Annotated in this window: 54 protein-coding genes, 1 tRNA gene and 1 riboswitch; of the genes, 35 read left to right on the forward strand and 20 right to left on the reverse strand. The window is 65.9% G+C overall.

The annotated features are described in order from the left end of the window. Positions 1–208: 208 nt before the first annotated feature. The 3 genes from PHP91_RS04920 to PHP91_RS04930 all read left to right on the forward strand — a co-directional run bounded on the left by PHP91_RS04920 (position 209) and on the right by PHP91_RS04930 (position 2566). The gene (locus tag PHP91_RS04920) at positions 209–937 is read left to right on the forward strand and encodes an ABC transporter ATP-binding protein (RefSeq protein ID WP_300137716.1); all 729 of its coding nucleotides are present in this window, start codon (positions 209–211) and stop codon (positions 935–937) included. Beyond that, positions 934–1647, forward strand: a complete 714-nt coding sequence (locus PHP91_RS04925) for a cobalt transporter (RefSeq protein ID WP_300137721.1) — start codon at positions 934–936, stop codon at positions 1645–1647. The genes PHP91_RS04920 and PHP91_RS04925 overlap by 4 nt, the downstream gene beginning before the upstream one ends. Before the next feature lie 109 nt (positions 1648–1756). After that, positions 1757–2566 carry a rhodanese-like domain-containing protein gene (locus PHP91_RS04930; protein ID WP_300137903.1) on the forward strand — a complete coding sequence of 270 codons (810 nt, stop codon included), beginning with the start codon at positions 1757–1759 and terminating at the stop codon, positions 2564–2566. Positions 2567–2569: 3 nt separating this feature from the next. On the opposite strand, the gene PHP91_RS04935 is transcribed toward PHP91_RS04930, so the two are convergent. The 3 genes from PHP91_RS04935 to thrC are packed head-to-tail and all read right to left on the reverse strand — an operon-like array spanning position 2570 to position 5720. Then, positions 2570–3451, reverse strand: coding sequence for a DMT family transporter (locus PHP91_RS04935; RefSeq protein WP_300137724.1), 882 nt, complete (start codon positions 3449–3451; stop codon positions 2570–2572). Between the two features lie 57 nt (positions 3452–3508). Continuing rightward, positions 3509–4258: a TlyA family RNA methyltransferase gene (locus PHP91_RS04940; protein ID WP_300137726.1), complete on the reverse strand. Its 750-nt coding sequence runs from the start codon at positions 4256–4258 to the stop codon at positions 3509–3511. Between the two features lie 13 nt (positions 4259–4271). Further along, the gene (gene thrC, locus PHP91_RS04945; protein ID WP_300137729.1) at positions 4272–5720 is read right to left on the reverse strand and encodes a threonine synthase; all 1449 of its coding nucleotides are present in this window, start codon (positions 5718–5720) and stop codon (positions 4272–4274) included. A gap of 305 nt (positions 5721–6025) precedes the next feature. Here thrC and PHP91_RS04950 point away from each other — a divergent pair, with 305 nt between their 5' ends. Together PHP91_RS04950 and PHP91_RS04955 are read left to right on the forward strand one after the other, a co-directional pair. After that, positions 6026–7354 carry an amino acid permease gene (locus PHP91_RS04950; RefSeq protein ID WP_300137732.1) on the forward strand — a complete coding sequence of 443 codons (1329 nt, stop codon included), beginning with the start codon at positions 6026–6028 and terminating at the stop codon, positions 7352–7354. A gap of 85 nt (positions 7355–7439) precedes the next feature. Further along, positions 7440–8327, forward strand: a complete 888-nt coding sequence (locus PHP91_RS04955; protein ID WP_300137735.1) for a patatin-like phospholipase family protein — start codon at positions 7440–7442, stop codon at positions 8325–8327. 80 nt (positions 8328–8407) lie between these two features. Here the strand turns inward: PHP91_RS04955 and PHP91_RS04960 are convergent, their stop codons facing one another. From PHP91_RS04960 to PHP91_RS05010, 11 genes are all read right to left on the reverse strand, one after another. Continuing rightward, positions 8408–8503: a MetS family NSS transporter small subunit gene (locus PHP91_RS04960; protein ID WP_300137739.1), complete on the reverse strand. Its 96-nt coding sequence runs from the start codon at positions 8501–8503 to the stop codon at positions 8408–8410. A gap of 3 nt (positions 8504–8506) precedes the next feature. After that, positions 8507–10012 carry a sodium-dependent transporter gene (locus PHP91_RS04965; RefSeq protein ID WP_300137742.1) on the reverse strand — a complete coding sequence of 502 codons (1506 nt, stop codon included), beginning with the start codon at positions 10010–10012 and terminating at the stop codon, positions 8507–8509. 446 nt (positions 10013–10458) lie between these two features. After that, positions 10459–10956 (reverse strand): DUF456 domain-containing protein, encoded by a 498-nt coding sequence (locus tag PHP91_RS04970; RefSeq protein ID WP_300137745.1) that lies wholly within the window; start codon positions 10954–10956, stop codon positions 10459–10461. A 1-nt stretch (position 10957) separates the two neighbouring features. Beyond that, positions 10958–12244: a phenylacetate--CoA ligase gene (locus PHP91_RS04975; protein WP_300137748.1), complete on the reverse strand. Its 1287-nt coding sequence runs from the start codon at positions 12242–12244 to the stop codon at positions 10958–10960. 21 nt (positions 12245–12265) lie between these two features. Then, positions 12266–13708 (reverse strand): replicative DNA helicase, encoded by a 1443-nt coding sequence (dnaB, locus tag PHP91_RS04980; RefSeq protein WP_300137751.1) that lies wholly within the window; start codon positions 13706–13708, stop codon positions 12266–12268. Further along, positions 13671–14228: a 50S ribosomal protein L9 gene (gene rplI, locus PHP91_RS04985; protein WP_300137754.1), complete on the reverse strand. Its 558-nt coding sequence runs from the start codon at positions 14226–14228 to the stop codon at positions 13671–13673. The genes dnaB and rplI overlap by 38 nt, the downstream gene beginning before the upstream one ends. Positions 14229–14243: 15 nt before the next feature. Continuing rightward, on the reverse strand, positions 14244–14507 hold the full coding sequence (rpsR, locus tag PHP91_RS04990) for a 30S ribosomal protein S18 (protein WP_300137757.1): 264 nt from the start codon (positions 14505–14507) through the stop codon (positions 14244–14246). A gap of 12 nt (positions 14508–14519) precedes the next feature. Further along, the gene (rpsF, locus tag PHP91_RS04995; RefSeq protein ID WP_300137760.1) at positions 14520–14810 is read right to left on the reverse strand and encodes a 30S ribosomal protein S6; all 291 of its coding nucleotides are present in this window, start codon (positions 14808–14810) and stop codon (positions 14520–14522) included. 285 nt (positions 14811–15095) lie between these two features. Then, a complete protein-coding gene (locus tag PHP91_RS05000; protein ID WP_300137763.1) occupies positions 15096–15989 on the reverse strand; it encodes a phosphoribosylaminoimidazolesuccinocarboxamide synthase in 894 nt (297 codons plus the stop codon). Between the two features lie 33 nt (positions 15990–16022). Next, a complete protein-coding gene (gene hisD, locus PHP91_RS05005) occupies positions 16023–17327 on the reverse strand; it encodes a histidinol dehydrogenase (RefSeq protein ID WP_300137766.1) in 1305 nt (434 codons plus the stop codon). Between the two features lie 227 nt (positions 17328–17554). Continuing rightward, entirely contained in the window at positions 17555–18967 is a 1413-nt protein-coding gene (locus tag PHP91_RS05010; protein ID WP_300137769.1) for an outer membrane homotrimeric porin, read from the reverse strand. A 282-nt stretch (positions 18968–19249) separates the two neighbouring features. Here PHP91_RS05010 and uvrC point away from each other — a divergent pair, with 282 nt between their 5' ends. Further along, the gene (gene uvrC / locus PHP91_RS05015) at positions 19250–21061 is read left to right on the forward strand and encodes an excinuclease ABC subunit UvrC (RefSeq protein WP_300137772.1); all 1812 of its coding nucleotides are present in this window, start codon (positions 19250–19252) and stop codon (positions 21059–21061) included. On the opposite strand, the gene PHP91_RS05020 is transcribed toward uvrC, so the two are convergent. Both PHP91_RS05020 and PHP91_RS05025 read right to left on the reverse strand, forming a co-directional pair. Continuing rightward, a complete protein-coding gene (locus PHP91_RS05020) occupies positions 21058–21735 on the reverse strand; it encodes a metal-dependent hydrolase (RefSeq protein WP_300137775.1) in 678 nt (225 codons plus the stop codon). The two genes, uvrC and PHP91_RS05020, sit on opposite strands and share 4 nt — an antisense overlap. Before the next feature lie 15 nt (positions 21736–21750). Then, complete coding sequence (locus PHP91_RS05025) at positions 21751–22317, reverse strand: UbiX family flavin prenyltransferase (protein ID WP_300137777.1); 567 nt, start codon at positions 22315–22317, stop codon at positions 21751–21753. Positions 22318–22441: 124 nt separating this feature from the next. Between PHP91_RS05025 and PHP91_RS05030 the strand changes: the two genes are divergently transcribed. Further along, positions 22442–22518: transfer RNA gene (locus PHP91_RS05030), tRNA-Arg, on the forward strand. Positions 22519–22645: 127 nt separating this feature from the next. After that, on the forward strand, positions 22646–23140 hold the full coding sequence (locus tag PHP91_RS05035) for a hypothetical protein (RefSeq protein ID WP_300137779.1): 495 nt from the start codon (positions 22646–22648) through the stop codon (positions 23138–23140). Between the two features lie 4 nt (positions 23141–23144). On the opposite strand, the gene PHP91_RS05040 is transcribed toward PHP91_RS05035, so the two are convergent. After that, on the reverse strand, positions 23145–23546 hold the full coding sequence (locus PHP91_RS05040; RefSeq protein WP_300137781.1) for a bacteriohemerythrin: 402 nt from the start codon (positions 23544–23546) through the stop codon (positions 23145–23147). A gap of 214 nt (positions 23547–23760) precedes the next feature. On the opposite strand from PHP91_RS05040, the gene PHP91_RS05045 reads away from it, so the two are divergent. The 3 genes from PHP91_RS05045 to PHP91_RS05055 all read left to right on the forward strand — a co-directional run bounded on the left by PHP91_RS05045 (position 23761) and on the right by PHP91_RS05055 (position 26511). Next, complete coding sequence (locus PHP91_RS05045) at positions 23761–24042, forward strand: hypothetical protein (protein ID WP_300137784.1); 282 nt, start codon at positions 23761–23763, stop codon at positions 24040–24042. Between the two features lie 101 nt (positions 24043–24143). Continuing rightward, positions 24144–25988 (forward strand): UbiD family decarboxylase, encoded by a 1845-nt coding sequence (locus PHP91_RS05050; protein ID WP_300137787.1) that lies wholly within the window; start codon positions 24144–24146, stop codon positions 25986–25988. 13 nt (positions 25989–26001) lie between these two features. Further along, a complete protein-coding gene (locus PHP91_RS05055) occupies positions 26002–26511 on the forward strand; it encodes a hypothetical protein (RefSeq protein ID WP_300137790.1) in 510 nt (169 codons plus the stop codon). An 83-nt stretch (positions 26512–26594) separates the two neighbouring features. Here the strand turns inward: PHP91_RS05055 and PHP91_RS05060 are convergent, their stop codons facing one another. Both PHP91_RS05060 and PHP91_RS05065 read right to left on the reverse strand, forming a co-directional pair. Continuing rightward, positions 26595–26999 (reverse strand): Hpt domain-containing protein, encoded by a 405-nt coding sequence (locus tag PHP91_RS05060; protein ID WP_366141534.1) that lies wholly within the window; start codon positions 26997–26999, stop codon positions 26595–26597. After that, the gene (locus tag PHP91_RS05065) at positions 26996–27937 is read right to left on the reverse strand and encodes a chemotaxis protein (protein WP_300137794.1); all 942 of its coding nucleotides are present in this window, start codon (positions 27935–27937) and stop codon (positions 26996–26998) included. The genes PHP91_RS05060 and PHP91_RS05065 overlap by 4 nt, the downstream gene beginning before the upstream one ends. Before the next feature lie 221 nt (positions 27938–28158). Between PHP91_RS05065 and PHP91_RS05070 the strand changes: the two genes are divergently transcribed. From PHP91_RS05070 to PHP91_RS05180, 23 genes are all read left to right on the forward strand, one after another. Further along, positions 28159–31113, forward strand: a complete 2955-nt coding sequence (locus PHP91_RS05070) for an NAD-glutamate dehydrogenase domain-containing protein (protein ID WP_300137797.1) — start codon at positions 28159–28161, stop codon at positions 31111–31113. A 105-nt stretch (positions 31114–31218) separates the two neighbouring features. Next, positions 31219–31737, forward strand: a complete 519-nt coding sequence (gene tpx, locus PHP91_RS05075) for a thiol peroxidase (protein WP_300137800.1) — start codon at positions 31219–31221, stop codon at positions 31735–31737. Positions 31738–31859: 122 nt separating this feature from the next. Further along, positions 31860–32216 (forward strand): metalloregulator ArsR/SmtB family transcription factor, encoded by a 357-nt coding sequence (locus PHP91_RS05080; RefSeq protein ID WP_300137803.1) that lies wholly within the window; start codon positions 31860–31862, stop codon positions 32214–32216. Positions 32217–32431: 215 nt separating this feature from the next. Further along, positions 32432–33478, forward strand: coding sequence for an SO_0444 family Cu/Zn efflux transporter (locus tag PHP91_RS05085; RefSeq protein ID WP_300137807.1), 1047 nt, complete (start codon positions 32432–32434; stop codon positions 33476–33478). Positions 33479–33579: 101 nt separating this feature from the next. Further along, positions 33580–34506, forward strand: coding sequence for an ABC transporter substrate-binding protein (locus tag PHP91_RS05090; RefSeq protein ID WP_300137810.1), 927 nt, complete (start codon positions 33580–33582; stop codon positions 34504–34506). Then, on the forward strand, positions 34507–35241 hold the full coding sequence (locus PHP91_RS05095) for an ABC transporter ATP-binding protein (protein ID WP_300137813.1): 735 nt from the start codon (positions 34507–34509) through the stop codon (positions 35239–35241). Between the two features lie 2 nt (positions 35242–35243). Beyond that, positions 35244–35996 carry an ABC transporter permease gene (locus PHP91_RS05100; RefSeq protein WP_300137909.1) on the forward strand — a complete coding sequence of 251 codons (753 nt, stop codon included), beginning with the start codon at positions 35244–35246 and terminating at the stop codon, positions 35994–35996. A gap of 12 nt (positions 35997–36008) precedes the next feature. Then, entirely contained in the window at positions 36009–36977 is a 969-nt protein-coding gene (locus PHP91_RS05105; protein ID WP_300137911.1) for a PhoH family protein, read from the forward strand. Between the two features lie 2 nt (positions 36978–36979). Next, positions 36980–37513, forward strand: coding sequence for an rRNA maturation RNase YbeY (gene ybeY, locus PHP91_RS05110; protein WP_300137816.1), 534 nt, complete (start codon positions 36980–36982; stop codon positions 37511–37513). Continuing rightward, positions 37513–39084 carry an ATP-binding protein gene (locus PHP91_RS05115; RefSeq protein ID WP_300137819.1) on the forward strand — a complete coding sequence of 524 codons (1572 nt, stop codon included), beginning with the start codon at positions 37513–37515 and terminating at the stop codon, positions 39082–39084. The genes ybeY and PHP91_RS05115 overlap by 1 nt, the downstream gene beginning before the upstream one ends. Before the next feature lie 132 nt (positions 39085–39216). After that, positions 39217–40113 (forward strand): ornithine carbamoyltransferase, encoded by an 897-nt coding sequence (argF, locus tag PHP91_RS05120; RefSeq protein ID WP_300137822.1) that lies wholly within the window; start codon positions 39217–39219, stop codon positions 40111–40113. Between the two features lie 33 nt (positions 40114–40146). Beyond that, positions 40147–41376, forward strand: coding sequence for an argininosuccinate synthase (locus PHP91_RS05125; RefSeq protein WP_300137824.1), 1230 nt, complete (start codon positions 40147–40149; stop codon positions 41374–41376). 6 nt (positions 41377–41382) lie between these two features. Further along, positions 41383–42777 (forward strand): argininosuccinate lyase, encoded by a 1395-nt coding sequence (gene argH / locus PHP91_RS05130; RefSeq protein WP_300137827.1) that lies wholly within the window; start codon positions 41383–41385, stop codon positions 42775–42777. A 173-nt stretch (positions 42778–42950) separates the two neighbouring features. After that, on the forward strand, positions 42951–45008 hold the full coding sequence (ftsH, locus tag PHP91_RS05135) for an ATP-dependent zinc metalloprotease FtsH (RefSeq protein WP_300137830.1): 2058 nt from the start codon (positions 42951–42953) through the stop codon (positions 45006–45008). Positions 45009–45018: 10 nt separating this feature from the next. Further along, positions 45019–45858 (forward strand): dihydropteroate synthase, encoded by an 840-nt coding sequence (folP, locus tag PHP91_RS05140; protein WP_300137833.1) that lies wholly within the window; start codon positions 45019–45021, stop codon positions 45856–45858. Between the two features lie 9 nt (positions 45859–45867). Beyond that, complete coding sequence (gene cdaA / locus PHP91_RS05145) at positions 45868–46617, forward strand: diadenylate cyclase CdaA (protein ID WP_300137836.1); 750 nt, start codon at positions 45868–45870, stop codon at positions 46615–46617. A gap of 1 nt (position 46618) precedes the next feature. Next, positions 46619–47524 (forward strand): CdaR family protein, encoded by a 906-nt coding sequence (locus tag PHP91_RS05150; RefSeq protein ID WP_300137839.1) that lies wholly within the window; start codon positions 46619–46621, stop codon positions 47522–47524. Positions 47525–47556: 32 nt separating this feature from the next. Continuing rightward, complete coding sequence (gene glmM / locus PHP91_RS05155; protein WP_300137842.1) at positions 47557–48909, forward strand: phosphoglucosamine mutase; 1353 nt, start codon at positions 47557–47559, stop codon at positions 48907–48909. 94 nt (positions 48910–49003) lie between these two features. Next, positions 49004–49876 carry a UTP--glucose-1-phosphate uridylyltransferase GalU gene (galU, locus tag PHP91_RS05160; RefSeq protein WP_300137845.1) on the forward strand — a complete coding sequence of 291 codons (873 nt, stop codon included), beginning with the start codon at positions 49004–49006 and terminating at the stop codon, positions 49874–49876. Then, complete coding sequence (locus PHP91_RS05165; RefSeq protein ID WP_300137848.1) at positions 49864–50607, forward strand: hypothetical protein; 744 nt, start codon at positions 49864–49866, stop codon at positions 50605–50607. Before galU ends, PHP91_RS05165 begins: the two co-directional genes overlap by 13 nt. Before the next feature lie 7 nt (positions 50608–50614). After that, a complete protein-coding gene (gene priA, locus PHP91_RS05170) occupies positions 50615–52975 on the forward strand; it encodes a primosomal protein N' (protein ID WP_300137851.1) in 2361 nt (786 codons plus the stop codon). A gap of 72 nt (positions 52976–53047) precedes the next feature. Then, on the forward strand, positions 53048–53557 hold the full coding sequence (locus tag PHP91_RS05175; protein ID WP_300137854.1) for an OmpH family outer membrane protein: 510 nt from the start codon (positions 53048–53050) through the stop codon (positions 53555–53557). An 8-nt stretch (positions 53558–53565) separates the two neighbouring features. Next, the gene (locus tag PHP91_RS05180) at positions 53566–54756 is read left to right on the forward strand and encodes an SH3 domain-containing protein (RefSeq protein WP_300137857.1); all 1191 of its coding nucleotides are present in this window, start codon (positions 53566–53568) and stop codon (positions 54754–54756) included. A gap of 51 nt (positions 54757–54807) precedes the next feature. On the opposite strand, the gene PHP91_RS05185 is transcribed toward PHP91_RS05180, so the two are convergent. Then, positions 54808–55251 carry a hypothetical protein gene (locus PHP91_RS05185; protein WP_300137861.1) on the reverse strand — a complete coding sequence of 148 codons (444 nt, stop codon included), beginning with the start codon at positions 55249–55251 and terminating at the stop codon, positions 54808–54810. A gap of 212 nt (positions 55252–55463) precedes the next feature. Continuing rightward, a riboswitch (TPP riboswitch) is annotated at positions 55464–55568 on the forward strand. 63 nt (positions 55569–55631) lie between these two features. Here PHP91_RS05185 and thiS point away from each other — a divergent pair. Further along, the gene (gene thiS / locus PHP91_RS05190) at positions 55632–55832 is read left to right on the forward strand and encodes a sulfur carrier protein ThiS (protein ID WP_300137864.1); all 201 of its coding nucleotides are present in this window, start codon (positions 55632–55634) and stop codon (positions 55830–55832) included. Positions 55833–55835 lie beyond the last annotated feature (3 nt).

Below are 55835 nucleotides of genomic sequence, written 5' to 3' on the forward strand. Positions count from 1 at the left end.
ACGAAAAGCTTCTACAAACCGATGGACTGATGATACCTTGAGCTTCGCCATGTCGGCCTCCCTTTCGTTTTGGTTTCACTGGTGTTGTTACCAGCAAAACTCAGGAGTGCCGACATGGTATTTTTGCCGGTTGACTCCGGTCCGGGCTTTGGGCGACTCTGTGCCGACCCATTCATGACGAGCCGACCACTTTATGGCGAGGAAAAAAATGATTGTCCTGACCGAGCTCGAATACGCCTATCCAACGGGCGATCCCGCCCTGGCCGGCCTTTCCCTGGCCGTGCCCGAGGGAGCGCTGGTGGGGCTGGTGGGCGCCAACGGCAGCGGCAAGTCCACGCTGCTCTCGCTGCTGTCCGGGCTGTATACGCCCACCGGCGGCAGCCTGCGCGTGGGCGGCCATGAGAGCCCCGGCCAGGAGAAGGCGATTCGGTCCCATGTCCGGCTGGTCATGCAGGACGCGGACCTGCAAATCCTCGGCGCTACCGTGGAGGAGGACCTGCTCCTGGGCCGCCGCCGCACCGGCGACATGGTGGCCCGCGCTCGCGACATGGCCGCCCGCTTTCACCTGGCGGGCCACTGGGACCGGCCGGTCCAGACCCTGTCCTGGGGCATGAAGCGCAAGCTCTGCCTGGCCGCCGCGTTGCTGGACGGCCCCACGGTGCTGCTTCTGGACGAGCCGTTCAGCGGCCTCGACTTTCCCGGCGCGCGGGAGATGCGCGCCATCCTGCGAGAGAACCGCGCGGCCGGGCTGACCCAGGTGGTCTCGTCCCACGACCTGGACAGCTTCGTGGACATGGCAGACCTGCTGGTGGTCCTGAACCGGGGGCGGCTGGCCGTGGCCGGAGCCGTGGAGGACGTCCTGCCCCATGTGCTGGAAAACGACGTCCGGCCGCCGTTCTCCCGCCATCTCGACCTGCCGGACCGGGGCGAGGCGTGACCCGCTCCGTCGCCGCCCGCGTGCGCGGGCTGGACCCGCGCCTCAAGCTGGGGACGGGGCTGGCCCTGGGCCCGGCCACCTGGCTTCTTGATCCCGCCTGGGTGGGCCTGGGCGCGGCCTGCCTGCTCGTGGTGGTCGGCTCCCTGGCGAGCGACCGGCCCCTCGGACGGACCATGGTCCGCCGCCTGCTTTTCTTCGTGCTGCTGTGGACCGCCGTCAAGATAGGCCTGGACCTCGTCTCGGGTTTGGCCCTGCGCGAGGCGGCCCTGGCCGGGCTGCTCCTGGCGGTCCGGCTGGCCGGGCTGGTCCTGCTCGGGCTGGCCCTGGCCCTGTCCACCTCCACCCGCGCCCTGGGCATGGCCGCCGCCTGGGCGCTGCGCCCCGTGATCGGGCGGGAGCGCGCCTGGCGGACCGCGCTCTCCCTGGCGCTCATGGTCCATTTTCTGCCGCTCTGCCTGGCCACCATGGAGCAGGTCTCGGCCGCCTTCCGCCAGCGCTGCCCGCGCGGCGGGCTGTTCCGGCGGCTGACGGTGGTCCCCCTGGCCGTGATCCGCAACCTTGGGCAGAAGACCTGGAGCCAGACCCTGGCCGTGGCCGGGCGAGGGCTGGACGACGCCTCGGCCTGGGAGCCGGATTTCGCCTGGGCCCTGGCCGACACCCTCTGGCTAGCCGTGCTTGGCGCGCTCCTCCTCGCCGCGTTTTCCGCCTGAGAGCGGCCATTCTCCGCATTGACGCTCCCTTACTCCGTGTCCTATCATTTTGGGAGAGGCCGTTTCGCAATCAAGCAGGGGGGAGCGTATGTCACCGAACATTCGCATGATGAGTGTTGAGGAAATCAAAGCATATATGGACGGGCACGGGCCGGAGAAATACACGCTGCTCGACGTCCGCCAGCCGGCCGAGTACGAGCGGGGCCATCTGCCGGGAGCCCGCCTCGTGCCGTTGTCGGAACTGCCGGACCGGATGGGCGAGGTCCCCACGGACAAGCCCGTCATCGCCTACTGCGCCAGCGGCGGCCGGTCCATGGCCGCGTCATCGCTGCTGGAGGGGCGGGGCTATGGCGACGTGAGCAACATGGTGGGCGGTTTTTCCGCCTGGGAGGGCAGCGCCGCCTTCGGCCCCATGCAACTGGGCATGCACGGCTTCACCGGCCGGGAAACGCCGCGGGAGGTGGTGCGCAAGGCCTTCGCCATGGAGTGCCGCCTCCAGGAGTTTTACGTGCTCCGGGCGGACCTGGCCGAGACGGAGGAGCGCATAGAGCTGTTCATGGAGTTGGCCGGGTACGAGGACCGTCACAAGGACGTGCTCCATACCCTCTACGGCCGGTTGACGGGCGAGCTGCCCGACTACGAGACCTTCGAGGCCGAGATCCTGGACGGAGCCGATGGCATGGTCGAGGGCGGGATCGACATCCAGACCTTCCTGGACAAGCACGCCGAGGCCTTTGACGGCGATCTCGGCATCCTCCAGTTCGCCTCCATGGTGGAGGCTCAGGCCATGGACTACTACCTGCGCTGGGCCGCCCAGGCCGAACAGGGCGAAACCCGCGAGACCCTGGAGCTCCTGGCGCGCGAGGAAAAGGCCCACCTCAAGGTCCTGGCCAGGCACATGGACGAGCTTTCGGAATAGGGATCAGGTCCGGGCGCGCTTGCCGAGCATGGCGAGGCGGGCGTTGGGAATGACGATGCCGAGCACGATCAGGGCCGCGCCGCCCACCTGGAGCGGGACCACGGGCTCTCCCAGGACCAGCGCCGCCAGGATCAGGGTGACCACCGGCTCGATGGACGAGAAGATGCACGCCCAGGAGCTGCCGATCCGCTCGATGGCCAGGTAGAGCAGGCTTACGGCGATGACGCCCGGCACCAGGCCCAGCGCCAGGCCGATGGCCACCGTGGCTTGCGTCGGGCGCAGCCACGCCGTGACGTCCCCCGAGATGGTGAAGGCCACGGCCGCGAAGACCATGACCCAGAAGGTGGCCGTCAGCGGCCTGAGCCCCTTGAGCCAGATCTGGACCAGGATCAGATAGCCCGAGAAGAAGGCCATGGCCCCGAAGGCGTAGAGCAGGCCGCTTGCTTCCACCTCCCGCAGGAAGGCGTCGTAGAAGACCAGGCAGCAGCCGGACATGACCAGCGTGAGTGACAGGACCACGGTCCGGTCGATGCGCATATCAAGGAACAGTCGCGAGAGCAGGGCCACGGCCACGGGATGGCCGTAGAGCACCAGCGCGGTGGTGGAGGCGGGAATGGTGGCCAGCGCCCGGACGAAGCAGGTGGTCTGGAGCCAGTATACCACCAGGCCGAGGATGGCGCAGTGCAGCATCCCCGAGCGCGAGATGCGCAGCAGCGACCGGTCCTTCAGGAACAGGATCGCGCCCAGGATGAGCGCGCCGCAGGTGAAGCGGATCTGCATCATCACCGCCCCGTCCATGCCCGCGTCGTAGCCGAGCTTGACCAGGACGGCCATGGAGCCGAAGGCCGTGGCCGAAATGATGGCGTAGATGAGTCCCTGCAACATGATTGACCTCTAACCGCTTGAAATCCGGGGTGAGATCAATACGACGGCCGCGCCGGTTCAGGCAAGTCTTTTCAGATACGCCAGGTATTCCTGGTTGCCCTTGGGGCCGAGAATCTTGGAGGGCGCCACGCCCTCGACGGAAAGTCCGAGCTCCTCGCGGCAGAAGCGGGTGACCAGGTCCACGGCCTCCTGCCGGAGCGCCTCGTCGCGGACCACGCCCTTGTCGGTCTGGCCGGGGCCCAGCTCGAACTGCGGCTTGATGAGCACCGCCAACTCGCCGCCGGGCCGCAGGAATTGCAGGCAGGCGGGCAGTATCTTGGTCAGGGAGATGAACGAGACGTCGGCCACGATGACGTCCACGGGCTCCGGGATCAGGTCCGGCTCGGCGTGGCGGATGTTGGTCCGCTCCAGGTTGACCACGCGTTCGTCCTTGCGCAGCTTCTCGTGCAACTGGCCGTAGCCCACGTCCGCCGCATAGACGCGGACCGCGCCGTGCTGGAGCAGGCAGTCGGTGAACCCGCCGGTGGACGCGCCCGCGTCCAGGGCCACCTTGCCCGTGAAGTCCAGGGCGAAGGTCTCGATGGCCGTGAGCAGCTTGTAGGCTCCGCGCGACACGAAACGGTCCTCGCCCGCCACCACGAACTCCGTGTCCTCGGCGAACTGCTGGCCCGGCTTGGTCACCGGGGCCTTCTGGCCGCGCTCCAGGAAGTGGACCTTCCCGGCCATTATCAGCCGCTTGGCCTTTTCCCGGCTCTCGACGTACCCTCCTGCGGCCAGGAGCTGGTCGGCACGCTGCTTTTTCGCCACGCGCGCTCCCCGGCTACTTTTTTTCCAGCCCAAGCCTGGCCACCACCTGGTCGGCGGTGGTCCGGGTGTACTCCTCGGGGCTGAGCCGCTCCTTCTCCTCCGGGGAGATGATAAGCTCCGGCTTGTTGGCCAGGGACATGTCCGGCTTGACGCCGAACTCGGGCGGGAAGGCGTTTTCGAAGTACATGGTCTGGAAGTTCACGAACTTGAGCTGGTGCGCCGTGGAGTCGAGGATGCACAGCTCCTCGGGCGAGACCAGCCCCAGCTCCAGAGCGCGCTTGGCTCCGGCGAAGGACTCGCCGCCCTGGGTGCAGGCGATGTGGCCGTTGCGGTTGGCCTGGATCATGGAGTCCATGATCTGCTGCTCCGTGACCTGGATGACCTGGAAGGACTCGCGGCCGCCGATGGCCTCGAACTTTTCGGCGAAATACTTGACGCGCGGGAACGAGACCGGGTTGCCGATCATGGCCGCCTGGGCCACGGAGGCCTGGACCTTGACCGGGTGGTATTCCCGCTCCCTGGGGTCGTCCACCGCGTAGTAGCGGTAGACCGGGTCCGCGTGGTGGGACTGCACGCCGAAGATGCGGGGCAGGGCGGTGATGACGCCCAGGTCGTACAGCTTGAGGAAACCGGCCATGATGGCGGTAATGTTCCCCGCGTTGCCGATGGGCACGAAGATGCACTTGCCGCGCAGGTCCCAGTCGAACCATTGGGCGCATTCGAAGGCGTAGGACTCCTGGCCGAGGATGCGCCAGGCGTTCTTGGAGTTGAGCAGGGCCACTCGGTAGTTGTCGGCCAGGTGCTCCACCACCTTCATGCAGTCGTCGAACACGCCAGGCACCTCCAGGACCACGGCGCCCGAGCCGAGGGGCTGGGAGAGCTGAGCCGGGGTGACCTTGCCGTGGGGCAGGATGACCACGGACTTGATGGCCCCGCCAACGTAGGAGGCGTAGAGCGCGGCCGCGGCCGAGGTGTCGCCGGTGGAGGCGCACACGGTCAGGACCTGGTCCCAGCCGTGGCGGCGGATCAGGGCGCGCAGGTAGGAGAACCCGCAGGCCATGCCCCGGTCCTTGAACGAGGCGGAGGGGTTCTGGCCGTCGTTCTTGTAGGCGGTCCGAAGTCCGGTCTGTCCGTTGAGCGTCGGGCTCGACTCCACCAGCGGGGTGTTGCCCTCGCCGAGGTAGACGATGTCCTCCTCCTCCAGCACGGGGGCCATCAACTCGTAGAAGCGGAAGATGCCGCGCAGGGCAGTGCGCTTGGACGCGGCGCGCGCGTCGAAGAGCTTGCGCCACTCCTCGCCCGGGGTTTCCTTCAGCTTGTCGAAGTCGAGGTTGTCGAGCAGGAACACGCCGCCGCAGTCCGGGCAGGTGTAGTAGAGCTCGTCGGTGGGGAAACGCTTGCCGCAGCCGAGGCAGAAGTACTCCATGCGGCCACGGTAGGAGGGAAAGGTGTCGGCAATCATCGTCGCATCCATGATGGTTGGGTTGCACAAAAAAAACGGTCCGCTCAACGGCCTGACAGATTCGCCCAAAACCGCGCCGGGCGCAACCCAAAAGGGAGGAGGCCCCGGACGGTTTCCATTTTGCGAAATTCCATATTGTAACTTTGTATCCGAACGATAAAATAACCTGAAAATGATTGAATTAATTTCCCGCAGATACGTTGACAATATTGCGAATTTTATTCATGTCTTTCCGCAACGAAAGTCACCGGGGGCCGCAACGGAGATATTCGGTGCGGCGCACCCATAAAAAAATGGATCATCTCATGGAAAACCTTCAAAAAAAATACGGGTTCTGGACAGCGGTGGCCATGGTCGTGGGCATCGTCATCGGCTCCGGCGTCTTCTTCAAGGCGGACAACGTGCTGGCGGCCTCGGGCGGGAGCCTGCCCACGGCCCTGTCCGCCTGGCTCATCGGCGGTGCGATCATGATCGTCACGGCCTACGTCTTTTCCAAGATCGCCACGCGCATCGAGCGGGTCAACGGCGTGGTGGATTATTTCGAGGCGGCCTACGGTGTAAAGGCCGGATACCTGGTGGCCTGGTTTCTGACCTTCATCTACTATCCGACCCTGGTGGCGGTCCTGGCCTGGGTCTCGGGCAACTACACGGCCGGGCTCATCAACATGCCGGGCTCGGTCTGGCCCATGGCCTTCGCCTACCTGACCGTCTTCTTCCTGCTCAACTATTTCTCCCCGGTCCTGGCGGGCCGGTGGCAGGTCACGTCCACCGTGGTCAAGCTCGTTCCCCTCGGCCTGGTGGCCGTGGTGGGCGGCGCGGCCGGGATGATGAGCGGCCAGACCATGGAGAACTTCGCCCGCAGCGCCAGCGCCGTGGCCTCCTCCGGCGGCGGCCTGGCCGTGGCCACCCTGTCCACGGCCTTCGCCTACGAGGGCTGGATCATCGCCACGGTCATCAACGCGGAGCTGAAGGACGCCAAGCGGACCCTGCCCCGCGCGCTGGTGGCGGGCACCTTCGCCGTGGCCGCCATCTACATGCTCTATTACCTGGGCATCTCCGGCGTGCTGACCAACGACGAGGTCCTGGCCGCGGGCGACGCCGCGCCGGTCAAGGTCATGTCCCTGGTCTTCGGCAACGCGGCCGGGACGCTGCTCACGGTCTTCGTCATCATCTCCTGCCTGGGCACCCTCAACGGGCTCATCATGGGCTCGGCGCGCGGCATGTACGCCATGGCCATGCGCGGCCTGGGCCCCCGGCCCGACCTCTTCCGCAAGCTCAACTCCATGACCAACGCCACCACCCACTCGGCGCTGCTCGGCTACACGCTCTCCTGCGCCTGGCTTGTGGTCTGGTACGGCAACTTCGCAGGCTGGTGGGGCGCGTTCATGGACGTCTCCGAACTGCCCATCGCCGTGCTCTACGTCATCTACATCGCCATCTATGCCTGGGTAATGAAGACCTTCACCGACCTTGGCGCGTTCTCCCGCTACGTCTGCCCGCTCCTGGCCGGGGCCGGGTCGCTCTACATCATCTGGGGAGCCATCCAGAAGGACATGTTCCTGACCTTTATGGTCCTCTTCCTGCTCATCATGGGTGCGGGCGTGGCCCTCAAGGGCGGCCGCAAGCGGTCCTGACCGTTTGGCAGCCGGGCCGACCTGTATTAGACTTGCGTCAGCGCGCCGGAGCCGTTCCGGCGCGCGAACGACAAGGAGCGGCGTCATGACGGCGAAGAAGACGGTATCCCTGGCCCTGGGCAGCGGCGGGGCGCGCGGGCTGGCCCACATCGGCATCATCCGCTGGCTGGAGGCGCACGGATGCGAGATCCGCTCCATCGCGGGCTCGTCCATGGGCGCGCTGGTGGGCGGCATCCACGCCATCGGCAAGCTCGACGAGTATGAGGCGTGGGTCCGCACCGTGACCAAGGGCGACATGCTGGCCCTGCTGGACGTCTCCCTGGGGACGGACGGGCTCATCAAGGGCGACAGGATCATCGACACCCTGCGCAACCTCGTGGGCGAGCGGCACATCGAGGACCTGGAAGTCAGCTTCACCGCCGTGGCCGCCAACATCACCCGGCGCAAGGAGGTCTGGTTCCGCCAGGGGCCCATCTTCGACGCCATCAAGGCGTCCATCTCCCTGCCGCTCCTGTTCAAGCCCTTCATCCTGGACGGCGAGGACCTCATCGACGGCGGCATCCTCAACCCGGTGCCCATCGCCCCCACCTTCAGCGACCAGACCGACCTGACCGTGGCCGTGAACCTCTGCGCGCCCCATGAAGACGGGGCCGAGCTGCCCCCCAACCCCAAGCACGGCGCGGGGGCGAACGGCTCCCTGGTCTCCCGCACCATCTCGGATTTCGTCGATGCCGTGGGCGAGCGGATCACCCGCCGCCGCACCGACATCCCGGCCTACAACATCCTCTACCGCTCCTTCGACGCCATGCAGGGGACCATCGCCCGCCAGAAGATCGCGGCCTATCCGCCCGATTGCGTCATCAACGTCCCGGCCAACCTGTGCAGCCTCATGGACTTCGACCGTGCGGCCCAGCTCATCGAGTACGGCTACCGCAAGGCCGACGAGGTTCTTTCCGCCAAGCTCAATGGGTAGTGCCTTCTTCGGCCGCCGCGCAAGAAAAAGGGCTTGTCCTGCCGGACAAGCCCTTTGTTTTCGTTATCGGGAGCGCGCTTCTACTTGCGGCGCATGGCGATGCGCAGACAGACGGTCGCGCCGCCCCAGGTGATGCCCAGGCCGATGAACATGGTCAGCAATGCTGAGAATTCCATGGGTTAACCCCTCCTGTTGGATTGATAGGCGAAGGCCGCGTCCCGGTTGTTGCCGCGCCAGAGCGTGATGCACAGGGAGAGCACCAGGAAGCAGAGCAGCATGGTCCAGCCGAACAGGAAGATGGCCTTGGTGGAGTATCCGCCGTAGTTTTGCGCGAAGTCCTCGATGAAGTTGGAGACCAGGATGGCCCCCAGCATCAGCGGCGTGACGAAGCGCAGGCAGACGTTCCAGGCCGAGCCGACCCGGAAGTCCGAGACGTCGTTGATGTAGTCGCGCAGGGCCTTGAGGTTGCAGAACCATGCCACGAACATGATCTCCACGAAACCGCCGAGGAGGATGCCGAAGTTGTTGACGAAATGGTCCACGATGTCCAGGAGCAGGAGGCCGCCGCCCGTGGTGAAGGCCACGCTGCCCAGGCAGCCGAGTCCGCAGACCAGGACCGCCGCCTTCTTGCGGCTCAGCCCCATCTTGTCCTTGGCGGCCGAGACCACGGCCTCGGTGATGGAGATCATGGAGGTCAGCCCGGCGAACATCAGCGCCAGGAAGAAGAGCGCGCCGAAGAAGATCGGCATGGGCATCAGGTTGATGGCCGTGGGCAGGGTGATGAAGGCCAGGCCCACGCCGCTGGCGACCACATCCTTGACCGCCACGCCCTGCTGCGCGGCCATGTAGCCGAGCACGCTGAAGATCATGATGCCCGCCAGCAGGCTGAACCCGCAGTTGATGAACACCGTCATGCAGGCGTTGTTGCTGACGTCCGAGTCCTCGGGCAGGTAGCTGGAGTAGGCGAGCATGATGGAGAAGCCCACGGACAGGCTGAAGAAGATCTGGCCGAAGGCGTCGGCCCAGACCTTGCCGTTCAGCAGGGCCGAGAAGTCGGGCCGGAACAGCCAGTTCAGCCCTTCGGCAGCGCCCTCTAGCATCAGCCCTCGGCCGATGAAGATCAAGACCAGGAAGAAGAGCAGGGGCATGAAAATTTTGTTGGCACGCTCGATGCCGCCCCGGATGCCCGTGAACACGGCCGTGAAGGCCACCAGCCAGGCGAAGATCGTGGCGCCCAGGATGGGCCAGCGCACGCCGCCGAGGTTGAGGGGCGAATCCGTCAGCCCGAGGAAGGCGCCGAAGAAGAAGCCCTTGGGATCGGTGGTCCAGGCCTGGGTGAAGGAAAGGAGGAAGTAGTTGATGGTCCAGGCGATGACCACCACGTAGTAGCAGGCGATGACGAAGGCCACCAGGACCTGCCACCAGCCGAGCCATTCGGCCTTCCGGGAGATGGACGCGAAGATGCGCGGGGCCGATCCCCGGAATTTGTGCCCGAGCCCGAACTCCAGCATCATGAACGGGATGCCCGCCAGGAGCATGGCGGTGAAGTAGGGCAGCAGGAACGCGCCGCCGCCGTTTTCGAAAACCATGTAGGGAAAGCGCCAGATGTTCCCCAGCCCGATGGCGGAGCCCACGGCGGCCAGGATGAACCCGGTTCTGGAGCCCCATGTCTCACGTTTGTGCATGCGATCAGTCCTTGTCTTGAACGGCGCGCCGGGCGGCGCGTCCGTCATTGAAAACAACACGTTGGTATCTGGGAGAGGGGCATATGACATGGATGCCGTAAGGTCAACCGAACCAAGCGGTCATTGCCTAAATTGGTGGGTATTCTTTTCGGGAAAATGGAAATTTGGCATTAATGTGAAATAAAATTCTGCTTTTGGGGGTCTTGCCGAATTGCCGGGATAGCCGTGGATGAAGTGGAAGAGTCCGGATCGGGGGTGAAAGGGGGTCGGACGTTCATGCCACGTTCGTTGGCAGGAAGGGGCGAACGTGGCGGCGGCCCCGCTCCCGTAACCGGGCAAGATGCGCAGCCCTTTGGCGCGGGAAGGGCGGTCTGGGACAGACGTGAAAAAACGCCCCGGGGGCCGAGGCTTCCGGGGCGTTTCTCCTTGAACTATTCGGGCGCAGGTCAGGGCCAGATGCTCGGGATGGCGGTGACCACGATGGCCGCGCCGATGGCGGTCTTGACGGTGAAGCCCAGGGCCTTGCCCATGAACGCGCCCTTGGCGGCGCGCAGGGCCTCGTCCTTGCTGCGGCCGGGCATCTCGGCCACCAGGCAGCCGAGCCAGGCCCCGCCCAGCGCGCCCAGAAGCGCGCCCAGGCCGAGGAAGAAGGGCGCGCCGAAGATGGCCCCGACGATGGCCCCGACAATGCCGCCGATGTTCCCTCGGGTGGACGCTCCGTAGCGTCCGGCGAACCGGGCCTGGAGGAAGAACTCCAGCGCCTCGGCCACGGCCGCGAGCACGGCCAGGACGAGGACGAAGGTCCAGCTCATGGAGGCGGGGTGCAGCCATTTCCACAGGGCGATGATGATGAGCGCCAGCCAGTTGGCGGGCAGGCTGAAGAGCTGGAGCGCCTGTGCGAGGCACAGCCCCAGGATGCAGAGAATGGCCCAGACGTATTCCATGCTATTTCCGCCGGTTGTCCACCACGCGCACGGCCTTGCCCTCGCTCTTGGGAATGGAGTCGTGCTGGACCAGCTCCACGCGCGGCGTGAGCAGGATCTCGTTGCACAGGGTCTTGGCGATCTTCTTCTGGAGGCCCTGGAGGACGCGCATGTCCTCGACGAAGTATTCGTCCTTGATCTCGACCTTGACCTTGAGCTGGTCGGAGACGCCCTCGGTGAAAAGTTCGATCAGGTAGTTGTGGCCCACCTCGGGCATGGCCATGAGGCACTGCTCGACCTGCATGGGGTAGATGTTCACGCCCTTGAGGATGATCATGTCGTCGGCGCGGCCCGTGATGCGGTCGATGCGCCGGTGGGTGCGGCCGCACTCGCACTGGCCGGGGATGAACCGGGTCAGGTCGCGGGTGCGGTAGCGGATCAGCGGCATGCCCTCGCGGGTGATGGTGGTCATGACCAGTTCGCCGACCTCGCCCTCGGGAACGGGCCTGCCGGTCTCGGGGTCGATGATCTCGGCGATGTAGGCGTCCTCCCAGACGTGCATTCCCTTCTGGTGCTGGCATTCGAAGGCCACGCCCGGCCCGTTGAGCTCGGACATGCCGTAGGAGTTGTAGCACTTGATGTGCATGGTCTCCTCGATCTTGCGCCGGACCTCCTCGGAGTGGGGCTCCGCGCCGATAAGGGCGATGCGCCAGGGCATCTCGGCCGGGTCGAAGCCTTCCTCGCGGACCCGCTGCGCGAAGTAGAGGGCGAAGGAGGGGATGATGTGCAGGACCGTGACGTTGAAGTCGCGGATGAGCTTGATCTGGCGCTTGGTGTTGCCCGCGCCCGCCGGGATGGTCAACATGCCCAGGCGCTCGCTGCCGTAGTGGATGCCGAGGCCGCCGGTGAACAGGCCGTAGCCCGAGGTGTTCTGGAGCACGTCGGAGCGGCGGCAGCCGCAGCAGTACATGGAGCGGGCCATGAGGTCGGCCCAGCGGTCAATGTCGCGCTGGGTGTAGAAAATGGCGGTGGGAGTGCCGGTGGTGCCGCTGGAGGCGTGGAGCCGGACGAACTCGTCCACCGGACGGGTCAGCATGCCGTAGGGATACTGGCTGCGCAGGTCGTCCTTGGTGGTGAAGGGCAGTTTTTCGACGTCGCTCGCGCGGGTGATCTCGTCGAGATCGAAATCCTTGAGCCGCTCCTTGTAGAACGGGGACTTGCGGGCGTTGGCGACGGTCTTTTTCAGGCGTTCCACCTGGAGGGCTTCCAGGGAATCGCGGTCCAGGGCTTCCACGGGATCGTAGTACATGGCGGTGGTCGGGGTAGAGGGTTAGACCCCTGCGGGGAGTTCCGAGGGATAAGGGGTGGCGTCCATGTTCTCGAAGAGGGTGAATTCCTTCTTGAAGAAGAGTTCGCACTTGCCCACCGGGCCGTTACGCTGCTTGGCGATGATGACTTCAGCGATGTTTTTCAGCGGGTTGTCTTCGTTCTTGTTGTAGGCGGCGTCGCGGTAGAGGAAAATGATGATGTCCGCGTCCTGCTCGATGGCGCCGGATTCGCGGAGGTCGGCCATCATCGGACGCTTGTCCGAGCGTTCCTCGACTTTGCGGTTGAGCTGCGACAGGGCGATGACCGGGATGTTGAGCTCCTTGGCCAGGGCCTTGAGGCTGCGCGAAATTTCGGAGATTTCCTGCTCGCGGGAGTCGATGCGGTGGCTGGCCCGCATGAGCTGGAGGTAGTCCACGATGACCAGGCCCAGGTTGTGCTCCGCCTTGAGGCGGCGGCAGCGGGCCTGGAGCTCCAGGGTGGACAGGGCGGGCGTGTCGTCGATGAAGATCGGCGCGCGCGAGAGCACGTCGCCCGCCTCGTAGAGCTTCTGCCAGTCGTCGTCTTCCAGGAATCCGGTGCGCAGGTTCTGGAGCCCCACCTTGGCCTGCACGGCCAGCAGGCGGGTCATGAGCTGCTCCATGCTCATTTCGAGCGAGAAGACCACGGTGGGGACCTCGGACCGGGCCGCCGCGCGCAGCGCCACGTTCAGGGCGAAGGCCGTCTTGCCCATGGAGGGGCGGCCCGCCATGATGATGAGGTCCGAGTTCTGGAGCCCGGCGGTCATGGAGTCGAAGTCGTTGTAGTGGGTGGCGATGCCTGTGATGGCCGACTTGTTCTCGTACTTCTTGGTCAGGTCCTCGAAGACGCGGTCGAGCAGACGCTTGGAGTCGAGCTGGTTGTTGTTGGCCTTGGCCTGGGCGATGCGGAAGATTTCCTTTTCGGACTCGCCGAGGAGCTCCTCTACGTCGGTGGCCTCGTAGCAGTTGGTGATGATGCTGCTCGACGCGCTGATGAGCTGGCGCATGAGCGACTTGTCGCGGACGATCTTCGCGTAGTGCAGGGCGTTGGCGGCGCTGACCACGGAGTCTGCCGTCTCGAAGAGGTAGACCGCGCCCACTGTTTCGAGGAGCCCCTTGGCCTCCAGGTGGTTCTTGACCACGACGAGGTCGATGGGCTGCTGCTGGTTGTACAGGTCGATCAGGGCCTGGAAGATCGTCTTGTGGGCCGGGGAATAGAAATCGTCCGGACCCAGGATGTCGACCAGCTCGTGAAAGATGTTGGGGGACTGGAACACCGCACCGAGAAGTGCTTGTTCCGCTTCAAGATTCTGGGGGGGGAGTTTGCGTAAAAGCTCGGAAGAGGCCCTTTCCAGGGCCCCTTCCGGGTTGTTATCGAACTGGCCTGAGTTAGGCCTCTGCGTTTGCGGCGTCTTCGGACTGGGCATCGGTTGCTTCAGTTTCCTCGGTCGCCTCGGCGGCTGCGGTTGCGGTTTCCTCGACGATCTCTTCCTCGATGGCGCCGCCCTCGCGCAGCACGGAGAGCTTCAGCTCGCCATGCACGTCCGGGTGCAGCTTGATCTCGACCTCATACTCGCCCAGGGAGCGGATGGGCTCGGCCAGGAGAATCTTGCGGCGATCGATCTCGATGCCAGCGGCCTCCATGGCTTCGGCGATGTTGGCGGAGGTGACGGAGCCGTAGAGCTTGTCGCCCTCGCCCACACGCACGCGGATCTCCACCGGGGTGGCGGCGATGCGCTCGGCCAGGCCTTCGGCCTGGGTGCGCAGGGAGTCGGCCTCGGCCTGCAGCTTGCGCCGCTCCAGCTCGAAGGCCTTGAGGTTGGCCTCGGTGGCGGGCTTGGCAAGTCCCTGGGGAATCAGGTAGTTGCGGCCGTAGCCGGGCTTGACGGTAACGATGTCTCCGAGTCGACCCAGAGCGTCGACGTCAGCGCGTAAGATCAGTTTCATGTATCCCTCCCTCTCCTACATGGAGCTCCGTTTCTTCACATCGGTGCTGTGAACGGTGGTGTAGAACAGAAGGGCCATCTGACGGGCGCGCTTGATCTCGTTGGTCAGGGCGCGCTGGTGCTTGGCGCAGGTGCCGGTGATGCGGCGGGCAATGATCTTGCCGCGCTCGGTGATGAAGTCGCGCAGGATGTCCGGGCGCTTGTAGTCCAGGGGCAGGTCCTTGTCCGCGCAGAAGCGGCAGAACTTCTTCCTCGGGGTGAATTTCTTGCGAAATGCCATGGTTGAGACCTCCTAGGCAGCCAGTTTGACGGTCATGAACTTGAAGATGCCGTCGGTGATGCGGATGTTGCGTTCCAGCTCGGCCACCAGGGCGCCGGGGGCCTCGAAGACCAGGCGCACGTAGTATCCGCGGGTCTGTTTCTGCACGGGGTAGGCCAGTTGGCGCATGCCCCAGTCGTCGGTCTCGACCATCTTGCCGCCTTCGCGCTCCACGATGCCGGTCAGGGAACCCAGGATTTCCTTCCTGTTTTCCTCGGCCAGCTCGGGGGAGAGAAGGACAAGCGTCTCGTAGTTGTTAACCATTCGTATAACTCCTTTTGGTCATAGGCCCTCTCCAAACAACAGGAGAGAGCAAGGCAAGAGGAGATTTATTAGTTTCAATCGGCGTGGCTGTCAAGCCCGCCGTCCTCCTCTCGGGTTCCCTAGTCTTTCTTCTTCGTATCCTTGTCCTCGGGCGGCGTCCAGCCGCACTGGCTATTGCCGACGCCTCATCCCCCGCCGCCGAGCTTGCGGCGGATGATGTTGCCGACGACCATGGCCAGGAGGAACAGGCCGATCAGTTGCAGCCATTCCATCATCGCGCGTCTCCTAGATCTTGAGTTCCGAGCCGGTCAGCAGCCGATAGGCCTTCAGGTAGTTGTCCCGGGTGCGGGACGCGATCTCGGCCGGAATCTTCGGCGCGGGCGGCTGCTTGTTGAAGCCGATCTCGACCAGCCAGTCGCGGAAATACTGCTTGTCGAAGCTGGGCTGGGACTGGCCGGGCTTGTACCCCTCCATGGGCCAGAAGCGGGAGGAATCCGGGGTGAGCACCTCGTCGATGAGGATCAGCTCGCCGTCAAGGACGCCGAACTCGAACTTGGTGTCGGCGATGAGGATGCCGCGCTCCTTGGCGTAGTCGCGGGCACGGCGGTAGATGGCGAGCGCCAGGTCCTCGACTTTGCGCATCATCTCCTCGCCGATGAGCTCGGCGGCGCGCTCAAGGGTGATGTTTTCGTCGTGCAGGCCGAGCTCCGCCTTGGTGGACGGGGTGAAGAGCGGGGTCTCAAGCATGTCGGATTCCCGGAGGTCGGCCGGGAGCTTGTGTCCGCAGACCATGCCGGTCTTCTGGTAGTCCGACCAGCCGGAGCCGGTGATGAAGCCCCGGACGATGCACTCGATGGGCAGGGGCTTGGCCTTTTTGGCCAGCACGGAGCGGTCCTTGAGCTCGGCCGCGTATTTGCGCAGGGGCTCGGGGTAGTCGTTCACGTCGGTGGCCACGATGTGGTTGGGGACCAGGTCCTTCATCATGTCCATCCAGAACAGGGTGATCTGGTTGAGGACCTTGCCCTTGTCCTCGATGGGATCGGGCATGACCACGTCGAAGGCGGAGATGCGGTCGGTGGTCACCAGCAGGAGCTGGTCGTCGCCCACGGCGTAGATGTCGCGGACCTTCCCCTGGGAGACCAGGGGATAATCGGTGATTGCGGTTTTGAGCACAGCCATTGGGGTTCCCTCTTTATATAATTGAATGGATGGTTATCTGGTGCGGCATTCCACGCTGCGGGCGTGGGCTTCCAGCCCTTCCAGCCGGGCCAGGCGGGCGATCTTGCCGCCGTGTTCGGCGACGTAGCCCGGCGTAGTGGCGATCACACTGGACTTCTTGCAGAAATTCTGCACCGACAGGGCCGAGGAGAAGCGAACGGTCCGCAGCGTCGGCAGGACGTGGTTGGGACCGGCGAAGTAGTCGCCCACGGGTTCGGGCGAGAAGTGGCCCATGAAGATGGCCCCGGCGTGGCGGACCTGGCTGAGGATGGCCCAGGGATCGGCCACGGCCAGCTCCAGGTGTTCGGGAGCGAGCCGGTTGATCAGGTCGAGGCCGGTGGCCTGGTCGGGCACGGTGACGACCATGCCCCATTTTTCCAGGGAGCTGCCTGCGATCTGGCAGCGGGGCAGGGCGGCGCAGCGGTCTTCGAGCTCCAGGCAGACGTCCTCGGCCAGCGCGGCGTCCGGGGTGACCAGGATGGCCGCCGCCAGGGGGTCGTGCTCGGCCTGGGAGAGCATGTCGGCCGCCAGCCAGGACGGGTTGGCGGAGCCGTCGGCCAAGATGGCGATTTCGCTGGGTCCGGCCACCATGTCGATGCCGACCTGGCCGATGAGCTGGGACTTGGCCGTGGCCACGAAGATGTTGCCCGGACCGGCCAGGACGTCGCACGGGGCGATGGTCTTGGTGCCGTACGCCAAAGCCGCGATGGCCCAGGCCGAGCCGGCCAGGTGGATTTCTTCCAGGCCGAGCAGCGCGGCAGTGGCCAGGATGTACGGGTTCAGGGTGCCGTCCTTGCGCGGGGGCGAGGCCACGGCGATGGAGGAGACCCCGGCCACCTGGGCGGGAACGGCGTTCATGATCAGGCTGGAGATGAGCGGGGTTTCGCCGCCCTGGCCGCCGGGCACGTAGAGGCCCACGCGGTCCACGGGCCGGACCATCTGGCCGAGGATGGTGCCGTCCTCGCCGGTGGTCCACCAGGACTTTTCCTTCTGGTTGGCGTGAAAATCGCGAATGCGGCCGATGGCTTCCGTCAGGATGGCCGCGTCATCGGCCGGGATTTCCTCAAGGGCGCGGGCGATGGCTTCGGCGGGCACCCGGATCATGGCCGGGGTGAAGATGTCGCAGTCGAACTTGCGGGTGTATTCGGCCAGGGCCTCGTCGCCTCGCGCCTTCACGTCGGCGAGGATGTCGCGGACAATGGCGTCCACCTTGGCGTCCGGATTGCGCCGCTCATCCATGCGGGCGGCGATGGGTTCCCAATCCTGTTTGCCGTTGTATGTCAATTTGTTGCAGGGCATGGCCACCTCTGGGTTGGGTCTTGTGGGCAGTGGTGCGCCGCGCCGTTCGCCGGTGCGGCGGGGAGCCAAGGTATAGCCGACCACCGTTCAAAAGTCGAGCCGGGAAACGGCCGGATGGCGGAGGGCCGGGCGCCAAAAGGAAGAGGGCCGGGGTTTGCACTCCCCGGCCCTCTGGGCGTCACTTGGGTTTTGTAGCTGTTAAGCTAAGGTACTCGATCTAAGCAAGCTTAGAAAGCGTACAGGATACCGGTGCTGACCTTCCAAGCATCGCCGCCCTTGTTGTCGGTACCCCAGACGGAGGTCTTGGAGTCGAGGTTCAGGTAGCCCAGATCCAGGGTGAGGGTCAGGCCATCGTAAACCTTGTAGGCGGTGTTGAAGTCAACTTCGATCAGGGTGTCGTCTTCGGTCAGGGTGCGGCCGTAGGCGACGTTGTAGTTGTACTGACCAGTGGCAGCGGAAGCGCCGGTGTAGGCGGTGCCGATGGACTTGTCGTTGGTGCCCTGAGCGTACAACAGGGTGGCGGTGTGGGTCAGACCTTCAGCAAAGGACTGGATGTCCTTGAGGGACAGGCCCAGGGCCCAGAAGCCGAGGTAGGTCGGACGACCGTTGTTGGAACCGGGGAAGGAACCGTCGAGCAGCGTGTCGCCGCCGAAGAAGAAGGAGCCGATGGCCCAGTTCTGGGCGCGCACGATGGGCATACGCTCGGAGGAGCCGTTACCCTTGGAGGCGTTTCCATCTTCACCGGAGGTGTAGACGAAGAAGGCTTCGGGGGTCATGAAGTCAAAGCCCTTGTACTCGAGGGAGGCGTCGAACAGCCAGCCGGACATTTCGTTCTGGGTGCGGCGGGAAGCCAGCTTACCGTAGTTCAGGTCAGCCTTGACGACGAACGGATCGAAGAGATCCATCTGGAAGGCCATGCCGAGCCAGTAGGCGTCGTCCAGAGCGCGGCCGCTGGTGCCCTGGTCGGAAGCGTTCTGCGCGAGCAGACCGGCCATGTTGGCGGTAGCAGCGGCAGTGGTGCCACCGCCGATGGGGGCATACATACCGAACGGGGTGAAGGAGAAACCGTCGAAGGACAGGGGCAGAGCGGCGACCCAAGCGTCCACGTTGGCATCAGAGCTGGTGCCGGTGGAGTAGGGACGGGCGTAGCCGAGCAGGTAGCTGACGTTGTCGGTGATGGCACCGGAAACGACGGCGGAACCCACTTCTTCGTCCAGGATCATGGAGCCGCCACCGATGGCAGCGGGCAGAGACACGGCCTGGTAACCGGCTTTGACATTGATGGTGGTGTCGGGCCAGTTGAAGTCGACGTAAGCGCGGCGCACCTGGATGGTGTTACCGGCGTTGTTGTCGCCCTGACCGATGCCGAAGGAGCCCTGGCCCCAAGACTGGGCGCCGTAACGGGTGTACAGAACGCCCTTCAGGTTCTCGTTGGCGATGAACTCGAAGATGGTGTCGGCGCGCTGCTCGATCTCGAACACGCTGGCGTTGTTGCGGTTGCCGTTGTCCTTGAAGTTCCAGTTGTCTTTCCAGACAGCTTCGATCGCCCACTTACCGGTGGCCTTGATGTCCGCGGCAGAGGCGGCAGCGGCGCTGAGCACGAAGGCGCAGAGCACTGCAAGCACGATCATACGTTTCATAGTAATTCTTCCTTTTTTTGCGGTTGAAACCAAGTAAACGCCTTTACTGTGAACACCTCTAACCCAACCGCAACCCTTTTGGCAAGGGGGGAGGCTCAAAAAAATGTAGTTTGGTAAAAATTTTTTTACCGTTCAAAAAATTGAACTTCATGAGTCGGATTGAAATAAATAAATCATTGAATTCAAGCAAGTTAGTATGCAATTCTGAAAAGAGTGATTTGCGCAGGGAATTGCTGTATGGTCGGTCAAAATGAAAATTTGTCGGAAAAATACAACAGCGCCATGACCCAGGAGTTCAAATTTTTTGCCGCGGACTATCCGGACACCCCGGGCGTCTATCTGATGAAGAATGGACGGGGACGGATCATCTACGTGGGCAAGGCCAAGCGGCTTCGGCGGCGGCTCTCCTCCTATTTCCAGCGCAGCAGCGGGCACACGCCCAAGACGCAGGCCCTGGTGGCCCAGGTGGCCTCGGTGGACATCCTGCTCACGGCCACCGAGAAAGAGGCGCTCCTGCTCGAAAACGGGCTGATCAAGAAGCACCGGCCGCGCTACAACGTCGTGCTCAAGGACGACAAGCAGTACGTCCTGTTCAAGCTCGACAAGCGCTCCGAGTTTCCGCGCCTGACCGTCACCCGCAAGGTGGCGCGGGACGGGGCGGTCTATTTCGGCCCCTTCACCTCGGCCGCGGCCGCGCGCACCACCTGGAAGCTTCTCGGCAAGGTCTTTCCCCTGCGCAAGTGCTCGGACCACGTTTTTCGGAACCGGGTCCGCCCCTGCCTGTACCACGACATCCACCAGTGCTTCGCTCCCTGCGTCAAGGAGGTGGACAAGGCGCTCTACGCCGACCAGGTCCACCGGGTCGAGATGCTGCTCTCCGGCAAGTCCGGCGAGTTGGTGGATCAGCTCGCCCGGCGCATGGCCGAGGCCTCGGCCGCGCTGGAGTTCGAGCGCGCGGCCGGGTATCGCGACCAGATCAGGGCCGTGCGCCAGACCGTGGAGGGCCAGGTGGCCGTGATCCACGACCATCGCGACCGGGACGTGGTCGGCCTGGCCGAAACACCGGCCGGGCTCGGGCTGGGGCTGCTCTTCGTCCGTCAGGGACGGCTTCTGGACCAGCAGTCTTTTTTCTGGCCAGGTCTGACCCTGGACGAGGGGCCAGAGGCCGTGCCCAGCTTCCTGGCCCAGTTCTACGGTCCCGGCCGGTTCATCCCCCCGGTCATCGTCGCGCCGTATGGCGAGGACGACGAGCCCCTGCAACAGGTCCTGGCCGAACGGAGGGAAGGACGGGTGCGCATCGCGCCGCCGCACACCAGCCAGGAGAAGCAGCTCCTGGAGATCGCCCGGTCCGTGGCCCGGCAGGCGGGTGACCGCAAGGAGTCCATCGCCTCGCGCCTGCGGCGGATGCTGCGCCTGGTCGAGGAGCCCCTGCGCATCGAGTGCGTGGACGCCTCCCACCTGGGCGGGCGGGACATGCGCGTGGGACAGGTTGTCTTTGACGAGGGGCGGCGCGACAAGGAGGCCTCGCGGCTCTATGCCTTTCCCGAACTGGAGGGCACGGGCGACGACTATGCGGCCCTGGCCGCCTGGGCGCGGCGGCGGGTGGAGTCCGGCCCGCCCTGGCCGGATCTGGTGCTCCTCGACGGCGGCAAGGGCCAGCTCGCGGCCGTGGAACAGGCCCTGGCCCAGTGCGAAGAGGACGTCTGCTGGGAGCTGGCCTCCATCGCCAAGGGAGAGACGCGCCGGGCGGGCGAGCTGGGGGACGTGATTTTTCGGCCGGGGCGCAAGAATCCGATGAACCTCAAGCCCGGCAGCGCGGAGCTGCTGTTCCTGCAGCGGATGCGCGACGAGGCGCACCGCTTCGTCATCGGGCGGCAGCGGCGGGCGCGCAAGCAGGCGGTGCTGAACAGCGAGGTGACCTCGCTGCCCGGCGTGGGGCCGAAGACCGCCCGAGTGCTCTGGGACCGCTTCGAGTCGCTGGACGCCATGGTCGCGGCCGGCGTGGGGGACATCGAGTCCCTGCCGGGCATCGGCAAAAAGCGCGGGGCCAAGATCCACGCCGCCCTGCGCGCGCTCAAGCCGTCGCGCGGCTAGAATTTCTTCGGTTCGCCCACCCGCAGTTCCACCAGTTCAGTCTCCGGGGCCATGACCGCAAGGTGCTCGGCCAGGGCGTCGAGGTTCTGCGCCAGGACCGGGAAGGTGCCCCAGTGCTGCGGGATGAGCTTGCGGCACTTGAGCAGCTTGCAGGCGTAGGCCGCCTGCCTGGCGTCCATGGTGAAGTGGCCGCCCACGGGCAGGATGGCGATGTCGATGTCGTGGAACTCGGCGAAGAGGGCCATGTCGCCGAACAGGCCGGTGTCGCCCGCATCGTAGACGCAGGTCCCGTCGGGCAGGGTGAGGATGTATCCGGCCGGTGCGCCGTGCACGGACGAGTGCATGGCCTGGACCATCTGGATGTCCATGCCCAGCCGGTTGACCGTGCCGCCGATGTTCATGCCCGTGCCGAGCCGCTCGGGCAGCCCCTGGTCGACGAGGGCGAGGATGATGTCGAACATGGCCACCACCTCGGCGTCGTGGCGCTCGGCCAGCTCCAGGGTCTGGCCCACGTGGTCGCCGTGGTCGTGGGTGAGCAGGATGAGGTCGCAGGCGTCCACTTCTTTATAAGATATGGGCGCGGTCGGGTTGCCCGCGAAGAACGGATCGATGAACACCGTGCCGTTCGGGGTCTTCAGGCTGAAATTCGCGTGGCCGTACCAGGTGATCTCCATGTGCCTTTCTCCTTGCTACTCCCCCCAGCGCGCGAACAGGTCGTGGGGGATGTCCAGTTGATCCAGAATCTTGCCCGCCAACTGGTCGGCCAGGTCGCCGATGTCGTCCGGGTGGTGATAGAAGCCTGGGCAGGCGGGCAGGATGACGGCTCCGGCCCGGTCGGCGGCCAGCATGTTGCGCAGGTGGATGGACGAGAGCGGCGTCTCGCGCGGGACCAGGACGAGCCTGCGCCGCTCCTTGAGGGCCACGTCGGCCGCGCGGTGGATGAGGTTGTCGCCCCGGCCGGTGGCGATGGCCGAAAGGGTGGCCATGGAGCAGGGGCAGACGATCATGCCGTGGTGTCGCCAGGAGCCGCTTGCTGGCGGCGCGGCGATGTCGCCGATGGGGTGGACCGCATCGGCCAGTGCGGCCAGCGCGTCCCCGGAAAAGTCGGTCTCCAGGGCCATGACCTTGCGGGCGGCGTCCGAGACGATGAGATGGAGCTCCACGCCGTCGCACCGCGAGAGGGCGCGGGCCAGGGAGAGGGCATATATGGCGCCGCTGGCGCCGGTCACGGCCAATATGATGCGTTTCTTTTCCATCCTTCAAGTATAGGGTTTAACGGCGCGCGGCCGCAAGCGCTAATCGACGGGCCCGAGCCTTCACGACGGCCTTGACAAACGCGGGGGCGGGGTATAGCTACTTCGTTCCATTCAGTTGAGAAGTGGGCTATTAGCTCAGTTGGATAGAGTGCTTGCCTCCGGAGCAAGAGGTCGCAGGTTCGAATCCTGCATAGCCCACCACGAATGCAAGGGTCCCGCGCGCAGCGATGCGAGCGGGACCTTTTCCGTTATATGCCTTATTTATTCATTCATTATGGGGTGGGGATGTGGTATGCGGGACCATCACCCCAACCGAGCGAGGTCGAAGATGCGAAACGTGCTCATCCTTTCCCTGGTCCTGGCCCTGGCCCTGCTGCGGACGTTGCCCGCCGCGGCCGCCGAGGACGCGGACAAGTTCCGCCAGATCAAGATCCTGGACGACGTCATGGTTTTCGTGGACCTGGACGGCGGCGGGCTCAAGGCCGAAGAGGTCCGCGGCTACGCCATCGACAGCTTTGTGAAGCACATGCGCGGAATGTTGGTCAACAACGACGCTGTGGTCGACAACTATCCGGCCGAGGGGCTCAAGCTGGAGAACGTCGGCTACATCATCATGAAGGTCATGGACATCCGCACCAAGGCCGGACTCAACGTCTACCACCTGAACTTCGAGTTCGGCATCCCGCCCCGCTCGGTGTACTGGGACACGGCCACCATGGGCGTGGCCCCCACCACCCACGACCTGAAGAAGGAAGTGCTGGAGGATGTGGACGAGGTCATGCGGAAGTTCTCGGACGACTTCTACCGCATCCGGGGCGAGTGACCGGTCAGGCGGGCTTTTTCCCGGCCGCGAGGTAGGGAACGTATTCCTTGTCCGCCTCCAGGATGTGCGTGGCCAGCCAGCGGCTGAGGAAGACGAATATTTTTGACAGGTTCATGCCGCCGTACTGCTCGGCGCGGAACTGGGCCACGGACCGGTTGAAGGTCTCGTGCAGCCCCTTGTGCCTGGACAGGCCGGGAAAACCGTCGCGCCGCATGTAGTTCTCCTCGGTTTCAAAGTGGGTGCGGGCGTATTGTTGCATCTTCTCGACGAGTTCGACCATGCGGTGCTCGTCGTGGCTTTGCAGCGCCTCGTAGGCGTCGTTTATCAAATCGATGAGTCGGCGGTGCTGGTCGTCGAGTTCCTCGACGCCCACGGACATGATTTCGTCCCAGGTTATCAGGGGCATGGCGTTGTCTCCTTGGCGGTGTCGGATGTGAACGATTCCTAACACAATCCCGGGCGAAGGCAAAGGGAAGCGGCCCTTCCGACCGGGCCGGGCGAGAGATCCCCGCGCCGCCCGGGAGGGAATGCGGACGCCATGCGCCGCCAAAAAATAATACCGCGCCAGGAAGGGGTGTGCTTACCTCCAGAATTGGGAAACCAGTTTGTCCGGAGGTGGAATGATGCGTAAATTGTCAACCATTTCAAGTCGTTGTAACAAGTGCGTCTTTTATCAGCACCGCTGCGTCCTGGGGCATCGCCGTCCGTGGAACGCCGCCGCCTGTGACGACTACCGGCCTTATTGTCTGATCTGCAATTATCCCCAGGTCTATTGCAATACCTGCCCGAACCTGCTTTCGCGACGGCTCAAGCCGCTCGCCTTCGACCGCGATGCGCGGCTCGAACGGTTCCAGCCGGTGGATTTCGACTGCGTGTGGAACGGGTCCGCCCCGACCGCCTAGCCGTTTTTCGTCCCGGTTCCCGCGCCCGGTCCATTTCTCCCCTTAACTTTTCCTTCCGTTCCGTCTAGATTGACCGGCTGAAACAACCAACGGGAACCGCCATGGGATACAGGAACACCAGGGAATGCCTTGAGGCGCTTGAGGCCAGGGGCGAGCTCGTGCGCATCGAGAAGTGCGTGGACGCACACCTTGAGGCCGGGGCCATCCAGCGCCGCGTCTGCCGCGCCGGGGGCCCGGCGCTGCTTTTCACCAACGTCAAGGGATGCCGTTTCCCCATGGCCGCCAATCTCTACGGCACCATGGACCGGATGCGCTTCCTTTTCCGCGACACCGTGGACACGGTCAGGGCCCTGATGCGGCTCAAGCTCAGCCCCATGGAGGCGTTGAAGAAGCCCCGGCGCTACCTGGGCGCGCCCCTGGCAGCCTGGCACACCCTGCCGAAAAAAGTCGCCACCGGGCCGGTGCTGCAAAACCAGACCGCCATCTCTCAACTGCCGCACCTGGTCTCCTGGCCCATGGACGGCGGCAGCTACGTGACCCTGCCCCAGGTCTACACCGAGAATCCGGCCAAGCCGGGATTCGGCGGGTCCAACCTCGGCATGTACCGGGTGCAGCTCACGGGCAACGATTACGCGCCCGACCGCGAGGTGGGGCTGCACTACCAGATTCACCGGGGCATCGGCCCCCACCACGCCGAAGCCATCCGCCGGGGCGAGCCGCTCCGGGTCAACATCTTCGTGGGCGGCGCGCCCGCCATGACCCTGGCGGCGGTCATGCCCCTGCCCGACGGCTTTCCCGAACTCTTCTTCGCCGGGGCCATGGCCGGGCATCGCATCGCCATGGTCACACCGGGCGGCGGCCTGCCCATCCCGGCCGAGGCGGATTTCTGCATCAGCGGCATCCTGGAGCAGGGTGGGCAGAAGCCCGAGGGGCCCTTCGGCGACCATCTGGGCTACTACAGCCTGGCCCACGATTTTCCTGTGCTGAAGGTGGACAGGGTCTGGCACCGCAACGACGCGATTTGGCCTTTCACCACGGTGGGCCGTCCGCCCCAGGAGGACACGGTCTTCGGCGCGTTCATCCACGAACTGACCGCCGACCTGGTCTCCTCCGTATTCGCCGGGGTGCACGAGGTCCATGCCGTGGACGCGGCCGGGGTGCACCCGCTGCTCCTGGCCGTGGGCAGCGAGCGCTACGTGCCCTATGCGGCCGTGCGCCAGCCGCAGGAACTGCTGACCAACGCCATGGCCCTGCTCGGCACCACCCAGACCTCGCTCTCCAAGTACGTCTTCATCGCGGCGGCCGAGGACCTGCGGCCGGGCGTGACCTGCCACGACGTGCCCGCCTTCTTCCGCCACATGCTGGAGCGGGCGGACCTGACCCGCGACCTGCACTTCATCACCCGGACCACCATCGACACCCTGGACTACTCGGGCATCAGCCTGAACCAGGGGTCCAAGCTCATTTTTGCGGCCGCCGGGGAGCCCAAGCGCGAGCTGGCCTGCGAGTTGCCGGCCGGCATGGACCTGCCGCGCGGCTTCCGCGACCCCGCGGTTTTCGCGCCGGGCGTCCTGGTCCTCAAGGGCCCCAGGCACCAGCGCAAGCGCGACCGGCAGGACCCGGCCATGGACCGGCTGGCCGCCGTCCTGGAGAAGGTGAAGGGCATCGAGGGGTTCCCCCTGATCGTGGTGGCGGACGACGCCGGGTTCACGGCCAAGGACTGGGACAATTTCCTCTGGGTGGCCTTCACCCGGTCGGACCCGGCCACGGACATGTACGGGGTGGAGGGTTTTACCCACGCCAAGCACTGGGGCGCGAAAAAGGCCGTGGTCATCGACGCCCGGCTCAAGACCTATCACGCGCCGCCGCTGACGCCCGATCCCGAGGTGGAGAAGCGGGTGGACGCCCTGGGCGCGCCCGGCGGCGCATTGCACGGAATCATCTAGCAACGGAGAGGATATGGACGAGAAAGTGATCCGCGACCTGAAGCTGGCCTTTGCCTGCGACCTGTACGAGACGGTCAAGGCGGCCCGGAAGAATCGGGACGAGCACGCCTTTCGCCACACCATGGCCGAGGAGGGCGGGAAGATGGTCTTCGCCGCGGTCTTTCCCAAGAAGGACATCCTGGAATTCCCCGACCTGGACGACGATTTCGTCGCCCGGCTCAAGACCTTCAACCTGCTCGGCGTGGTCACGGACGGCGAGAGCGGGCTGGACGTCTTCCACCTGGGCGGCATGAACAAGCCCTTCACCTCGGCCGAGGACGGCCGGGACATCGCCAAGGTCCTGGCCGACGAGCCCCTGGCCGCCTTCCTTCGGCTCTACTTTCAGGCCAAGGGCATCCTTATCGACTTCACGGCCATGAACCATGAGGAATTCCTCCAGGCCGTGGAGGGCGAGGTGTTCAAGAACACCTCCTTCTCCCGCATGCAGGAGGCGGACGAACTGCTCCGCACCCTGGAGAACTAGGCGGCTTCCCGCTTCGGACGGCAAAGGCCGCGTCCTTCCGGGCGCGGCCTTTTCGATGTCGGGCCGGTGGGCGGCGCTGGCGGTCAGGCCCCGTCGCGCCCTTTCCGCACGGCCATTTCGAGCATGGCGGTGTGCAGGCGGATGGAGATGGAGTCGCTGCGCTCGACGTTTCCCACCAGTTCGCGGAGTTTGTCCACGGACTCCAGGCAGGCGGTGATGACCGTCTCGTTGACCAGGAGCCGGCCCTGGCGGATCATCTCCAGGACGTTCTCCAGCTTGTGGGCCAGGGTCTCGATGTTGGCGAGCTTGAGCAGGTTGGCCCCGGCCTTGATGGAGTGGGCGTCGCGAAAGACGGAGTTGATCACGCCGTCGCCGTCGTCCGAGCCGCTCTCCAGGCGCAACAGTCCGGACTCCACGGCGTCGAGGCGTTCCGCGGTTTCTTCGAGAAAAACTTCGAGGACCTGGTCCCCGTGATTGATTTCGGTCAAGCGCTTGTTCCTTCGATCAGGGCGATGGCCTGGGCCGGTATGGTGTACAGGTCGGGCTTGGATATCTGGAGATCGGCTCCGACGGAATCGCCCTTGTGCTTGAGTTCCTTCGTAATGATGGAAGAATACAATATGACCGGGAGCTTTTGCAAGATCGGGTCGGTCTTGATGTTTTTGGTCAGGGAGAAGCCGTCCATGAGGGGCATCTCGATGTCCGAGACCACGATGTTCACGAATTCGGTGATGTCCTTGCCTTCCGCCTCGGCCTGGCGCTTGAGGGCCATGATGGCCTTGAGGGCCTCGTCCCCGTTGTTGGTGACGCGCAGTTTGAAGTTGGCCCTGGTCAGTTGCTGCTCCAGCATCATGCGGATGGTGGCGGAGTCGTCGGCCACCAGGACCTTGTACTCCTTTTCCGAGACCATGATGTCTTCCTTCACGTCGGGCTCGATCTGGGTGAGGATGGTCTCCAGGTCCAGGAGCTGGATGAAGTGGTCGTTCTTGTCCACCAGGCCGACGATGGAGTCCGTGGACTGGGTGATGACGCTGGTGGGCGGGATGACCTCGCCCCAGCCCACCCGGTGGATCTCGGTGACGCCCGAGACCAGGAAGCCGGTGACGGTCTTGCTGAACTCGGTGACGATGACGATGTCCCGGTTGGTCTTGGGCATGTTCAGCTCCAGCCAGACCGAGAGGTCGAGGACGGGCAGGATGATGTCGCGCAACGGGATGGTTCCCATGAACGATGGATGGGGCGCCGATTCCGGCGGCTCCAGGTTCGGGGTCTCGATGACCTGCATGACCTTGGCCACGTTGATGCCGAAGTAGTTTTTCACCTCCCGGCCGTCCTCCATGGTCTCAATGATGTAAAATTCGAGGATTTCCAGCTCATTGGTCCCCGTTTCCAGGAGAATACCGGTATCGATGGCGCTCTTTTGCATGTTTTCCTCTCTTTCCGACTGCGTGCCGTGGGTAAAAAAGGCATACTGGTCTTCGTCTCTGCTCATATCCCGCCCCGAAAAATATGTCCATGCCGTTAGAATGACGGGGGGAACATTTATAATGCCGTTGCGCTGTTCCCGGCGGCCAGGTCCTTGACTCGCCCGGGCGGTACATGCACAGTCATCATCAGGGAAAAAGCCCTTTCGGGCGGGAGGTGAGAATGCCGGAATCCCTGTCGGACGGCGCGGGAATCGCCGGGGAGGTCAAGCGGCGGCTGGGCGACTCCGTGGAGTCGCTGGTCACATGGTTCCACGAGCAGATGCCGGAATACTATTTCCGCACGCACGGCCGGGAGGAGCGCATCCGCCACCTCATGGCCCTGGCCTCGGGCATGGTCCGCGAGGAGCGGCAGTCCGTGGTCCTGCACAGCCCGTGCAACTCCATGGTCACCCACATCACCACGGGCGGCGACATGCGCGCCCTGGCCGGGGTCCTGGCCGGATATCTGGACCGCGAAATCCAGATGGCCCGCATCTATTCCAGCCGGGACGACGAGATCCGGCTCGACACCTTTCTCTTCGGCCCGCAGCCTCGCTGCTCGCGCACGGGCGGGGCCCTGCCCGGCGTCCTCGAACGGGTGCGTCGGGGCGGGACGGCCGTCTCCGGCGACGAGACGGCCCGGTTCGAAACCTTCCTGGCCTCGGCCAGCGAGGACTACGTGGAGAAGTTCGAGGCGGACCGGGCCGTGCGCCATTTCCGCACCTGCGGCTGCCTGAGGGGGCGGGAACGGGTGGAGGTGCTGCTGGAAAAGGACGTTCACCCCGGCTTCGACCGCATCGCCGTGGCCATGGAGAACCCGCCCGCCAGGGGGCTGCTCTACCGGGTGGTCAACGTCTTCGCCCGCGAGGGCGTGCCCGTGGACCGGGCCTATGCCGACCGGTTCGAGCCCGAGGGCGGGGCGACCATGGCCATCATGAGCTTCTACGTGGATCAGGCCCGGCTGAACCTTGAGGAGAACGATCCGCGCTGGCTCCGGCTCCGGCGGCAACTGGAGCTGACCAAGTGGTTCGCCCTGCACGGGCTGGAGACCCTGGCCGACGAGAACGGCTGGGAGCTGGGCAAGGTCATGCTCTTCCAGGCCGCCTGCGAGTTCGCCCATCAGTTCCTCGTCTCGCGCGACATCCATGCCTATACCTCGGCCCGCATCCTCCACGCCGTGCTCCGCCACCGCGACCTGGCCGAGACGCTCTTCGCCTATTTCGAGGCGAGGTTCGACCCGGCGCGTTCCGGGGACCGCCGGGCGGCCATGGCCCTGGCGCGGGCGGCCGTGCGCGCCGGGCTGGCCGACGTGGACGACGAGGTCAGCCGCGACATCCTGACCTACATCTACCGCTTCTTCCGCTACACCCTGCGCACCAACTACTACCTGGCGCACAAGCTGGGCCTGAGCTTTCGCCTGGACCCGATCATCCTGGCGCCCCTGCCGTTCCGGGTGCGGCCCTTCGGCATCTACTGCTTCCACGGCCCGTACTGCTTCGCCTTCCACGTCCGCTATCGCGACATGGCGCGCGGCGGCGTCCGCGTGGTCCGCACCCGCAGCCAGGAGCAGTTCGAAATGGAGTCCAACCGGCTTCTGGACGAGGCCACCAAGCTGGCGCGGGCCCAGCAGTTCAAGAACAAGGACATCCCCGAGGGAGGCTCCAAGGCGGTCATTCTGCTCGGGCCCGAGGCGGAGATCGACCTGGCCGTGCGCTCGGTGGTGGACGCCTTCCTGGACCTGCTGGTCCGGCCCGAGGGGGCCGAGGGGTTCGTGGGGCCGGGCATCGTGGACCACCTGGGCCGCGATGAGGTCATCTTCCTCGGCCCGGACGAGAACATCACCCCGGCCCACATCGAATGGATGGCGGCCCGGGCGGCCCGGCGGGGCTACCGCTGGCCCGCCACCTTCATGAGCTCCAAGCCGGGGGCGGGCATCGCCCACAAGCGGTACGGCGTGACCAGCGAGGGGGTCATCGTATTTGCCGAGGCCCTGCTGCGCACCTTGGGCATCGACCCTCGCGCCCGGCCGTTCTCGGTCAAGCTGACCGGCGGCCCGGCCGGGGACGTGGCCTCCAACGTCATGAAGATCCTCATCCGCGAATACGGCGAGAACGCCCGCATCGTGGCCATGAGCGACGGCCACGGAGCGGTCTTCGACCCCGAGGGCATGGACCACGCGGAGCTGATGCGGCTCATCGAGGGCGGCCTGCGCGCCTCGGACTTCGACCCGGCGCGGCTCAGGGGGGAGGGGGCCCTCGTCGCCTCCACGGCCGATCCCGGCGGCGTCCGGCTGCGCAACACGATTCACAACACGGCGCGCGCGGACCTGTTCATCCCCTCGGGAGGGCGGCCCGAGACCATCAACCGGACCAACTGGAAGCAGTTCCTGGGCCGGGACGGCGTCCCCTCGGCCAGGGGCGTCGTCGAGGGGGCCAACATCTTCATTTCCGTGGACGCGCGCGTCGAGCTGGAGCGGGCGGGCGTTCCGGTGGTGCCCGGACCGTCGGCCAACAAGACCGGGGTCATCTGCTCGTCCTACGAGATCCTGGCCGGGCTGGTCCTGAGCGAGGCGGAGTTCCTGGAGATCAAGGAGCGGTACGTCAGCGAGCTGCTGGACATCCTCCGGGCCAGGGCCGGGGCCGAGGCGAACCTGCTCATGCGCGAGTACCGGCTGGCGGGCGGGAGGCGGACCATCACCGAGCTCTCCTACGCCGTGTCCGAGTCCATCAACGCGCTGGGGGACGCCGTGGCCGAGGTGCTGGCGGCGGAGGACTCCCGTCCGGCCGACGACCCTGTCCTGCGCGAGGTCATCCTGGCCTATTGCCCGGCCGTGCTGGCCGAGCGGTACGGCGACCGCGTCCTGAACGACCTGCCGCGGCCCCACCAGATAGCCCTGGTGGCCGCTTTCGTCGCGGCCCGGATGCTGTACCAGGAGGGGCTGGGCTGGGCCGAGGGGCTCATCGCCGTGCGCGGCGTCAGGGCGGTGGTCTTCGACTACCTGGTGGAAGAGCGGCGGCTTGGCGCGCTCCTGGCCGAGGTCCGCGCGGCCGGGCTGCCGGACGGCGCGGTCGTGGCCGAGATCCTGGAGCGCGAGGGGCGCAAGCGGCTGACTCTGGACCGCCTCGGCCTGGGGTGAGCCGGAAATATATCGAAGAAAGTGCTTGATGTTTCATGGACGCAGTTGTAGTAATAATGATTATCACTTAGTTATTCCTTCCACCGAAAACATAGGAGTTGCATCATGAACGAGAGAAAAGGAGCCGCCGCCTTCGAGGGTAATCCCCTGACCCTGGTGGGGCCTGAACTGAAAGTGGGCGACGCCGCCCCGGATTTCACCGTCACCGCCAACGACCTGGCCCCGGCCTCCCTGGCCGACTACAAGGGCAAGGTGGTCATCGTGGCCTCGGTGCCCTCCCTGGACACCCCTGTCTGCGACATGGAGACCCGCCGCTTCAACACCGAGGCGGCCGCCCTGGGCGACGACGTGGTCATCCTGACCGTGAGCATGGACCTGCCTTTCGCCCAGTCCCGCTGGTGCGGCGCCGCTGGCGTGGAGGCCGTGAAGACCCTGTCCGACCACAAGGACGCGTCCTTCGGTCTGGGCTGGGGCGCGCTCATCAAGGAGCTCCGGCTGCTCACCCGCGCCGTCTTCGTCCTGGACCGGAAGGGGACCATCGCCTACGTCCAGTACCTCAAGGAGATCACCGAGGAGCCGGATTACGCCGCAGCCCTCGACGCCGCCAGAAAACTGGTGGGCTGATCCGCCCTGCATCCGTTCCATCGGCCGCTTCCCGAAAGGGGGCGGCCTTTTTCATGGCTTGACAGAGTGGGCGGTTATATCTATATTTATAACATATGAACATTCAAACAGATGAGGATGACATGACCGGAATGGCCTGTAGCGTGACAAGCGAGCACAACCACAACGTGAAGATGGTACAGGAGCGGATGCTCTCCGAGCGGGAGTTCCTGTTCCTGGCGGAACTGTTCAAGGCCTTCGGCGACTACACCAGGGCGCGCATCCTTTTCGCCCTGTCCATCCACGAGCTGTGCGTCTGCGCGCTGGCCGAGGTGCTCGACATGTCGCAGTCGGCCATCTCGCACCAGCTCCGGCTCCTCCGCGCGGCCAAGCTGGTGCGCTACCGCAAGGAAGGCAAGAACGTGTTTTACGCCCTGGATGACGATCACGTGCGCAACCTCATCGGCCAGGGAATCGACCACATCCGGGAGCAGGGGTAGCTTCCGGTTGCGGGCGGGATGGCGGACTCCTTCTCCCTGGCGGCGCCGCAGGGTACGTCCGGCCGGTCGGCAAACAGAGGATCGACGAAGTTTGCCATGCCGCTTTTCACAGGCGGTCGGTTCCGTTTGCGGTAAACCGGCCCGGGGTGATATATTTTTTTTCTCTATTGCATGAGCAGATACTCAATTATGACGAAAGACAAGGTGTTTCAAGGATGGATGTGATCCCGGCGGTGGCGGTGGAGTCCTGGCGCGTGCTGGTGGAGGCCGCGCCCTACGTCCTGTTCGGATTTTTTGTGGCCGGGCTGCTCAAGGCCTTTGTGCCGGATTCGTTCATGGCCGCGCATCTGGGCGGCAACGGGCTCGGGTCCGTGGTCAAGGCCGCGCTTCTCGGCGTGCCGCTTCCGCTCTGCTCATGCGGCGTGCTGCCCGCGGCCCTGGGGCTGCGCCGCCAGGGGGCGGGCAGGGGAGCGGCCACGGCCTTCATGATCGCCACCCCGGAGACGGGCGTGGATTCCATGGCCGTGACCTGGGCCCTCATCGACCCGTTGATGACCGTCATCCGGCCCGTGGCCGCCCTGGTCACCGCCGTGTCCGCCGGGTGGCTGGTCAACGTCTTTCCGGAAAAGGAGCCAGCGCCCCCGCCCCTGGCCGCGCCGGTCGCGTCCTGCGGCTGCCAGGACTGCGGCTGCGGCGGGAATGACCCTGCGGCCCCGACGTTCGCGGCCAGGTTCCGCTCCGGCATGGCCTTCGCCTTCGGCGAGATGATCGGCGACATCGGGCGCTGGCTGCTCCTGGGCGTGGTGGTGGCGGGCGTCATCGGCGCGGCCGTGCCCGACGACCTGCTCTCCTCCTTTGCCGGGGGGCCGCTCTCCTATCTGGTCATGCTGGGGGTGGCTCTGCCGCTCTACGTCTGCGCCACGGCCTCCACGCCCATCGCCGCCTCGCTCCTGCTCAAGGGCATCTCGCCCGGCGCGGCCCTGGTCTTCCTGCTGGCCGGACCGGCCACCAACGGCGCGACCGTCACGGTCATGCTCAAGACCCTGGGCCGCCGCGCCACCGCGCTCTACCTGGCCTCCATCGTCACCTGCTCCCTGGGGCTGGCCTTCGTGGTGGACCGCCTCTACGCCGCCCTGGGCCTGGACATCCGCGCCGCCGTGGCCGAGGCGGGGGAGACCCTGCCGCACTGGGCGGGCGTGGCCTCGGCCCTGGTCCTTCTCGGCCTGGTGGCGCGCGGGCTGCTGCCGCGCCGGGGCGGCTGAGGGGCGTGATCCGATCCCGGTCGGGATCTGTCCGCTCCGCCTTTTCTTTCCTCTTCGACCGTGGTACATCTCCCGCCACCAAAACCGATGGAGAATCAGGAATGAAGAAACTGCTCATCGCCGTGTGCTGCGTCCTGCTCTGGGCCACTTCCGTCCGGGCGGAGAAGGTGCGCATCCGTTTCGGCGTGCTGCCGGTGCTGGATACCCTGCCCATGGAAGTGGCCGTGCGCGACGGCCTGTTCGCCGCCCATGGGCTGGATGTGGAACTGGTCCGCTTCACCTCGGCCCTGGAGCGCGACACCGCCATGCAGGCGGGCCAGATCGACGGCTATTTCGGCGACCTGGTGGCCACCCACCTGCTCATCGACCGGGGCGTGCCCATGTACATCGCCCTGACCTCCTGGAGGACCTCGCCCGGCCATCCCATGTTCGGCATCGCCCTGTCCCCGGCCAATAAGGACAAGAACACCTCCCAACTGCGCGGCGCCAAGCTGGGCCTCTCCAAGTCCACCATCATGGAATTCCTGGGCGACAGGATGGAGCGCAACCTCGGCGTTGCGCCCGACTATTTCTCCCGCATGGAAGTGAAGAAGATGCCCATCCGCTTCCAAATGCTCATGTCCGACCAGTTGGACGCGGCCCTGCTGCCCGAGCCGCTGCTCTCCCTGGCCCGGCTCCAGGGGGGCGGGGTTCTGGCCATCGCCGACAATCTCGACCTGCCGCTGACCGTGCTCTGCCTGCACCGCCGCTATTTCAGGGACGGCTCCAAGACCTATCTGGCCTTTGTCGCCGCTTACGGCCAGGCCGTGAGCCGGTTGGCCACCACGCCCGAAAGGTACCGTCCGCTCATGGCCGAGACCTGCCGCATTCCCAAACCGCTGGTGGCCAAGTTCCCGGTTTACCCCTATCCGGCCCCGGCCCTGCCCACCCCGGCGGAGCTGGCCGACGTGCAGCAGTGGATGATCGCCAAGGGGCTGCTCAAGGCGCGCATCCCCGACGCACAGATTCTGCCCCCGGTCGTTCCCTAGATGCTGACCGCCGAGAACCTCGGAAAATCCTACGGCGGCCAGGCCGTCCTGGAAGACGTCTCCTTCTCCCTCGGGGAGGAGGAGACGCTGGCCATCGTCGGCCCGTCTGGCTGCGGCAAGACCACGCTGCTCTACCTGCTGAGCGGGCTGGTCAGGCCGGACGCGGGCCGCATCCTGGTGGACGGCGCGCCCGTGGCCGGTCCGGGCCCGGACATTTCCATCATCCTCCAGGACTACGGCCTGCTGCCCTGGCGCACCGTGGTGGACAACGTGGCCCTGGGCCTCAAGGTGCGCGGCGTTGGCCGGGCGGAGCGGCTCGACAGGGCCCGCCGCCAACTGGCCGAGCTGGGCATAGCGGGCCGCGACGCCGACTATCCGGCCAACCTGAGCGGCGGCGAGCAGCAGCGGGTGGCCATCGCCCGCGCTTTTGTCACCCGGCCCCGGCTGATGCTCCTGGACGAGCCCTTTTCCTCTCTCGACGCCCTGACCCGCGAGCGGTTGCAGTACGCGCTGCTCGACGCCTGGAAGCAGCGGCGCGTGCCCTTCGTCCTGGTGACCCACTCCCTGGAGGAGGCCGTGGTTCTGGGCAAGCGGATCATGGTCATGTCCGACCGCCCGGCGCGGCCCGTGCGCGTCTTCGACAACCCCGGCTTCGGCAGCCGCTCCATCCTCGACACCGAGGCGTGCTTCAACCTCCTGCGCGAGCTGCGGAGCACCGTGGAGGACCTTTGGTGAACCTGAAGCCGCTTTTGCGCTACGCCCTGGTGGTCCTGGTCCTGGGCCTGATCTGGAAGGGGGCGGCCACGGCCCTGGGCGGGATCATCCTGCCCGCGCCCGAGGACGCGGCCCGAGCCTTTTTCTCGGCCATGGCCACGGCGGACTTCTGGGCCCATTTCGCCACCAGCGCCTGGCGGGTGGTGGCGGCCATGGCCCTGGCCTGGCTGACCGCCTTTCCCCTCGGCCTGCTCATGGGCAGCGTGCCGCGCGTCGACGCGCTCCTGGCCCCGTTCATCTTCCTGACCTATCCCATCCCGAAGATCGTGCTCCTGCCGGTCTTCCTGCTCCTCTTCGGCCTGGGGGACACGGCCAAGATCGCCATGATCGCCCTGATCCTGGGATATCAGATCCTGGTGACCACCCGCGACGGGGTGAAGTCCATCCATCCCAAGTATTTCGATTCCGTACGCTCCCTGGGCGGCTCGCGGCGGCACGTCCTGCGCGAGGTCCTGCTGCCCGCGGCGTTGCCCCACGGGTTCACGGCGCTGAGGCTGGGCACGGGCGTGTCCGTGGCCGTGCTCTTCTTTGTGGAATCCTTTGCCACCACGAGGGGCCTGGGCTATATGATCATGGACGCCTGGGGGGCCATGGACTACCTGACCATGTTCTCCGGCATCCTGGGCATGTCCCTGCTCGGCGCGGCCCTTTACGAGATCGCCAACTTCCTGGAACGTCGCGCCTGCCGCTGGATGTTCCTGCGCAACAAAGGATAGGAGGGTTCCGCTCTGCCCGTCATCAAGCTCGAATTCAACGACGCCCGGCTGGCCAACCGCCTCTTCGGCCCGCAGAACCAGCACCTCAAGCTCCTGGGCGAGCGCCTCGGCGCGACCGTCGAGAGCCGGGGCAACGCCGTGACCATCTCGGCCCCCGAGGGCGAGGAGGACCGGGCCGACCTGGCCGCCCAGGTACTGGGCCAGCTCTACGCCATGCTCCGCTCGGGCAAGAAGCTCTATCCCCAGGACGTGGATTTCGCCTGCCGCATCCTGGAGCGCCAGCCCACCGCCGACCTGGGCGAGGTCTTCAAGGAGGACGTGTACGCCGCGTCCGGCAAGCGCACGGTCTCGCCCAAGTCCCTGAACCAGCGCCACTACCTGGACGCCATTCGCGAGCACGACCTGACTTTCGGCATCGGCCCGGCGGGCACGGGCAAGACCTACCTGGCCGTGGCCATGGCCGTGGGCGCGCTGATCCGGCGCGAGGTCAAGCGCATCGTGCTGACCCGCCCGGCCGTGGAGGCCGGGGAGAAGCTCGGGTTCCTGCCCGGCGACCTGGCCGAGAAGATCAACCCGTACCTGCGCCCGCTCTACGACGCCCTGCACGACATGCTCGATTTCGCTAAGGTGCAGGAATACCAGGAAAACGGGGTCATCGAGGTGGCCCCGCTGGCCTTCATGCGCGGCCGCACCCTGAACGACGCCTTCATCATCCTGGACGAGGCCCAGAACACCACGCCCGAGCAGATGAAGATGTTCCTGACCCGGCTGGGCTTCGGCTCGCGCGCCGTGGTCACGGGCGACGTCACCCAGGTGGACCTGCCGAGCAACGCCCGCTCCGGCCTGCTCCACGCCCGAGAGATCCTGGCCGGGGTCAAGGGCGTGCGCTTCGTCACCTTCGACGAGCAGGACGTGGTCCGCCACCCCCTGGTGGGTCGGATCGTCCGCGCCTACGACAAATTCGAGAACGGCGAGCGGTAGGCATGGAAAACACGGTCCGCATATTGCGCGAGACGCGGCTCGACCCGCGGTTTCCCCTGTCCCGGCGCGAACTGGCGGGCCTGTGCGCCCTCATCCTGGACTCGCTAGGCCTGGAGGGGATGCCGGTGACGGTCAAGCTGGTGGACGACCGGGAGATCGCCCGGCTGAACCACGAGTTCCTGGGCTGCGAAGGCCCCACCAACGTCCTGAGTTTCCCGGCCGAGGAGCCGGATGAGGAAGAGTTTTTGTCCGAAGAAGCGGGCGACGCCGACGAAGCGGACGACATGGATGGCATGGACGAGGCGGACAACGAGGACGGCGAACCGGCCGGCCTGGGCGAGCTGGCCCTGTCCGTGGACGCCCTGGCCCGCGAGACCGACCTCTACGGCCAGCCGCCGGTGGCGCACCTGGCGCGGCTGCTGGCCCACGGGTTCCTGCACCTGGCCGGGTACGACCACGGCGAGGCCATGTACGACCTGACCGACGCGGCCGTGGACCGAGCCCTGCTGGAATATCCGGAGACCGAGGAGCGCTGATGCCGACCCGCAACGGCCTGGTAGGCAGGCAACTGTACCGCATCCTTTTCTACGGCGTGATATTCACGGTGCTGGCCGTGGGCGTGCTGGCCTTCTGGGGCGTGCGCGAGATTCGCCGCGACGCCGCCGTGCTGGCCGTGGAGAACTCGGCGCGCGGCCTGTCGGGCGCGGTGACCGTCCTGGTCAACGCGGTGACCAGCGCCAACGACGAGATCGACCTCAAGACCCTGCGTTCCCTCAGTCCCGAGTCCCTGCGCCGGACTCTGTCCGCCATGCTCAAGCGATACCCCAACCTGGCCTCGGTCATGGTCTCGGACGGCAAGGGGCTGCGCTACATGCTCACCCGCCAGCCCGACGGGGCCATGGAGGCCTTGCCCGGCCGGGGCGACGACCCCTCCACGCGGTGGAATTTCGTCAAACCGGACGGGGAGCTGGAGCCCCGCGACGCCGCGCCCGACTTCAACCGCAAGGAGATGGACGGGGCCCTGGCCCAGGAGCTGGCGGCGCTCCAGCCCGGCCAGGTCCGCTGGCGCAGCGCCTCCCGCTTCCACAAGGCGGGCGAGTCCTGGCTCACGGCCTCCAGCCTGGTGGAGAGCGACGGCGAGCACTACCTGATGTCCTACGTCTTTCCCATCAACGCCGTGGCCAACCAGTTGGAAGGGGCGGAGAAGGGCGGCGCGGAACGGATTTTCCTTTACTGGACCAACGGCCGGGTCCTGCCCATCTCCGGCCTGGGCGTGACCCCGGAGGACGGCGACGGCATCTCCCGGGCCTACGACGCCGGGGCCGTGCCCGACCCGGTGGTGGCCGAGGCCACCCGGCGGCTCGCCTCGGGCAGGGCGGCCGAGGGCAAACCCTTCGCCTACGCCGTGAACGGCGAGGCGTGGTGGAGCTACGTCCTGCCACTGACCGTGTTCGGCGACACCATGGCGCTGGGCGTGGCCGTGCCCAGGAAGAACATCGTTTCGGCCCTGACCAGCGACAGTTTCCTGATTTTTTTCGGCGGCTTCCTGGCCCTGCTGGCGGCTGCCGCCCTGGTGGTCCTGCATCGCAACAAGGCGCGCATCGAGGCCATGGGCCATCGCCTGCGCGTCGCGCGTACGGCCCAGGACGTGCTCCGCCTCATCGCCGAGGGGGAGGGCGCCGGGCTGGAGTTCAAGCAGACCCTGCGCTTCAACCTCAAGGCCGGGAAGAACGGCCGCGAGATCGAGCACGCCAGCCTCAAGACCGTGGCCGGGTTCATGAACTCCGACGGCGGGACCCTGCTGGTGGGCGTGGCCGACGATGGCGTGGTCACCGGGTTCGAGGAGGACAAATTCGAGAGCCCGGACAAGGCCCTCCTGCATTTCAACAACCTGTTCAACCAGTGCATCGGCACGGAGTTCGCCCGCTATCTGGACACGGCCGTCATCGAGGTCCAGGGCAAGTCCGTGCTGCGCGCCCACTGTCTGCCCGCCAAGGCCCCGGCCTTCCTCCGGGACGGGAAGACCGAGGAATTCTACGTCCGGAGCGGACCGGCCAGCCGCCAGCTCTCGCTCGTCCAGTTCTACGAGTGGCTCAAGAAGCACTAGCCCCCCCCGAGGCGCGCCCCGGGCCGGTTTTCCGGGATTTGGGAACCCAAAGCCCTTTACAATGCCGTCATAATGGGCCAGACTCCATCTCTTTCCATGAATATAGGCAATTGATGATGGAGTAACCGTACGATGCCCAAGCATTTCTTGACCATTCTGGACATCCCCAGGGATGAGGTTCGGCAGGTGCTGCTGCGCGCCAAGGAGATGAAGGACAACAAGGTCCGCACCGATCTCCTGGCCGGAAAGACCCTGCTGCTGATTTTTGAAAAGGCGTCCACCAGGACCCGCGTTTCCTTCGAGGTCGGCGTCCGACAGCTCGGCGGCGACCCGGTGTTCGTCTCCTCGCGCGACTCCCAGCTCGGCCGGAACGAGCCGCTCAGGGACACCGCGCGCGTCCTTTCGCGATACGCGGACGGCCTCATCGTGCGCACCTTCGGCCAGCAGAAGCTCGACACCCTGGTCGAGTTCGGCGACATCCCGGTGGTCAACGCCCTTACCGACGAATACCATCCCTGCCAGGTCATGGCCGACATGCTGACCATGTTCGAGCGCACCCCGGACCTGTCGAAGTGCAAGGTGGCCTGGGTCGGCGACGGCAACAACATGGCCCATTCGTTCATCAACGCCTCGGCCGCCTTCGGCTTCGAGCTGGCCCTGGCCTGCCCCGAGGGGTACGACCCGGACCCGGAAATCCTGGACAAGGCCGTGAACCTGGGCGCCAAGGTGACCCTGACCCGCGACCCGGCCGTGGCCGTGTCCGGCGCGCACTACGTCAACACCGACGTATGGGCGTCCATGGGCCAGGAGGCCGAGCAGAAGAAGCGCGAGGCCGCCTTCGCCGGATTCATGGTGGACGAGGCGCTCATGGCCAAGGGCGCGGACGCGAAGTTCATGCACTGCCTGCCGGTCCACCGGGGCGAGGAAGTGAGCGAGGCCGTCTTCGAGGGCCCGGCCTCCATCGTCTGGGACCAGGCCGAGAACCGGCTCCATGCGCAAAAGGCCATTCTCGAATGGATTTATAAATAATTCAATCGGATATAATTCAGAGGAATTAATCAGATGAGCAAGATAGAAAAAGTCGTTCTCGCCTATTCCGGCGGTCTGGACACGTCCATCATTCTCAAGTGGCTCAAGCTCAACTACGATTGCGAGGTCATCACCATGACGGCCGACCTCGGCCAGGGCGAGGAGATGGACGGCATCGAGGACAAGGCCCTCAAGACCGGCGCTTCCAAGGCCTACGTGGAGGACCTGCGCGAGGAGTTCGTGCGCGACTATGTCTTCCCCATGTTTCGGGCCAACGCCCTGTACGAGGGGCGCTACCTGCTCGGCACGTCCATCGCCCGGCCGCTGATCTCCAAGCGCATGGTCGAGATCGCCGAGATGGAAGGGGCCCAGGCCGTGGCCCACGGCGCGACCGGCAAGGGCAATGACCAGGTCCGGTTCGAGCTGGCCACCATGGCCCTCAACCCGCGCCTCACCACCATCGCCCCCTGGCGCGAGTGGAACCTCAAGTCCCGCACCGACCTGATCAATTTCGCCCAGGAGAACGGCATCCCGGTCCCGGTGAGCCGCAAGAAGCCCTGGTCCATCGACGCCAACCTGCTGCACACCTCCTTTGAGGGCGGCGAGCTGGAGGACCCGTGGAACGCCCCCGGCCCCGACTGCCACCGCACCATCGTCCCGCTGGAGCAGGCCCCGGACGAGGCCGAGGAGATCACCATCGACTTCGAGGCGGGCGATCCCATCGCCGTCAACTCCGTCAAGTATTCCCCGGCCGCGCTGCTGGCCAAGCTCAACGAGCTGGGCGGCAAGCACGGCGTCGGACGTATCGACATGGTCGAGAACCGTTTCGTGGGCATGAAGTCCCGCGGCATGTACGAGACCCCCGGCGGGACCATCCTGGCCGCCGCCCACCGCGACCTGGAAGGGCTGTGCATGGACCGCGAGATGATGCACCTGCGCGACAGCCTCATTCCCCGCTACGCCGAAATGGTGTACAACGGGTACTGGTTCTCCCCGGAGCGGGAGGCGCTCCAGGCCATGATCGACAAGTCCCAGGAGAAGATCACCGGCACCGTGCGCCTCAAGCTGTACAAGGGCAACGCCGTGCCGCTGGGCCGCAAGTCGCCGTTCTCCCTGTACAACCCCGAGCTTGCCACCTTCGAGGAGGACTACGTGTACGACCAGGCCGACGCCGCCGGCTTCATCAAGCTGGTGGGCCTGAGGCTCAAGGGCCGCATGCAGCAGTCCAAGTGGGGCGGCAAGGAAAGCGAAACCAACGAGTAGCTGAAGATGGCCGAGAAGAAGATGTGGGGCGGGCGGTTCGCAGAAGGAACCGCCGCGTCCATGGAGGCGTATTCCGAGTCCGTGTCCTTTGACCGGGCCCTTTACGCCGAGGACATCCGGGGCTCCCAGGCCCATGCGCGCATGCTGGCGAAGCAGGGCTTCCTCACCGACGGGGAGGCCCGCACGCTTTGCGACGGCCTGGACAAGGTCAGGGCCGAGATCGAGGCGGGCGAGTTCGTCTGGAAGGTCGAGCTGGAAGACGTGCACATGAACATCGAGTCCCGGCTCACCGAGCTGGTCGGCCCCATCGGCGGCAAGCTGCACACCGCGCGCAGCCGCAACGACCAGGTGGCCCTGGACTTCCGGCTGCACGTCGCCGCCCGGCTGGCCGACTGGCAGGCGCGCCTGGCCGCCCTCGTCGAGATCTACGTGGACCGGGCGGACGGGCAGCGGGAAACCCTGCTGCCGGGCTGCACCCATTTCCAGCCCGCCCAGCCCGTCAGCCTCGCCCACCATCTCCTGGCCTACTGCCAGATGTTCCGGCGCGACTACGAGCGCGTGGCCGACTGCATGAAGCGGGTGCGCGTCATGCCGCTCGGGGCCGCCGCCCTGGCCGGGACCACCCATCCGGTGAGCCCCCGCGCCGTGGCCGACGACCTGGGCGTGGAGAGGATTTTCGCCAACTCCATGGACGCCGTGTCCGACCGCGACTTCGTGCTGGAGGCGGTCTTCGCGGGCAGCCTGGTCATGACCCACCTCTCGCGGATGTGCGAGGAGATCATCATTTGGGCCAACCCCAATTTCGGCTATGTGAAGCTGCCGGACCACTATTCCACCGGCTCCTCCATCATGCCCCAGAAGAAGAACCCGGACTCCTGCGAGCTGATGCGCGGCAAGACCGGCCGCGTGGTCGGCGACCTGATGTCGCTCCTGGTCCTGCTCAAGGGACTGCCCATGACCTACAACCGCGACCTCCAGGAGGACAAGGAGCCCTTCTTCGACGCGGACCGGACGGTCTGCGCCTCGCTGGGCATCATGGCCGGGCTTCTCTCCGAGCTGACCTTCGTGCCGGAGAAGATGCTGGCCACGGTGCGGCGCGGGTTCCTCAACGCCACCGAGCTGGCCGACTACCTGGCCGCCAAGGGCGTTCCCTTCCGCGAGGCGCACCACATCACCGGCGCGGCCGTGGCCTTTGCCGAGGGCAGGGGCGTCGGCCTGGAGGATTTGAGCCTGGAGGAACTGCGGCGGTTCTCCGCCGGCATCGGCGAGGATGTCTACGCCGTTCTCGACTACGAGGCGTGCGTCCGGCGGCGGACTTCCGCCGGCGGCACCGGGCCCGATTCCGTGGACGGCCAGATCGCCGAACTCAAGGGCTGGCTGGCCTCTGTTCGCGAGGCGTGAGCCGGTTTGGCGAGGCATCGGCTGTTTTTTGCCGTGCATGACTTGATTTTTCGCGGAAGCGCATTAGGTTAGCATATCGGACGGGTTGAAAATTCATCCGCCGCCATTCCCGTCGCGCGGCGCCTTCAAGAGGGAATCCGGGTCCACAGCCCGGACGCCCGGAGGACTATTCTTTGAACAACCATATGAAAAATCTTGTGATCTGGGCGATCATCTTCATCCTGATGGTCGTTCTCTTCAATCTTTTCAACCAACCCCCCATGCCGCAGGACCAGCCGTCCTACAGCCAGTTCCTGTCCATGGTGGACAGCGGCGGCGTGGCCCAGGTGAAGATCCAGGGACAGAGGATCACCGGCGTGAAGAGCTCGGGCGAGCGCTTCCAGGTCTACGCCCCGGACGATCCCAAGCTCATCGACACGCTCATCAAGAAGGGCGTGGAGGTCAAGGCCGAGCCGCCGGACGAGTCGCCGTGGTACATGACCCTGCTCCTGTCCTGGTTCCCCATGCTCCTGCTCATCGGCGTGTGGATTTTCTTCATGCGCCAGATGCAGGGCGGCGGCAGCGGCGGGCGCGGAGCCATGAGCTTCGGCCGGTCCAAGGCGCGCCTCATCAGCGAGGAGACCGCCAAGGTCACCTTTGACGACGTGGCGGGCGTGGACGAGGCCAAGGAGGAGCTCTCCGAGGTCGTGGACTTCCTGCGCGAGCCGCGCAAGTTCACCCGGCTGGGCGGCCGCATCCCCAAGGGCGTGCTCCTGGTGGGCAGCCCCGGCACCGGCAAGACCCTGCTGGCCCGAGCCGTGGCCGGCGAGGCCGGGGTGCCGTTCTACACCATTTCCGGTTCGGACTTCGTGGAGATGTTCGTGGGCGTGGGCGCTTCCCGCGTGCGCGATCTCTTCGCCCAGGGCAAGAAGAACGCGCCCTGCCTGATCTTCATCGACGAGATCGACGCCGTGGGCCGCCAGCGCGGCGCGGGCCTGGGCGGCGGGCATGACGAGCGCGAGCAGACCCTGAACCAGCTCCTGGTGGAGATGGACGGTTTCGAGTCCAACGAGGGCGTCATCCTGGTGGCGGCCACCAACCGGCCCGACGTGCTCGACCCGGCCCTGCTCCGGCCCGGCCGCTTCGACCGCCAGGTGGTGGTGCCCGTTCCCGACCTGCGCGGCCGCGAGCGCATCCTCAAGGTGCACAGCCGCAAGACCCCGCTGGCCGCCGAGGTTGACATGGAAACCCTCGCGCGCGGCACGCCCGGATTCTCGGGCGCCGACCTGGAGAACCTGGTCAACGAGGCCGCGCTCCAGGCCGCCAAGGCGGGCAAGGACCAGGTGGACATGTCCGACTTCGAGGAAGCCAAGGACAAACTGATGATGGGCGGCCGCGAGCGGCGCAGCCTCATCCTCTCCGACGACGAGAAGAAGACCACTGCCTACCACGAGGCGGGACACGCCCTGGTGGCCAAGCTCCTGCCCGGCACCGACCCGGTGCACAAGGTCTCCATCATCCCGCGCGGCCGCGCCCTGGGCGTGACCATGCAGCTTCCCGGCGAGGACCGGCACAACTATTCCAAGGATTATCTGCTCAACAACATGGCCGTGCTCATGGGTGGGCGCTGCGCCGAGGAGCTCGTGCTGAACCAGCTCACCACCGGGGCCAGCAACGACATCGAGCGCGCCACCAAGACCGCCCGCAACATGGTCTGCATGTGGGGCATGAGCGACAAGCTCGGGCCCATGAGCTTCGGCGACAACCAGGAGCAGGTCTTCCTGGGCAAGGAACTCATCCATAACCGCGACTTCGGCGAAGAGACGGCCAAGCTCATCGACGCCGAGGTGCGCCGGTTCGTGGAGGAGGCCTACGAGCAGGCCACCGCGCTGCTCAAGGACAATCTGGACGCGCTCGAAGCCATCGCCCAGGCCCTGCTGGACCGCGAGACCATCACCGGTGACGACATCACCCTGCTCATGGAGGGCAAGGAACTGCCGCCCATGCCGTCCGGCAACGGCGGCAAGCCCGGCTCCTCCGCGCCGTCCTCCGGCCAGGAAACCGCCCCGGCCGCGCCCACGGGCTACACGGCCGAGGGACGCCCCGCCGGACCGGGCTACACGCCCAAGAGCGAGGCCAGGGGGGATGACGACTTCATCCTCGAAGAGGACGACGGCCGGGGTTCGGAAGAAAAGGACGACTCCGGCGGCCGGGACGGCTCCGGGGACGACGGCAACTCCAAAATCCAGTAGTACGGCATCCATGGAAAAATCCGTTTGGACAGTGAAAGGGGGGAGGGTCCTTGGACCCGCCCCCTTCCTTATTGCCGGGATCGTCAACGTGACCCCGGACTCCTTCTTCGACGGCGGCGCGCATCCCGACCGCGAAAGCGGGACGGCCCACGCCCTCGCCCTGGCCGCGCAGGGGGCGGACATCCTGGACGTGGGCGGCGAGTCCACGCGGCCCTATGCCCCGCCCGTGTCCGAGGCCGAGGAGCTGGCCCGGGTCGTGCCGGTCATCCGCGAACTGGCCGGGGCGGCCACCGGCTGCGCCCTGTCCGTGGACACCTACAAGGCCGGAGTGGCGGCCGCCGCCCTGGAGGCCGGGGCCGACATCGTCAACGACGTCTCGGCCTTCGCCTTCGAGCCGGAGCTGCTGGACGTGGTGGCCCAGTACAAGCCGGGCTATGTGCTCATGCACAGCCTGGGACGGCCGGAGGAGATGCAGAATGCCCCGTGCTACGGCGACGTGGTCGGGGAAATCATGGCTTTTTTCGAAGAAAGGATTACTGTGCTCATCAAGGCGGGATTGCCCGAGGACCGCATCGTCCTGGACCCCGGCGTGGGGTTTGGCAAGCTCCTGAAGCACAACCTGGAGATTCTCCGGGGCATTGAGAGGTTCCGTTCCCTGGGGCTGCCCGTGTACATGGGGCTCTCCAACAAGACGGTCTGGCAGGGGCTCCTCGGACTGGCCGTGAGCGAGCGCGGCAACGCCACCCAGATCGGCACGGCGCTGACAGCGGCCAGGGGCGCGTTCATTCATCGCGTCCATGATGTGAAACTTACGCGGCAGACATTGACCATTGTTCAGGAAATAGCGTAAGATAAAGGCATGTTCGAACTTTTCGGCATACAGGTCACCTGGCGGGTGCTGCTCGACATCGGGCTGGTCGCCGTCATTTACTACAACATCATCGTCCTGGTCCGGGGGACCCGCGCCGCGGCCGTGCTCTACGGGATGGTGGTGGTCGTGGTCATCTACTATCTCTCCAGCCTGTTCAACCTGTATACCCTGAACGCCCTGCTGGGCGAGTTCCTGACCTCCATCTTCCTGGTGGTGGTCATCCTGTTCAAGAACGACATCCGAAAGGGACTGGCCAGCGTCGGCACCAAACGGTTCTGGAACAAGTCCCAGGTGCGGGACGACACTCTGGACCAGATGGTCCGGGCGGTCATGGACATGTCCGCCTCCCACACCGGGGCCATCATCGTCATCGAGAAGAACATGCCGCTCGGCGACATCATCGAGCGCGGCATCATCCTGGACGCCAAGGTCAACAAGGAGCTCCTGGAGACCATCTTCTTCACCGACACGCCGCTGCACGACGGCGCGGTCATCGTCCGGCGCGACCGGCTGGTGGCCGCGGCCTGCATCCTGCCGCTCTCCAGCAAGTTGCGCGGCCAGCCCATGTACGGCACCCGGCACCGGGCGGCGCTCGGCATCTCCGAGGGCTCGGACGCCATCACCGTGGTCGTCTCCGAGGAGCGCGGCGAGGTGTCCGTGGCCATGAACGGCAGGCTGACCACCAGTCTGGACGAAACCCGCTTGCGCCGCGTGCTGCGCAACGCCCTGGGGCGCTGACATGGCGAAGAACTGGCAGACCATACTCCTGGCCGTGGCCATGGCCGTCTTCACCTGGTTCCTGGTCACCGGCAGGGAAGTGGTGGAGACCTGGGTGGACATGCCCGTGGTCATGACCAACCCTCCCGAGGGCATGATCATCGAGGACGGGCTGGTGGACAAGATCCAGGTCCGGCTGCGCGGCCCCAAGGGGCTGGTGGGCAACCTGACCAACCAGCAGATCTCCTATTCCCTGGACGTGAGCCACCTCCGCCTGGGCCAGCAGGTGGTGGACATCGACGCCGACAAGCTGCCGCTGCCGCCCACCTACGAGATCATCGAGGTCAAGCCCAACCGGCTCAAGCTCTTCGTCGACCGCCGCACCTCCAAGACCGTGCCCCTGACCCCGGCCTGGTCGGGCAAGCTCAATCCCGACTACAAGCTTCTCGACGTGGTGGCCTCGCCCGACACCGTGGACCTGCGCGGGCCCGAGACGCGGATCAGCAAGATCACCCAGGCCCAGGCCGTGCTCAAGGAGGATTTCCCCGACGACGTGCCCAAGAGCTTCGCCCTGGATGTGGCCGTGGGCGTGCCGGACGAGATCGAGGCCGCGCCCGGGCAGGTGCGGGTGGAGGCGTTCTTCGGTCCCAAGACCCGCGAGATATGGGTCAAGATGCCCCTTGAAGTGCCCGCGCTGGAAGGCTATACGGCCACGGCGTCCCAGGATTACGTCCGGCTGCTCATCGAGGGCCCGGTCTCCCTGTTCCGCAACAACGAATATCGCAACGACATGGGCGTGAAGCTCGTCTTCGGGAGCCACCTCGCTCCCGGCACCGTCGAGCTCGACTACGACGCGGTCCTGCCGGAAGGCTGCCGCATCGTGAAGAAGAACCCCGAGACCATCACAACCGTCCTGAAGAAGAAATAGGCCGCATCCGGCGGTTTTTTGGAGTTTTGTTCATGAAGCAGAGGCTTTTCGGCACCGACGGCCTGCGCGGGCAGGGCAACGTCTTCCCCATGACCCCCGAAATCGCGCTCAGGCTGGGCCTGGCCGCCGGTCAGTATTTCCGCAACGGTTCCGGCCGCCACCGCGTGGTCATCGGCAAGGACACCCGGCTCTCCGGCTACGTGTTCGAGACCGCGCTCACCTCCGGGCTGTGCGCCAACGGCATGGATGTATTCCTGGTGGGGCCCATGCCCACCCCGGCCATCTCGTTTCTGACCCGCAACATGCGGGCGGACCTGGGCGTGGTCATCTCCGCCAGCCACAACCCGTTCATGGACAACGGCATCAAGTTCTTCGACCGCGACGGCTTCAAGCTCCCGGACGAGGTGGAGGACGAGATCAGCGCCCTGGTCCTTAACCAGGACACCGAGTGGAACTATCCCGCGCCCGAGAAGATCGGCCGGGCACACCGCATCAACGACGCGCGCGGCCGCTACATCGTCTACCTGAAGAACAGCTTTTCGCCGAAGCTCACCCTGGACGGTTTGAAGATCGTGCTCGACTGCGCCAACGGCGCGGCCTACGGCGTGGCCCCGTACGTCCTGGAGGAGCTGGGGGCCAAGGTCATCAAGGTCGGCGTGGACCCGGACGGCCTGAACATCAACGAATACTGCGGCTCGCTCCATCCGGAGGTCATCTCCCATATCGTCAAGGAGCAGGGGGCCGACATGGGCATCGCCCTGGACGGCGACGCGGACCGGCTCATCGTCTGCGACGAGAACGGCCGCATCCTGGACGGCGACCAGATCATGGCCCTGTGCGCCCTGGAGCTTATGGAAAAGGACCGGCTGCCTGGCAACCTGCTGGTGGCCACGGTCATGAGCAACATGGCGCTCGAGCTGTTCATGCGCGAGCATGGCGGGCGGCTCCTGCGCACCGTGGTGGGCGACCGCTACGTGGTGGAGGCCATGCGCCGCGAGGGCGCGGTCCTGGGCGGCGAGCAGTCGGGCCACCTCATCTTCATGGAGCATTCCACCACGGGCGACGGCCTCCTGGCCGCGCTGCAACTCCTGCGCATCATGTGCGAGAAGGAAAAGCCGCTCTCGGAACTGGCCGGGCTGCTGGAGCCGTTCCCCCAGGTGCTCAAGAACGTGCGCGTGGAACGCAAGGTGCCGTTCGACGACGTGCCCGAGGTGCGGGAGGCGGTGAGCCGGGCGGAGTCCGCCCTCACCGGCAAGGGCCGCGTGCTGCTGCGCTATTCGGGCACGGAGTCGGTGTGCCGGGTCATGGTCGAGGGGCCGGACCTGAGCCTGGTGGAGTGTTGCACCGAGGATCTGGTCGAGACCTGCGAGAAATTTCTGCGTTAGGCCACGGTTGCAAATGGCCTGCGCCGCGAGCCGGAATCCTGACCTGGCGCGGCGTGGGCGACGGGCCTGAAGCTCAACTCACGGGAGGAAAGGCATGGAGATCAAGAAGGCTGTCATTCCCGTGGCCGGCTGGGGCACCCGCTCCCTGCCCGCCACCAAGAACGTGCCCAAGGAGATGCTGCCCATCTTCCGCAAGCCCATCGTCCAGTACATCGTGGAGGAGGGCATTGACGCGGGACTGACCGACGTGGTCTTTGTCACCAACCAGAACAAGACCATCATCGAGGACCATTTCGACCGCAACTTCCTGCTGGAGCAGCTCCTGGCCCGCGCGGCCAAGACCCAGCTCCTGGAGGAGGTCAGGCGGGTGGCCAACCTGGTCAACGTCATCGCCGTGCGCCAGAAGGAACAGCTCGGCCTGGGCCACGCCGTGCTCACCGCGCGCGAGGTCTGCAAGAACGAGCCGTTCGCCGTCATGCTCGGCGACGACCTGCTCTTCGGCCGGGGCACGGGCATCGGCGAGCTGATCCGCGCCTCGGAGGAGACGGGCAAGGCCGTGGTCGGCGTCATCGAGGTCCCGGACGAGAAGGTCAGCAAGTACGGTGTCATCGCCGGGACCAGGCAGGCCGACCGGACCTACCGCGTCACCAGCCTGGTGGAGAAGCCCTCGGCCGCCGAGGCCCCCTCCAACCTGGCCATCATCGGCCGCTACGTGCTGCTGCCGGAGATTTTCGATATCCTCCAGAGCCAGAAGCCCGGCGTGGGCGGCGAGATTCAGCTCACCGACGCCTTGCAGGGGTTGGCGGACCGCGACAAGCTTATCGCGGTCAAGCTGGGCGGCCAGCGTTTCGACGCGGGCGACTGGGTGGAATATCTTACCGCAAACATCTATTTTGCCTTGCAGGACGAGGAGTTGCGAGACGAACTCGTGCGCAGGCTTCAGGAGCTCATGCCTTGTTCCAGTTGATTCGATGGGGGGCGGCCCTGGCCTTGTGCCTGATCCTGGCCGCTCCCGGCCTCGCCTTCACGCCCGACGACGGCGAGCTGGCGCAGGCCGTCCACTCCAGCTACGGCCCGCTTTCCTCCTGGGAGGCGGAGATGTCCTTTCCCGGCTATCCCGGCGTGACCGCGCACCTCTGGTATGCGCGCGGCAAGTGGCGCCAGGAGTGGAAATCCGAGGCGGGCAAGGCCGTGGCCGTGGGCTACCTCGGCAACGTCTTGGCCCGGTGCACGGCAGGGGAGTTCCCCCTGTCGCCGCTCTTCGTCTGGATGACGCCCGCCCCGGTGCAGACCTGGAAGTCCTGGGGCGTGGACAACGCCACGGCCGGGTACGGGTTCTGCGAAGATTCGCCGTGCTACCTCTTCGGGGTGGACACCACGGGGACGGGCGACAAGCCCGCCGTGTTTCTGGACAACGAATCCCAGGCCCCGTTGCTGATCCGCTACGGCTCGGGCAGCGGCCTGACCACCATCGCCTACGGCGACTATCGCGTCCTGGGCGGGTTCGGCCTGCCCCAGGCGGTCGCCGTGACCCGCGACGGCGCGACGCTCAAGGCTGCGGTCCGCTGGATCGCGGTCAACCGGGCCGACGGCGAGGAGCTTTACGCCCGCGACGCGCTCGACCCGGCCCCGTGCTTGGATCCGCCCGAGCCCTTCGCCCTGCTGCGCGGGCTGTTCCGGTACCCGGCGGCCAAGTAGGGCAGCCATGGCCGATCTCTGGCAGGTCACGCTCGTCAGTCCGCCCTACCAGGCGCTGACCTACGAGCGCCCTTCGCACGTGCCCGCTCCCGAACCGGGGCAGCGGGTCATCGTGCCGCTGGGCCGCTCCCACCGCATGGGCGTGGTCATGGGCCCGGCCGAGGCCGCTCCGGACGGGGTGGCGCTCAAGTCCATCCTCTGGCCGCTGGAGCGGCGGCCGCTGCTTTCGGCCGAATACCTGGACCTGGCGGCCAACCTCGCGGCCAGGCAGATGACCAGCGTGGGCCGCATCCTCGAAATCCTCCTGCCGCGAGGGCTCCGCACCGCCTCGGTCACCTTCCGGGTGGACCGGCACATGGCGGCCCGCGACCTGCCGACGACCCTCAAGCCCGCCGGGCTGAACAAGCTGTGCGCCGAGGACCTGGACGTCCTGGGCGAGCTGTGGCGCGCCGGGCGCATGTGGGTCCGTCTCAGCCAGCGGCGCGAGGCCGAGGAGCGGTTCGCCTCCCTGACCTCGGACCCGCCGTGGCCCGTGCGGCCCAACGCCAAACGGCAGTTGCGCCTCCTGGAGTACCTGCTGGACAACGGGCCGCGCAGTCTTTTTTCCCTCCGCTTCGCCCTGGGCGACGGGGTGGCCGAAACCCTGATACAGTTGGAGAAGGCCGGGCTGGTCACCCTGGGCCGGGTGGGGGCGGACACCGTGGACGAGGTGGATCGGGAACCGGCCTGCGCCGGTCCGGCCGAGCTCGGGGTGGAGCCCACGCCCGAGCAGCGGACCGTGCTGGCCGAACTGACCGCCACCCTGGACGGCGGGGGAGGGCCGCACCTGGTCCACGGGGTGACCGGCAGCGGCAAGACCCTTCTGTATTTGGAGATGGCCCGCACCTGCCTGGCGCGCGGCCGCTCGGTCATGCTCCTCGCGCCCGAGGTGGCCCTGGCCTGCTCGCTCTATCGCGAGGCGGCGGCCCGTTTCCCGGACGAAACGGTAGTGCTTTACCACGGCTACCAGAGCCCCGGAAAGCGCGAGGCGACCTTCGCGAAGATCGCGCGGGAGGAGAGGCCGGTGATCGTGGTCGGCACGCGCTCCTCGCTGTTCCTGCCCGTGACCCGGCCCGGCATGATCGTGCTGGACGAGGAGCACGACGAGTCCTTCAAGCAGGAGGAGCGGCTGTCCTATCACGCCAAGGAGGTGGCCTGGTTCCTGGCCGAGAAGGCCGGGGCACTGCTTGTCCTCGGTTCGGCCACGCCGGACGTCAAGACCTTTCAGGCCGCGCGCAGCGGGGCCATCCCCGTGTCCACGCTGCGCGAGCGCGTGGGCGGCAGCGAACTGCCCGAGGTCCGGCTGGTGGACATCGCCGGGCTGACCGGCGACAACTTTTTCGCGCCCGAGACCCTGGCGGCCGTCACCGAGACGGTCAAGGCCGGGGAGCAGGTCATCGTCATGCTCAACCGGCGGGGCTACGCGCCGGTCATGTACTGCCTGGACTGCGGCGAGGCCGTGCGCTGCCCGGAGTGCGAGGTCGGCATGACCTACCACAAGGGGCGAGAGCGCGTGGTCTGCCACTACTGCGGGCTGTCCTATCCCTATCCGCTGCTCTGCGCCAAGTGCGGCGGCGGCAACTTCGTGCCCATGGGCGAGGGCACCGAGCGGTTGGAGGAGCGACTGGAGGCGGCCCTGCCCGAGGGCGCTGGCGTGCTCCGCCTGGACCGCGACGCCACACGCCGCCAGGAGCGCATGGAGGAGATTCTCGACGCCTTCGGCCGGGGCGAGGCCCAGGTCCTGGTGGGCACGCAGATGATCTCCAAGGGGCACCATTTCCCGCGCGTCACCCTGGTGGTGGTGGCCGACGGCGACCTCGGGCTCAACCTGCCGGACTACCGGTCCGGCGAGCGGACCTTCCAGCTCCTGGTCCAGGTGGCGGGCCGGGCCGGGCGCGGCGAAACGCCGGGCCGCGTCCTCATCCAGACGCGCAACCCGAGCCATCCCATCTGGAACGAGGTCCTGAGCGGCGACTACGCGGGCTTTTTCGAGCGCGAGATCGGGCGGCGCAAGCTCTTCGGCTATCCGCCGTTCTCCAAGCTGGCCCTGGTGCGCATCAGCCACCCGGCCAAGTTCGCGGGTGGCCCGGACGCCGTGGCCCGCATCGGCGAGACCCTGCGGGCGCGGGCGGCCGAGCTGGGCGTCACCGCCTTGGGCCCGGCCCCGGCCCCCCTGAGCATGCTGCGGGGCCGCCGCCGCTTCAACTGCCTGCTCAAGAGCGCGGACTGGGGGCGGCTACGCACCCTCTACGCCCACCTGGCCCAGGCCAACCCCGCGCCGGGCGAGGTTCGCCTCTCCCTGGACCTGGACCCGCTGTCCACCTTGTGAACCGCCTCGACAAGCCGCGCCGTTTGCGGCTACAGTGCCGTATCCCTTCGTAAGATCAAGAGAGTCTTTCGTATGAAATCATTGAAGATCGTGTTGGCCGGCTGCCTGTTTTTCCTGCTGTGCGCCCCGGCGGCCGCCGACCAGTTGTCCCGGGTGGGGTTCGTCAATCCCCAGCGCATCATCAACGAGTCCAAGATCGGCCGCATCGCCCAGGAGGACCTGGCGCGCCTCGGCAAGGAGAAGGACCGGCGGGTGGGCGAGCTGCTTTCGCAGATCGACGGGCTCAAGGCCGAGCTGGAGAAGAGCACGCTCTCGGTGTCCGAGCAGCAGTTCAAGGAAAAGGAGCTGCGCCTCAATGCGCGCGACTACGAGGAGCTGGTGCAGAACAGCAACCTGGACATTCAGGGCGAGGAGCGGCGGCTTATCCAGTTCATCATGCGCCGGGCCGACTCCATCCTGCGGCGCGTCGCCGAGGAGCGCGGCTTCACCATGATCCTGACCGACCCCGAAATCATCGGCTACGTGTCCCCCGCCATGGACATCACCGACCGGGTCATCCAAGAACTCAACGCCATGCTGTAGGTGATCCCATGCGCATGAAAATCCTCTTTCTGACGGTCGCCTGCCTGCTCCTTGCGTCCACATCGGCCCTGGCCTTCGGCCGGATCGTCTATCCGGACCGCCCCCTCAACCTGCGTTCCGCGCGCTCCCCCAAGGCCAAGTGGGTGGGCTCGCTCCACCCCGGCCAGAAGGTGCGCGTCGGGTTCGAAAAGGACGGCTGGGTGGCCGTGTTCGAGCCCGGCGAGACCCGCGCCGACGAGCGCTTCGCCGCGGGCTTCTCCAACGCCAAATACCTCCTGGACAAGCGGACGCGCTACGAGCCCGAGCCCTGGGGCGAATACGTCTCCGTGGCGCGCAACCTGAACATCCGCGAAAAACCGAGCGTCAAGGGGCGGCGGCTCGACATGCTCAAGGCGGGCGAGGTGGTCAAGATCGACTTCCCGGACGGGGACTGGACCCTGGTCTTCCGGCCCGACGCCACCATCCGCTCCGACATGAACGGCATCGGCTACGCCAGCGCCAAGTATTTCAAGCCCGCCAAGGGGCCGGCCCCCGAACCGGCTCCGGCCACGGAACAGGCCAAGGTCTCCCCGGTGGTGGAGGCGGGCAGCGGCCAGGGCCAGGTGTCGAGCAAGGTTTCGCCGCCTCCGGCCCCCGCTCCGGTGGTGGTTCCGGACCTGCCCGAGGCCGCAACCGCGCCCGCCGCGCCCCTTGCCAAGGCCGAGCCAGAACCGGCTGCCGGGCCCAAGGAGCCGGTGCGGGCCCCGGAACCCGCCAAGCCCGCGCCCGCGCCGGTCCCCGCGTCCGCCGGAAAGCCCCAGGCCCCGGACGTGGTGACCGAGACCGGGCGCAAGACCATCGTCATCGACCGCTCCCGGTTCGCCGGGGCCAAGCGGGCCGATCCCGCGCCCGACCAGACGGCCCATGGCTACCGGTATCGGCTGCTGGAGAAGTCCGAAACCCGGAAGTACGGGGTGACCTGGATCACGCTCAAGGTCTTCCTGTCCACCAAGGTCCTGCCCAAGGGCGACGCGCTCAAGGATTTCGCCACCACGCTGTGGAAGGACAGCCGCCGGGCCGGCAAGAACCTGGCCGTGCTCATCTACCTGCCGGGCATGGACACCGGCGACCTGTCCTACGCCGTCATCCAGTTCGACGACTCGCGGCTGATCGAATACTGGGTCCGTCGGACCACGCTGTTCGGGACGGAGTTCATGTAGAAGGCGCAAGCGGAAAAGCAAAAGCGCGGCCGGAAGGCCGCGCTTTTTTTGCTATCCCATCTCGCGTTCGAGGAAGAGGGGAATGGTCTTTTTCGAGCTCCCGCGCGGGTGCGCCCGTTTTGCGGCGAGCTGTTCCGCCTCGTTTCGGGGCATCATGTACAGCCCCCGGCAGTTCTGGCATTCCCAGTGCTTGCCGTGCTCCTGCAAGTGGACGAGCAGGCCGTCGCGGTCGTAGCAGACCTGGCAGAACGGGCCCTTTTTCTCGTTTTCCTCCACCAGCCAGTACTTCTGTCCGTCGAACTGGACCTTTTCCGCCAGGTCCAGCACGTTGGCCACCTCGGTCAACTGCGCCTTGAGCGCCTCGTTCTCTTCGCAAACCGCCAGGAACTCGTCCTGGAGGCTTTTGAGGATCGCTTCCGCCTCGCTGTATTTTCCCTCTTTGCAGAGGAGGATGGCGCGCTTGAAACCGGTGGCCTGATACAAGGTTGAGAACATGAGGCTACTCCCCCTTTAGAGTTCGGTCACGGAAAACATATCGGCAGGGTGGGCGCAAAACTTTAGTGTTTTCAAATCATCCGGGGAAAAAGCCGGACGCGGGGCGGCGGCGATGGGACGCGGCGTCCGGTGAGCAGCTTCATCCCGCTGAAATAATGGAGGATAAAATTCAGTCACCGTTCCTTTACAAGCGCGCGTGATTGGCATACGTTGCAAAAAGCTAGGGGGGCCCTACGGGGCTGAGATGGGTTTTTTCAACCCGACCCTTTGAACCTGATGCGGGTAATACTGCCGTAGGGAAGCTGCACAACGTCTGTTTTTTCATGTCGTATGCGCTTGCCAGTCCCGGCGAGCGCATTTTTTTTTGCAAGGAGCCGACCATGATCGTTGTCGTCAACGGAAAGGAGACCGAACTGCGGGACGGGCAGACCCTGCTCGAACTGCTGGAGGCCAGGGACATTCCGGCCGACGGGGTGGTGGCCGAACTGAACCGGTCCATCGTGCCGGGCGCGGATTTCGGGAAGACCGTCCTGAACGACGGCGACCACCTGGAAGTTTTGCGCTTCGTCGGCGGCGGGTAGGCG

It is taken from the genome of Pseudodesulfovibrio sp. (assembly GCF_028692895.1).
Lineage (GTDB): Bacteria > Desulfobacterota > Desulfovibrionia > Desulfovibrionales > Desulfovibrionaceae > Pseudodesulfovibrio.

Excerpts from the sequence above, each read along its gene's own strand:
- PHP91_RS04920 (WP_300137716.1), top strand. The coding sequence starts at position 209 with ATGATTGTCCTGACCGAGCTCGAATACGCCTATCCAACGGGCGATCCC.
- PHP91_RS04930 (WP_300137903.1), top strand. The coding sequence starts at position 1,757 with ATGAGTGTTGAGGAAATCAAAGCATATATGGACGGGCACGGGCCGGAG.
- PHP91_RS04935 (WP_300137724.1), bottom strand. The coding sequence starts at position 3,451 with ATGTTGCAGGGACTCATCTACGCCATCATTTCGGCCACGGCCTTCGGC.
- thrC (WP_300137729.1), bottom strand. The coding sequence starts at position 5,720 with ATGATTGCCGACACCTTTCCCTCCTACCGTGGCCGCATGGAGTACTTC.
- PHP91_RS04950 (WP_300137732.1), top strand. The coding sequence starts at position 6,026 with ATGGAAAACCTTCAAAAAAAATACGGGTTCTGGACAGCGGTGGCCATG.
- PHP91_RS04955 (WP_300137735.1), top strand. The coding sequence starts at position 7,440 with ATGACGGCGAAGAAGACGGTATCCCTGGCCCTGGGCAGCGGCGGGGCG.
- PHP91_RS04960 (WP_300137739.1), bottom strand. The coding sequence starts at position 8,503 with ATGGAATTCTCAGCATTGCTGACCATGTTCATCGGCCTGGGCATCACC.
- PHP91_RS04965 (WP_300137742.1), bottom strand. The coding sequence starts at position 10,012 with ATGCACAAACGTGAGACATGGGGCTCCAGAACCGGGTTCATCCTGGCC.
- PHP91_RS04970 (WP_300137745.1), bottom strand. The coding sequence starts at position 10,956 with ATGGAATACGTCTGGGCCATTCTCTGCATCCTGGGGCTGTGCCTCGCA.
- PHP91_RS04975 (WP_300137748.1), bottom strand. The coding sequence starts at position 12,244 with ATGTACTACGATCCCGTGGAAGCCCTGGACCGCGATTCCCTGGAAGCC.
- dnaB (WP_300137751.1), bottom strand. The coding sequence starts at position 13,708 with ATGCCCAGTCCGAAGACGCCGCAAACGCAGAGGCCTAACTCAGGCCAG.
- rplI (WP_300137754.1), bottom strand. The coding sequence starts at position 14,228 with ATGAAACTGATCTTACGCGCTGACGTCGACGCTCTGGGTCGACTCGGA.
- rpsR (WP_300137757.1), bottom strand. The coding sequence starts at position 14,507 with ATGGCATTTCGCAAGAAATTCACCCCGAGGAAGAAGTTCTGCCGCTTC.
- rpsF (WP_300137760.1), bottom strand. The coding sequence starts at position 14,810 with ATGGTTAACAACTACGAGACGCTTGTCCTTCTCTCCCCCGAGCTGGCC.
- PHP91_RS05000 (WP_300137763.1), bottom strand. The coding sequence starts at position 15,989 with ATGGCTGTGCTCAAAACCGCAATCACCGATTATCCCCTGGTCTCCCAG.
- hisD (WP_300137766.1), bottom strand. The coding sequence starts at position 17,327 with ATGCCCTGCAACAAATTGACATACAACGGCAAACAGGATTGGGAACCC.
- PHP91_RS05010 (WP_300137769.1), bottom strand. The coding sequence starts at position 18,967 with ATGAAACGTATGATCGTGCTTGCAGTGCTCTGCGCCTTCGTGCTCAGC.
- uvrC (WP_300137772.1), top strand. The coding sequence starts at position 19,250 with ATGACCCAGGAGTTCAAATTTTTTGCCGCGGACTATCCGGACACCCCG.
- PHP91_RS05020 (WP_300137775.1), bottom strand. The coding sequence starts at position 21,735 with ATGGAGATCACCTGGTACGGCCACGCGAATTTCAGCCTGAAGACCCCG.
- PHP91_RS05025 (WP_300137777.1), bottom strand. The coding sequence starts at position 22,317 with ATGGAAAAGAAACGCATCATATTGGCCGTGACCGGCGCCAGCGGCGCC.
- PHP91_RS05035 (WP_300137779.1), top strand. The coding sequence starts at position 22,646 with ATGCGAAACGTGCTCATCCTTTCCCTGGTCCTGGCCCTGGCCCTGCTG.
- PHP91_RS05040 (WP_300137781.1), bottom strand. The coding sequence starts at position 23,546 with ATGCCCCTGATAACCTGGGACGAAATCATGTCCGTGGGCGTCGAGGAA.
- PHP91_RS05045 (WP_300137784.1), top strand. The coding sequence starts at position 23,761 with ATGATGCGTAAATTGTCAACCATTTCAAGTCGTTGTAACAAGTGCGTC.
- PHP91_RS05050 (WP_300137787.1), top strand. The coding sequence starts at position 24,144 with ATGGGATACAGGAACACCAGGGAATGCCTTGAGGCGCTTGAGGCCAGG.
- PHP91_RS05055 (WP_300137790.1), top strand. The coding sequence starts at position 26,002 with ATGGACGAGAAAGTGATCCGCGACCTGAAGCTGGCCTTTGCCTGCGAC.
- PHP91_RS05065 (WP_300137794.1), bottom strand. The coding sequence starts at position 27,937 with ATGCAAAAGAGCGCCATCGATACCGGTATTCTCCTGGAAACGGGGACC.
- PHP91_RS05070 (WP_300137797.1), top strand. The coding sequence starts at position 28,159 with ATGCCGGAATCCCTGTCGGACGGCGCGGGAATCGCCGGGGAGGTCAAG.
- tpx (WP_300137800.1), top strand. The coding sequence starts at position 31,219 with ATGAACGAGAGAAAAGGAGCCGCCGCCTTCGAGGGTAATCCCCTGACC.
- PHP91_RS05080 (WP_300137803.1), top strand. The coding sequence starts at position 31,860 with ATGACCGGAATGGCCTGTAGCGTGACAAGCGAGCACAACCACAACGTG.
- PHP91_RS05085 (WP_300137807.1), top strand. The coding sequence starts at position 32,432 with ATGGATGTGATCCCGGCGGTGGCGGTGGAGTCCTGGCGCGTGCTGGTG.
- PHP91_RS05090 (WP_300137810.1), top strand. The coding sequence starts at position 33,580 with ATGAAGAAACTGCTCATCGCCGTGTGCTGCGTCCTGCTCTGGGCCACT.
- PHP91_RS05095 (WP_300137813.1), top strand. The coding sequence starts at position 34,507 with ATGCTGACCGCCGAGAACCTCGGAAAATCCTACGGCGGCCAGGCCGTC.
- ybeY (WP_300137816.1), top strand. The coding sequence starts at position 36,980 with ATGGAAAACACGGTCCGCATATTGCGCGAGACGCGGCTCGACCCGCGG.
- PHP91_RS05115 (WP_300137819.1), top strand. The coding sequence starts at position 37,513 with ATGCCGACCCGCAACGGCCTGGTAGGCAGGCAACTGTACCGCATCCTT.
- argF (WP_300137822.1), top strand. The coding sequence starts at position 39,217 with ATGCCCAAGCATTTCTTGACCATTCTGGACATCCCCAGGGATGAGGTT.
- PHP91_RS05125 (WP_300137824.1), top strand. The coding sequence starts at position 40,147 with ATGAGCAAGATAGAAAAAGTCGTTCTCGCCTATTCCGGCGGTCTGGAC.
- argH (WP_300137827.1), top strand. The coding sequence starts at position 41,383 with ATGGCCGAGAAGAAGATGTGGGGCGGGCGGTTCGCAGAAGGAACCGCC.
- folP (WP_300137833.1), top strand. The coding sequence starts at position 45,019 with ATGGAAAAATCCGTTTGGACAGTGAAAGGGGGGAGGGTCCTTGGACCC.
- cdaA (WP_300137836.1), top strand. The coding sequence starts at position 45,868 with ATGTTCGAACTTTTCGGCATACAGGTCACCTGGCGGGTGCTGCTCGAC.
- PHP91_RS05150 (WP_300137839.1), top strand. The coding sequence starts at position 46,619 with ATGGCGAAGAACTGGCAGACCATACTCCTGGCCGTGGCCATGGCCGTC.
- glmM (WP_300137842.1), top strand. The coding sequence starts at position 47,557 with ATGAAGCAGAGGCTTTTCGGCACCGACGGCCTGCGCGGGCAGGGCAAC.
- galU (WP_300137845.1), top strand. The coding sequence starts at position 49,004 with ATGGAGATCAAGAAGGCTGTCATTCCCGTGGCCGGCTGGGGCACCCGC.
- priA (WP_300137851.1), top strand. The coding sequence starts at position 50,615 with ATGGCCGATCTCTGGCAGGTCACGCTCGTCAGTCCGCCCTACCAGGCG.
- PHP91_RS05175 (WP_300137854.1), top strand. The coding sequence starts at position 53,048 with ATGAAATCATTGAAGATCGTGTTGGCCGGCTGCCTGTTTTTCCTGCTG.
- PHP91_RS05180 (WP_300137857.1), top strand. The coding sequence starts at position 53,566 with ATGCGCATGAAAATCCTCTTTCTGACGGTCGCCTGCCTGCTCCTTGCG.
- PHP91_RS05185 (WP_300137861.1), bottom strand. The coding sequence starts at position 55,251 with ATGTTCTCAACCTTGTATCAGGCCACCGGTTTCAAGCGCGCCATCCTC.
- thiS (WP_300137864.1), top strand. The coding sequence starts at position 55,632 with ATGATCGTTGTCGTCAACGGAAAGGAGACCGAACTGCGGGACGGGCAG.